Annotated in this window: 44 protein-coding genes, 1 pseudogene and 1 riboswitch (1 of these 46 only partly in view); of the genes and pseudogenes, 21 read left to right on the forward strand and 24 right to left on the reverse strand. The window is 60.3% G+C overall.

The genetic code is table 11. From position 1 onward, the window contains the following. Window positions 1–938 (reverse strand): MFS transporter (locus tag HMPREF1024_RS11970; RefSeq protein ID WP_009308745.1); only part of this gene is annotated, 938 nt, incomplete at its 3' end. 133 nt (window positions 939–1071) lie between these two features. On the opposite strand from HMPREF1024_RS11970, the gene HMPREF1024_RS11965 reads away from it, so the two are divergent. Further along, window positions 1072–2121, forward strand: a complete 1050-nt coding sequence (locus tag HMPREF1024_RS11965; RefSeq protein ID WP_004145147.1) for an AI-2E family transporter — start codon at window positions 1072–1074, stop codon at window positions 2119–2121. On the opposite strand, the gene arnF is transcribed toward HMPREF1024_RS11965, so the two are convergent. From arnF to HMPREF1024_RS11925, 8 genes are all read right to left on the reverse strand, one after another. Continuing rightward, entirely contained in the window at window positions 2118–2498 is a 381-nt protein-coding gene (gene arnF, locus HMPREF1024_RS11960; protein ID WP_002920863.1) for a 4-amino-4-deoxy-L-arabinose-phosphoundecaprenol flippase subunit ArnF, read from the reverse strand. The genes HMPREF1024_RS11965 and arnF overlap by 4 nt on opposite strands. Continuing rightward, window positions 2498–2836 (reverse strand): 4-amino-4-deoxy-L-arabinose-phosphoundecaprenol flippase subunit ArnE, encoded by a 339-nt coding sequence (arnE, locus tag HMPREF1024_RS11955; protein ID WP_002920864.1) that lies wholly within the window; start codon window positions 2834–2836, stop codon window positions 2498–2500. Before arnE ends, arnF begins: the two co-directional genes overlap by 1 nt. Next, complete coding sequence (arnT, locus tag HMPREF1024_RS11950) at window positions 2833–4488, reverse strand: lipid IV(A) 4-amino-4-deoxy-L-arabinosyltransferase (protein ID WP_004173979.1); 1656 nt, start codon at window positions 4486–4488, stop codon at window positions 2833–2835. The genes arnE and arnT overlap by 4 nt, the downstream gene beginning before the upstream one ends. Beyond that, the gene (arnD, locus tag HMPREF1024_RS11945) at window positions 4488–5390 is read right to left on the reverse strand and encodes a 4-deoxy-4-formamido-L-arabinose-phosphoundecaprenol deformylase (protein WP_009308746.1); all 903 of its coding nucleotides are present in this window, start codon (window positions 5388–5390) and stop codon (window positions 4488–4490) included. Before arnD ends, arnT begins: the two co-directional genes overlap by 1 nt. Then, complete coding sequence (gene arnA, locus HMPREF1024_RS11940) at window positions 5387–7372, reverse strand: bifunctional UDP-4-amino-4-deoxy-L-arabinose formyltransferase/UDP-glucuronic acid oxidase ArnA (RefSeq protein WP_009308747.1); 1986 nt, start codon at window positions 7370–7372, stop codon at window positions 5387–5389. The genes arnD and arnA overlap by 4 nt, the downstream gene beginning before the upstream one ends. Further along, complete coding sequence (arnC, locus tag HMPREF1024_RS11935) at window positions 7369–8352, reverse strand: undecaprenyl-phosphate 4-deoxy-4-formamido-L-arabinose transferase (RefSeq protein ID WP_002921035.1); 984 nt, start codon at window positions 8350–8352, stop codon at window positions 7369–7371. The genes arnA and arnC overlap by 4 nt, the downstream gene beginning before the upstream one ends. Before the next feature lies 1 nt (window position 8353). After that, window positions 8354–9493, reverse strand: a complete 1140-nt coding sequence (gene arnB, locus HMPREF1024_RS11930) for a UDP-4-amino-4-deoxy-L-arabinose aminotransferase (protein ID WP_004889389.1) — start codon at window positions 9491–9493, stop codon at window positions 8354–8356. Window positions 9494–9889: 396 nt separating this feature from the next. Further along, on the reverse strand, window positions 9890–10396 hold the full coding sequence (locus HMPREF1024_RS11925; RefSeq protein ID WP_004181483.1) for a phenolic acid decarboxylase: 507 nt from the start codon (window positions 10394–10396) through the stop codon (window positions 9890–9892). A 97-nt stretch (window positions 10397–10493) separates the two neighbouring features. Between HMPREF1024_RS11925 and HMPREF1024_RS11920 the strand changes: the two genes are divergently transcribed. From HMPREF1024_RS11920 to HMPREF1024_RS11885, 8 genes are all read left to right on the forward strand, one after another. Further along, entirely contained in the window at window positions 10494–11354 is an 861-nt protein-coding gene (locus tag HMPREF1024_RS11920) for a LysR family transcriptional regulator (protein ID WP_009308748.1), read from the forward strand. Window positions 11355–11492: 138 nt separating this feature from the next. Beyond that, window positions 11493–13061: a nickel ABC transporter substrate-binding protein gene (gene nikA / locus HMPREF1024_RS11915; protein WP_009308749.1), complete on the forward strand. Its 1569-nt coding sequence runs from the start codon at window positions 11493–11495 to the stop codon at window positions 13059–13061. Continuing rightward, complete coding sequence (gene nikB / locus HMPREF1024_RS11910; protein ID WP_002921105.1) at window positions 13061–14005, forward strand: nickel ABC transporter permease subunit NikB; 945 nt, start codon at window positions 13061–13063, stop codon at window positions 14003–14005. The genes nikA and nikB overlap by 1 nt, the downstream gene beginning before the upstream one ends. Next, window positions 14002–14835 (forward strand): nickel ABC transporter permease subunit NikC, encoded by an 834-nt coding sequence (nikC, locus tag HMPREF1024_RS11905; protein WP_004151422.1) that lies wholly within the window; start codon window positions 14002–14004, stop codon window positions 14833–14835. Before nikB ends, nikC begins: the two co-directional genes overlap by 4 nt. Beyond that, window positions 14835–15599 (forward strand): nickel import ATP-binding protein NikD, encoded by a 765-nt coding sequence (locus HMPREF1024_RS11900; protein ID WP_004173959.1) that lies wholly within the window; start codon window positions 14835–14837, stop codon window positions 15597–15599. Before nikC ends, HMPREF1024_RS11900 begins: the two co-directional genes overlap by 1 nt. Further along, window positions 15596–16387 carry a nickel import ATP-binding protein NikE gene (gene nikE, locus HMPREF1024_RS11895; protein WP_009308750.1) on the forward strand — a complete coding sequence of 264 codons (792 nt, stop codon included), beginning with the start codon at window positions 15596–15598 and terminating at the stop codon, window positions 16385–16387. The genes HMPREF1024_RS11900 and nikE overlap by 4 nt, the downstream gene beginning before the upstream one ends. After that, window positions 16375–16773: a nickel-responsive transcriptional regulator NikR gene (nikR, locus tag HMPREF1024_RS11890; RefSeq protein ID WP_002921188.1), complete on the forward strand. Its 399-nt coding sequence runs from the start codon at window positions 16375–16377 to the stop codon at window positions 16771–16773. The genes nikE and nikR overlap by 13 nt, the downstream gene beginning before the upstream one ends. Before the next feature lie 98 nt (window positions 16774–16871). After that, window positions 16872–17053, forward strand: a riboswitch (M-box (ykoK) riboswitch). 57 nt (window positions 17054–17110) lie between these two features. Beyond that, a complete protein-coding gene (locus HMPREF1024_RS11885; protein WP_002921192.1) occupies window positions 17111–18124 on the forward strand; it encodes a magnesium transporter in 1014 nt (337 codons plus the stop codon). A gap of 39 nt (window positions 18125–18163) precedes the next feature. Here HMPREF1024_RS11885 and HMPREF1024_RS11880 read toward each other — a convergent pair whose 3' ends face one another. Continuing rightward, window positions 18164–19357, reverse strand: a complete 1194-nt coding sequence (locus tag HMPREF1024_RS11880) for an NAD(P)/FAD-dependent oxidoreductase (protein WP_004150109.1) — start codon at window positions 19355–19357, stop codon at window positions 18164–18166. A gap of 229 nt (window positions 19358–19586) precedes the next feature. On the opposite strand from HMPREF1024_RS11880, the gene pitA reads away from it, so the two are divergent. After that, window positions 19587–21083 (forward strand): inorganic phosphate transporter PitA, encoded by a 1497-nt coding sequence (pitA, locus tag HMPREF1024_RS11875; protein WP_002921200.1) that lies wholly within the window; start codon window positions 19587–19589, stop codon window positions 21081–21083. A 55-nt stretch (window positions 21084–21138) separates the two neighbouring features. Here pitA and uspB read toward each other — a convergent pair whose 3' ends face one another. Beyond that, entirely contained in the window at window positions 21139–21474 is a 336-nt protein-coding gene (uspB, locus tag HMPREF1024_RS11870) for a universal stress protein UspB (protein ID WP_002921203.1), read from the reverse strand. Window positions 21475–21856: 382 nt separating this feature from the next. Between uspB and uspA the strand changes: the two genes are divergently transcribed. Both uspA and dtpB read left to right on the forward strand, forming a co-directional pair. After that, window positions 21857–22294 (forward strand): universal stress protein UspA, encoded by a 438-nt coding sequence (gene uspA / locus HMPREF1024_RS11865; protein ID WP_004145166.1) that lies wholly within the window; start codon window positions 21857–21859, stop codon window positions 22292–22294. A gap of 256 nt (window positions 22295–22550) precedes the next feature. Beyond that, window positions 22551–24023, forward strand: a complete 1473-nt coding sequence (gene dtpB, locus HMPREF1024_RS11860) for a dipeptide/tripeptide permease DtpB (RefSeq protein WP_002921264.1) — start codon at window positions 22551–22553, stop codon at window positions 24021–24023. A 127-nt stretch (window positions 24024–24150) separates the two neighbouring features. On the opposite strand, the gene rsmJ is transcribed toward dtpB, so the two are convergent. The 3 genes from rsmJ to HMPREF1024_RS11845 form a co-directional block, all read right to left on the reverse strand. Then, window positions 24151–24903, reverse strand: coding sequence for a 16S rRNA (guanine(1516)-N(2))-methyltransferase RsmJ (gene rsmJ, locus HMPREF1024_RS11855; protein ID WP_004173956.1), 753 nt, complete (start codon window positions 24901–24903; stop codon window positions 24151–24153). Window positions 24904–24910: 7 nt separating this feature from the next. Further along, the gene (prlC, locus tag HMPREF1024_RS11850; RefSeq protein ID WP_004173955.1) at window positions 24911–26953 is read right to left on the reverse strand and encodes an oligopeptidase A; all 2043 of its coding nucleotides are present in this window, start codon (window positions 26951–26953) and stop codon (window positions 24911–24913) included. Window positions 26954–27135: 182 nt separating this feature from the next. After that, complete coding sequence (locus HMPREF1024_RS11845; RefSeq protein WP_009308751.1) at window positions 27136–28407, reverse strand: phosphatase PAP2 family protein; 1272 nt, start codon at window positions 28405–28407, stop codon at window positions 27136–27138. Between the two features lie 193 nt (window positions 28408–28600). On the opposite strand from HMPREF1024_RS11845, the gene HMPREF1024_RS11840 reads away from it, so the two are divergent. After that, window positions 28601–29443 carry a 23S rRNA (adenine(2030)-N(6))-methyltransferase RlmJ gene (locus tag HMPREF1024_RS11840; RefSeq protein ID WP_002921269.1) on the forward strand — a complete coding sequence of 281 codons (843 nt, stop codon included), beginning with the start codon at window positions 28601–28603 and terminating at the stop codon, window positions 29441–29443. Window positions 29444–29515: 72 nt separating this feature from the next. After that, window positions 29516–30868: a glutathione-disulfide reductase gene (gene gorA, locus HMPREF1024_RS11835; protein ID WP_002921271.1), complete on the forward strand. Its 1353-nt coding sequence runs from the start codon at window positions 29516–29518 to the stop codon at window positions 30866–30868. A gap of 52 nt (window positions 30869–30920) precedes the next feature. Here gorA and HMPREF1024_RS11830 read toward each other — a convergent pair whose 3' ends face one another. After that, window positions 30921–31544 (reverse strand): glutathione S-transferase family protein, encoded by a 624-nt coding sequence (locus HMPREF1024_RS11830; RefSeq protein ID WP_002921273.1) that lies wholly within the window; start codon window positions 31542–31544, stop codon window positions 30921–30923. A gap of 126 nt (window positions 31545–31670) precedes the next feature. On the opposite strand from HMPREF1024_RS11830, the gene HMPREF1024_RS11825 reads away from it, so the two are divergent. From HMPREF1024_RS11825 to HMPREF1024_RS11815, 3 genes are all read left to right on the forward strand, one after another. Further along, window positions 31671–32819 (forward strand): iron-containing alcohol dehydrogenase, encoded by a 1149-nt coding sequence (locus HMPREF1024_RS11825; RefSeq protein WP_032415782.1) that lies wholly within the window; start codon window positions 31671–31673, stop codon window positions 32817–32819. A gap of 239 nt (window positions 32820–33058) precedes the next feature. Continuing rightward, window positions 33059–34711, forward strand: a complete 1653-nt coding sequence (locus HMPREF1024_RS11820; protein ID WP_002921331.1) for an alpha,alpha-trehalase — start codon at window positions 33059–33061, stop codon at window positions 34709–34711. Between the two features lie 65 nt (window positions 34712–34776). Further along, on the forward strand, window positions 34777–35310 hold the full coding sequence (locus tag HMPREF1024_RS11815; RefSeq protein ID WP_009308753.1) for a GNAT family N-acetyltransferase: 534 nt from the start codon (window positions 34777–34779) through the stop codon (window positions 35308–35310). Window positions 35311–35344: 34 nt separating this feature from the next. Here HMPREF1024_RS11815 and HMPREF1024_RS11810 read toward each other — a convergent pair whose 3' ends face one another. Next, on the reverse strand, window positions 35345–36103 hold the full coding sequence (locus tag HMPREF1024_RS11810) for an SDR family NAD(P)-dependent oxidoreductase (RefSeq protein WP_002921336.1): 759 nt from the start codon (window positions 36101–36103) through the stop codon (window positions 35345–35347). Window positions 36104–36222: 119 nt separating this feature from the next. Between HMPREF1024_RS11810 and HMPREF1024_RS11805 the strand changes: the two genes are divergently transcribed. The 3 genes from HMPREF1024_RS11805 to HMPREF1024_RS11795 all read left to right on the forward strand — a co-directional run bounded on the left by HMPREF1024_RS11805 (window position 36223) and on the right by HMPREF1024_RS11795 (window position 39854). Beyond that, a complete protein-coding gene (locus tag HMPREF1024_RS11805; RefSeq protein WP_004145179.1) occupies window positions 36223–37122 on the forward strand; it encodes a LysR family transcriptional regulator in 900 nt (299 codons plus the stop codon). A gap of 106 nt (window positions 37123–37228) precedes the next feature. Then, complete coding sequence (gene yhjD, locus HMPREF1024_RS11800; RefSeq protein ID WP_002921337.1) at window positions 37229–38260, forward strand: inner membrane protein YhjD; 1032 nt, start codon at window positions 37229–37231, stop codon at window positions 38258–38260. A gap of 271 nt (window positions 38261–38531) precedes the next feature. Next, window positions 38532–39854: an MFS transporter gene (locus tag HMPREF1024_RS11795; protein ID WP_004150118.1), complete on the forward strand. Its 1323-nt coding sequence runs from the start codon at window positions 38532–38534 to the stop codon at window positions 39852–39854. A gap of 36 nt (window positions 39855–39890) precedes the next feature. On the opposite strand, the gene HMPREF1024_RS11790 is transcribed toward HMPREF1024_RS11795, so the two are convergent. After that, window positions 39891–41942, reverse strand: a complete 2052-nt coding sequence (locus tag HMPREF1024_RS11790) for an AsmA family protein (protein ID WP_009308754.1) — start codon at window positions 41940–41942, stop codon at window positions 39891–39893. A gap of 194 nt (window positions 41943–42136) precedes the next feature. Between HMPREF1024_RS11790 and HMPREF1024_RS11785 the strand changes: the two genes are divergently transcribed. After that, complete coding sequence (locus HMPREF1024_RS11785; protein WP_002921434.1) at window positions 42137–43066, forward strand: sugar kinase; 930 nt, start codon at window positions 42137–42139, stop codon at window positions 43064–43066. Window positions 43067–43120: 54 nt separating this feature from the next. Here HMPREF1024_RS11785 and HMPREF1024_RS11780 read toward each other — a convergent pair whose 3' ends face one another. The 7 genes and pseudogenes from HMPREF1024_RS11780 to bcsA form a co-directional block, all read right to left on the reverse strand. Further along, complete coding sequence (locus HMPREF1024_RS11780) at window positions 43121–44623, reverse strand: pitrilysin family protein (protein ID WP_004145185.1); 1503 nt, start codon at window positions 44621–44623, stop codon at window positions 43121–43123. Between the two features lie 219 nt (window positions 44624–44842). After that, complete coding sequence (locus tag HMPREF1024_RS11775) at window positions 44843–46129, reverse strand: dicarboxylate/amino acid:cation symporter (RefSeq protein ID WP_002921438.1); 1287 nt, start codon at window positions 46127–46129, stop codon at window positions 44843–44845. A 156-nt stretch (window positions 46130–46285) separates the two neighbouring features. Then, on the reverse strand, window positions 46286–48292 hold the full coding sequence (gene hmsP, locus HMPREF1024_RS11770; protein WP_009308755.1) for a biofilm formation regulator HmsP: 2007 nt from the start codon (window positions 48290–48292) through the stop codon (window positions 46286–46288). A gap of 242 nt (window positions 48293–48534) precedes the next feature. Next, window positions 48535–52013, reverse strand: a pseudogene (gene bcsC / locus HMPREF1024_RS11765) (cellulose synthase complex outer membrane protein BcsC). After that, window positions 51995–53104: a cellulose synthase complex periplasmic endoglucanase BcsZ gene (gene bcsZ / locus HMPREF1024_RS11760; RefSeq protein ID WP_009308758.1), complete on the reverse strand. Its 1110-nt coding sequence runs from the start codon at window positions 53102–53104 to the stop codon at window positions 51995–51997. The pseudogene bcsC and the gene bcsZ overlap by 19 nt, the downstream one beginning before the upstream one ends. A 3-nt stretch (window positions 53105–53107) precedes the next feature. After that, window positions 53108–55453, reverse strand: a complete 2346-nt coding sequence (bcsB, locus tag HMPREF1024_RS11755; protein ID WP_009484214.1) for a cellulose biosynthesis cyclic di-GMP-binding regulatory protein BcsB — start codon at window positions 55451–55453, stop codon at window positions 53108–53110. A gap of 10 nt (window positions 55454–55463) precedes the next feature. After that, window positions 55464–57671 carry the 3' portion of a UDP-forming cellulose synthase catalytic subunit gene (gene bcsA / locus HMPREF1024_RS11750; protein ID WP_002921508.1) on the reverse strand. The gene runs 411 nt beyond the window's last position, so 2208 of the gene's 2619 nt are visible here — the last part of the coding sequence; its start codon lies off the right edge, out of view; its stop codon occupies window positions 55464–55466.

The following is a 57671-nucleotide window of genomic DNA, read 5'->3' on the forward strand; positions in this document are numbered from 1 at the left end:
AGGAAAGTACCGATTTTCGCCATCATCGGCGTATCGGCAAAGCCGACCAGCAGCAGGCCGATCGCCTCCACGCTAAAGCAGAGCATCGCCACGTTCAGCCCGCCGAGTCGGTTAATGGCGTTGGGAAACAGCAGCCGCGCGCCAACGAACGCGCAGCTGAATAATGTCAGCGCGAAAGCCGCGCCGTCCCAACCTTTGGCGTCATAAAATAGCGTGATAAAGGTGGCGATCACCCCAAAGCCGGCGGAGGCCAACGCCAGCGCCATGCCGTAGGGCCAGACCCGGCCGAGCACCGCGCGAAACGACATCGCTTTGCCTTTGGCAGCCTTCACCGCCGCGCGGGGCAGCGCGCAGAGGATAGCCACCAGCGCTACCGCCATAATGACCCCGGCCAGACCGCTGAGGCCAATGTGCGAATAGCACAGCACGCCGAGCGGCGCGCCCATCGCCATCGCCCCATAGGTCACAATCCCGTTCCACGAGATCACCCGCCCGATATGCAGCGAACCGACCACGCCGAAGCCCCACAGCGTCGAGCCTGTGCCGGCGAAGCTCTGGCCGATACCAAGGATCACCCGTCCGAGGCATAACAGCAGCAGGCTAATCAGTGGCCAGCCGCTGCCCCAGGCGGCCAGCAGATAGCTCAAACCGCTCAAAAAGCAGCCGCCGAGGCCGAAGACGACAATCTTTTTGGGCCCCAGCAGGTCGGCATAGCGCCCGGCATGCGGGCGGCTGAGCAGCGTGGCGAAATATTGCAGGCTAATCACCAGCCCGGCCCAGAAAGCGCTAAAGCCCATGACATCATGCACATAGCCGGGCAGCACCGCCAGCGGCAGGCCGATGGTGAGGTAGCTGGCAAAGTTAAAGATAACGACAGAGACAATCCGCAGATTGAGGCGCAGTCCATTAAGCGCCGGTTCGGCGACGGGTTCGGGCATCAGGTTCCACCAGATTTCGACAACCAGCTTTCACTATTACCACGCTGTCGGCGGAAAAGCAGCCCTCCTTTCGGAATATTGGCAGTCGGCGAACCGCTACACTTATCTGGCGCGACTCATAAAAGGAATACCTATGTCCCCTCCGCAGGCTGATAAAGCCGGGCTTCATATTTTACTTAAGCTGGCGGCGCTGGTGATTATCCTCGCCGGGATCCACGCCGCCGCCGATATCCTGGTGCAGCTGCTGCTGGCGCTGTTTTTCGCTATTGTTCTCAACCCGCTGGTCACCTGGTTCATTCGCCGCGGGGTGCGGCGTCCGTTCGCCATTACCCTGGTGGTGACGGCGATGCTGGTGATGCTCACCGCGCTGCTCGGCGTGCTGGCGGCGTCGCTCAATGACTTTGTCGCCATGCTGCCCGATTTCAACCGCGCCCTGACGCGCAAGATCCTCCAGCTCCAGGAGTATCTCCCCTTCCTTAATCTGCATATCAATCCGGAGCGGATGCTGCGGCGCATGGATTCAGAACGGCTGATGACCTGGGCCACGACGCTGATGACCCAGCTTTCCGGGGCGATGGCCAGCATCGTGCTGCTGGTGATGACGGTGATCTTTATGCTGTTTGAGGTTCGCCACCTGCCCTACAAACTGCGTTTTGCCCTCAATAACCCGCGCCTGCATATCGCCGGATTGCACCGGGCGCTGAAAGGCGTCACCCATTATCTGGCGCTGAAGACGCTGATTAGCCTGTGGACCGGGCTGATTGTCTGGCTGGGGCTGCTGGCGATGGGGGTACAGTTCGCCCTGATGTGGGGGGTGCTGGCGTTTTTGCTGAACTATGTGCCGAACATTGGCTCCGCCATCTCCGCTATCCCCCCCATGCTGCAGGCGCTGCTGTTCAGCGGCATCTATGAGTGCCTGTTGGTAGGGGCGCTGTTTCTGGTGGTGCATATGGTGCTGGGCAACATGGTGGAGCCGCGCATGATGGGCCACCGGCTGGGGATGTCGACCCTGGTGGTGTTCCTGTCGTTGTTGGTCTGGGGCTGGCTGCTGGGGCCGGTGGGAATGCTGCTCTCGGTGCCGTTAACCAGCGTCTGTAAAATCTGGATGGAAACCACCGTCGGAGGCAGCAAGCTGGCGATCCTGCTCGGCCCGGGCCGTCCCAAAAGCCGGCTCCCCGGCTAGCGGCGTTTCACCGGCCAGAAGATGGTCAATACGCCGGCGACGATGATCGCCACGCCCAGCAGCGATTGCCAGTAGAACGGCTCATGCCAGCCGGGCAGCCAGATGGCGGCGGCCCACACGAGGATATAGCTCAGGCTCAGTAGCGCATACGCTTTCGACAGCGGCAGGCGATGGAGGGCAAAGTACCAGCAGACCATCGACAGCAGGTAGCCCAGCAGGCCGAAAAACAGGCCGAAAGTCCCGGGCTGGAAATGCAGCAGATGCTGGAGAAATGCCACAATATCGGTCAGCGGCGGCAAGGCCACCATGGCGCTGCGCAGCAGCAACTGCGCGGCGCTGACGAGGCCGACGCTGAGTAATGCCCAGAAAAAGCCCATCAGACGCTGGTCCCCAGAATGACAATGCCCACGACGATCAACCCGACGCCAAGCCAGTGGCGACGGGCGACCGGCTCATGCCAGATGCCCCAGCCCGCGAGGGTAACCCAGACGAAATTCAGACTCAGCATCGGATAGGCGATGCTGACCGGAATAGACTGCAGGACGCTCAGCCACAGCAGCATGCCGCAGCCCAGACATAACAGCGCCATCCCCAACCAGAAGAGTATATGACGACTCCGCCGTCCGCGACGGGACGGGCGGGTCGCCTGTTTCTGGCAGAGCTGTCCGGCGCAGCTCAGCAGGCTGGCGCACACCAGACAGATCCAGACGCTCATTGCGGCAGGTACTGAAGGAAAACGACCCGGCCCAGCTCGTAGGCGTTATCCGGTTTCGGTAACGGTAAGTCGAGCATACTCTCTCCTTTATCCATCAACAGCACCAGCGAGACCGGCCCCTGCTGACGATGCGCGGCCAGCCAGTCGGCAAAACCGGCCTGGCTGACAAAGCTTCCCTGAGCATCCGGCCAGTCGAGACCGTACTTCAGCTCACCCTGTTTGTCGAACATAATAATATCGCTTCGCTTCAGCTCCCAGGCCAGGCCGCCGGCGATCCCAACGTTGTTGGTCAGGACGTAACGGCTGGGCTGCAGGGATTCGCTGACGATCTCCACAAGGAACTGCGGCTGTTTGCTGTCGATAACCCGGTCCGGGATGGCGAAGCCCACCAGCAGCGCCAGGCCGAGCGGACAGAGCGCGGCGAGGCTCCAGCGGCGGCCAGAGTCTTTCATCGCCAGCCAGCCCATCAGCGCCCAGACGGCAAAAGCGATCGCCGCCAGCAGACATTTATACAGCTCAATCTTGGTCCACACCGGCTTATGCATGAAGCCCCACGGCGAGACCACCAGCACGGCGATAAGCCCCAGCAAACCAACGCCCAGGTTGATCATACCGTTGATGCGCAACGCTTTCGCGCCGGTCTTTGCGGCCTCCAGCGCGTAGCGGGCCATCAGGATCGACAGCGGCGCAAAGCACGGCAGAATATAGGTCGGCAGTTTGCCTTTGGCGATACTGAAGAACAGGAACGGCATCGCCACCCAACCTAACAGATACAGCGCGCCGCGGGCCTCATCGCGCTCAAGCCAGCCGCGCTTTAGCGCCCCCGGCAGCAGGGCCAGCCACGGCAGACTGCCGGCGATCAGGAACGGGATGTAGTACCAGAACGGCGCTTTGTGCTGGGCGTCTTTTTCAGCAAAACGCTGAATATGCTCGACCCAGAAGAAGTAGCGCCAGAAGTCCGGCTCGCGCTGAGCGATAGCCAGCCCCCAGGGCAGCACCACCAGCGTACAGACGATTACCGCCAGCCAGCCGTAGGTCAGCACTTCACGCCAGCGTTTACGGGCGATCACCCACGGCAGAACGCCCACCACCGGCACCGCCAGCGCCAGGAAGCCTTTGGTCATCACCCCCATCCCGCAGGCGACGCCCAGCAGCACGTAGCTCAGTATTTTGCCGCTGCGGCTGTGCGCCTGCGCCGCGCCCCAGAAGCTGCACATCGCCAGCGCCAGCCACAGGGTGATCATCGGGTCCAGCACCGCATAGGTGCCAATCGCATACACCAGCATCGCGGTGAGGAAGATAATCGGCGACAGGATAGCTACCCGCTTATCACGAAAGATCCGCCACGCCAGCCAGGCCACCAGCAGGGCGGTCATGGTGATAGCGAAGACCGACCCGAAGCGTACGCCGAAGTTATTATGGCCAAACAGCCACTGACCAATACTGTTGATCCAGTAACCGGCAATCGGTTTTTCGAAGTAGCGCAGGCCGAGAAAATGCGGTACCACCCAGTCGCCGGTGGCCAGCATTTCACGGCTGATCTCCGCGTAGCGGGTTTCGTCGGGTTGCCAGAGCAAACGGAAATTGAGCGGCAGCAGATAATACAGCGCAAACAGCGCAATCAGAGAGACGCCATAGCGAATGCTTTTCATCAAATACCCGAAGTCAGTAATTGTTCACGTCCGAGCCAGCCTTCCCGGCCAGCCAGTTCACCACGAACCACTTTGCCTGAGGGCAGCTCGCTAAAGTCAGCGGGCAGCAGCTGGCTCAGTGGGCAAAACTGAATTTCTTCTTCCGCCGCCATGGTCAGTAGTTCATTGAACTGATCGGCGTAGGCAATGCCTTCCACTTCAGCGTGAATGGTATAGACCGGCACGCCCGCATCGCGATGGATGCAGTCCAGCAGGTAGCGGTTAAAGCCGGCGATATCCACCGCCGTGCCCACCGCCTCGTCCCAGGTCGGCAACGTGACCGGGATCTGCACGGTACCAGAGACGCCGCTGCCGAGCTGGGGCAGAAACGGCCGCGTGCCGCGACAGTCGCTGTTGTAGAGAAAATCGAAGGATTCTTTGGCTTTAACCACCCGCTGATCGGCGCGCCAGCCGGCGACGGCCGAGCAGGTCACCGGCCGGCCGATGATGCGCTCGAGCTCCAGCAGGCCGCGCTCAACCTCCAGCGCCAGCCGTTCCTGCGGCCAGACGCCGCTCCACGCCTGCCAGCTGTAGTGGTCCCAGGCGTGCAGGCCGACTTCATGAGATTCGGCGGCGGCGCGGATCACCGCTTCGTTCCCTGCGCCGATGCGGCGCCCCGGCCAGGCGGTGCCGGCCAGCAGAATATCCCAGCCGTACAGCGAGGCGGCTCTGGAACGCAGCATCTTCCACAGAAACTTCGGTTTTACCAGGCGCCACAGATGGCGCCCCATATTGTCCGGCCCGACGCTGAAGAAGAAGCTTGCCTGGATCCCATGCCGGCCCAGCAGCTCCAGCAGCCGCGGAACGCCGTCCCGCGTGCCGCGAAAGGTATCGACATCTATGCGTAAGCCGACCTGTTTCATGGATTTTTATCGTCCACCAGTTCAACCGTGCGCAGGAAGAAGTCCAGCGTGTGTTCGACCGTTTCTTCCATCTCCACCTTCGGCTCCCAGTTCAGGCAGCGTTTGGCGTTGCGGATGCTCGGCTTACGATGCTCAACGTCCTGGTAGCCCTTTCCGTAGTAATCGCTGCTTTCAACTTCACGGAAGCCGGCGAACGGCGGGAAGCGATCGCGCAGCGGATGACGTTCGAAGCAGGCGAGCAGCATTTCGGCCAGCTCTTTGATACTCGCTTCGTTATCCGGGTTGCCGATGTTAATGATCTGCCCGTCGCAGCGGCCGTCTTTGTTCTCGATGATGCGGAACAGCGCTTCGATACCGTCGCTGATGTCGGTGAAGCAGCGCTTCTGCTTGCCGCCTTCGATAAGCTTGATCGGCGACCCTTCCACCAGGTTGAGGATCAGCTGAGTGATGGCGCGGGAGCTACCGATACGCGCGGCATTAAGGTTATCCAGCCGCGGCCCCATCCAGTTGAACGGACGGAACAGGGTGAACTTGAGGCCATTCTTATCGCCATAGGCCCAGATCACACGATCCAGCAGCTGCTTGGAGACCGAGTAGATCCAGCGCTGTTTGTTGATCGGCCCCACCACCAGGTTGGAGCTATCTTCGTCGAAATTTTTGTCGGTGCACATGCCGTACACTTCCGAGGTCGACGGGAAGATAATGCGCTTATTGTATTTTACGCAGTCGCGGATGATTTTCAGGTTCTCTTCGAAATCCAGCTCGAACACGCGCAGCGGGTTGCGGGTGTATTCGATAGGCGTGGCGATGGCCACCAGCGGCAGCACCACGTCGCATTTCTTAATGTGATACTCGATCCACTCGGAGTGAATGCTGATATCGCCTTCCACAAAGTGGAAACGCGGACAGTCGAGAAAACGGCTGATGGCGTCGGAGCCGATATCCAGACCGTAAATCTCATAGTTGTCGTCCTGCAGCAGGCGCTCGGTCAGGTGGTTACCGATAAAGCCGTTGACGCCGAGGATCAGCACCCGGGTGCGACGCTTAATCGCCACCACCGGTTTGCTGCTGATCACCGCCCCGGACACCAGGCCCAGCGCCTGCGCCAGCTGAGCGCCCTGCATGTACACGCCGCGTTCGGTCTGGCCGGTGACAATCTCCAGCGCCCCGTCCTGGCACGCGACGATCAGCGGAGCAATGGAGAGCACGGTGCCCGGTTTAGCTGCTGGCAAATCGTGGCGAACGCGGGATTTCCAGACGATAAACTTGTTCGCTCCGGCGTAGCCGAAGGCGCCCGGCCACGGATCCGAGACCGCACGCACCAGATTGTGCAGGGTCTGCGCCGGCAGCTCCCAGTCCAGCCGGCCATCTTCCGGGGTACGACGCCCCACATAGGTTGCCTGGCTGTGATCCTGCGGACGCTCATCGGTGGTGTCGGCGAGGATCGCCGGCAGCGCCCGGCTCAGCAGCTCAGTGGCGGCGGCGCACAGCTTACGATGCAGCGTCAGGGCAGTGTCATCCGCGCCAATCGCCACGGCCTGCTGGGCGACGATATCGCCAGCGTCTGCGCGGTTCACCATCCGGTGCAGGGTGACGCCGGTTTCGCTTTCGCCATTGACCAGCACCCAGTTCAGCGGCGCGCGGCCGCGATATTTTGGCAGCAGCGAACCGTGCAGGTTGAACGCCCCTTTCGGCGCCAGATTGAGGATCTCATCGCCCAGCAGGTTGCGATAGTAGAAGGAGAACAGCACGTCCGGCTTCATCTCGCGGATACGCTCAATCCACAGCGGATGGTTCACGTCTTCCGGCGCCCACACCGGAATACCCTGCTCGGCGGCAAGGCGCGCCACGGAGCCAAAGAAATGGTTTTCGCCAGGGTTATCCGGGTGGGTGAAAATAGCAGCGATATCATACCCGGCGTCCAGCAGGGACTGGATACCGGTGCAGCCCATATCGTGATAAGCGAAGACTACGGCTTTCATGAACGATCTTCCTCTTTAGATGCCGTTTCCGGCTGGCGAACAACACGTTGAATAAAGTAGCGGGGGCGGGCGCGCACGTCGTTATAGATGCGGCCGATATACTCCCCGAGCAGGCCCATACCGACAAACTGGGCGCCGATGAACATGAACAGCACGGCGAAGAGCATAAACACCCCTTCCGCCGCCCACTGTGGGCCGAAGGCCAGGCGCAGCACCACCAGCAGCAGGCCGAAGGCGAAGCCCAGCAGGGCAATCACGCTGCCGAAAATGCTGAGCAGACGCAGCGGCGTGGTGGTCAGACAGGTCACCAGGTCGTACATCAGGTTGATCAGGCGCATAAAGCTGTATTTGGAGTCGCCGAATTCGCGCTCGGCGTGCATCACCGGGATCTCCACCGCGCGCCGGGCGAAGGTATTCGCCAGGATCGGGATAAAGGTGCTGCGCTCATGGCAGTTGAGCATGGCGTCGATGATATGGCGGCGGTAAGCGCGCAGCATGCAGCCGTAGTCGCCCATCGCTTTGCCGGTGGTGCGCTGGATCAGGCGGTTGATCATCTTCGACGCGGTTTTACGGAAGATGCTGTCCTGACGGTTCTGGCGGACGGTGCCCACCACGTCGTAACCTTCATCAGCCTTCGCCACCAGCCGCGGGATCTCCTCCGGCGGGTTTTGCAGGTCGGCGTCGAGGGTAATAATCAGATCGCCGGTTACATGGCTGAAGCCGGCCATGATCGCCGAGTGCTGGCCGTAGTTACGGTTTAACAGCACGGCGACGACGTGGCTGCCTTCCGCCTCGGCGGCTTCGGTGAGCATGCGCGCGGAATCGTCGCTGCTGCCATCGTCGATCAACAGAATTTCATATTGCCGCCCCAGGGTGGCGCAGGCGGCATCCGTACGACGAAGCAGTTCCGGCAGGCTATCCTGTTCGTTATAAACCGGGATAACCACCGAGACCTTCTTCACGGGAGGGTAAGTAAGCATATCAACGTCCTGACAACTGGCGCAGTGCGGAGATAACGCGAGTGACATCGTCATCGGTCATATCCGGGAACAACGGGAGAGAGCAGATGCGGGCGCTGTTCCATTCGGTATTCGGCAGGGAAACCTCAGGGAAGCGCTCGCGGTAATATTTTTGCGTATGGGCCGCACGGAAGTGCAGGCCGGTGCCGATGCCCATCGCCTTCAGCTTTTCCATCAGCGCGTCGCGGCTGATGCCGCACGCGGCCTCATCGACGCGGATGATAAACAGATGCCAGGCGTGCTGGTGATCCCAGGTCGGGACGCTCAGCGGTTTAAACGGCGTGTCCGCCAGCTCGCGCAGGTAGCGCTGGGCAATCTCGGTCCGGCGCTGATTGGCGTGGCTCAGTTTTTCCAGCTGGACCAGCGCCAGAGCGGCGTTGATATCGGCAAGGTTGTACTTGAAGCCCGGGGTGATCACCTCCGCCTGCGGCGCGCGGCCGTGGGTCTGGCGATCATAAGCGTCCACGCCCAGGCCATGGAATTTCAGGCTACGGATGCGGGAGGCCAGCTCGTCGTCGTCGGTGACAATCAGCCCGCCTTCGGCGCAGGTCATGTTTTTGATCGCGTGGAACGAGAAAATGGCGGTCCCCTGCCAGCCCACGTGGCGGCCTTTATAATGGGTACCGGCCGCATGGGCGGCGTCTTCGATCACCGAAATGCCATGGCGCTCGCCCACCGCGCGAATGGCGTCGATGTCGGCTGGCGCGCCCGCGTAGTGCACGGGAATTATCGCTTTGGTACGCGAAGTGATCGCCGCTTCCACCGCGTCAGGGGTAATCATCAGATTGTCGTTATCGACATCGATCATCACCGGCGTGGCGCCCAGCAGGCAGATCATATTGAGAGTGGAGACCCAGGTCTGGGACGGCGTAATGACTTCATCGCCGGGGCCAATACCCAGCGCCATCAGGGTCACATGCATCCCGCCGGTCGCTGAACTGACGGCAATCGCATGACGGTTGCCGGTCAGCTGGCAGAATGCCGCTTCAAGTGCCTGATTCTTCGGCCCGGTGGTGATCCAGCCCGACGCTAAAACTTCACGCAGCGCAGCCAGCTCTGCGTCGCCCATCGACGGGCGCGAAAAAGGCAAAAAATCGCTCATCATCATCCTGTTTTGTAGATGACCCACGCACGAATCTGGGTCGTTAGAATAAAATATCCTGCGCCTGCGGACTTAAACGAAATTAAAATGAAGTGAGTTCAACACGGCATTCCATTTCAGGGTATCTCGACCACTATTAATGTAGTCGACCTTGCTTAGGATAATATTAAGAAATTAATATTTCTTCGGAATAAGAAATAAATTCTTAATAAACAGTATGGTAGGAGTTTTTTATGGCAGAAATTTGACGGAGATGCGTTCCTGTCACGAAAAAGAGAACAGGAACGCAATAGTTGAAATTAAACGAGAACTAAACCAGTTCACAATTTATTATTCTGTCATTGTCACGCTTAATGACAAAAAGTTAGCGCAGATCACAAAGTTATTTCTGCTGAATTACAAATTTGCAGGAAAATCCGCAGGCAATTCGCTCGCCGGGCAATTAATGACCTCGTCATTATCCGCGCCACAGTCGCGAATGAAGGTGATAGTGGCGAACTCGTCAATCACTTCCGTCGGGTAGGCCGGGCCGGCATCGCGATACGAATTCATCAGCGGAATATGGTCGTTCTGGAAGCAGATGGTTTTTTCCGGGTTATTCATGATCCAGCGCGGGAAGAAAATAGTGCCGTGGAATAGTTTGTCGCCCAGGTTGACGATCAGGCTGACGTCGGTGCCGGTCGGTTCGGTCCAGGAGATTTTGTAGATACTTTCCCCCACCCGCACAATGTACGCTTCCTGATCTTTCACCCAGCGATTGCCGACGATGCCGCTGTGAATACGGTAGTCGAGGGTGTGGCCATTTTTGACGTAAATCTCGTAGTTCCAGCCGTTGTCGTAGGTATAGACCAGATGTTTACCGATAAAGCCGCTGAGGTCATGTTTGTCGAAAGTGCTCATCATTTATTCTCCTCTGTTTTGTTGAGGACAGCATACGTCTTTAAAAAATGAATGAATAACGCTATGTTTGGATTAAATACATTCAAATTTTAGATTGATTATGCACAAGACAACCCTGGAGCATTGGGCGTTACTCGAAAAGGTAGTGGAATTGGGGAGCTTTGCCAGAGCGGCGGAGGAGACCAATCGCAGTCAGTCATCGGTAAGCTATAACCTCGCGCTGCTGCAGGAGCGCTTAGGCGTGGCGCTGCTGGCGCCGTCCGGCCGGCGGGCGGTGCTGACGCCGGCTGGCGAACTACTGCTGAATCAGGTCAAGCCGCTGCTGCAGGCCTTCGCCTACGTCGAGACGCACGCCGCCACTCTGCGCAACGGGGCGCGGACCCGCCTGGATCTGGTGGTCGACAGTATTTTCCCGCGCCAGCGGCTGTTCGCGATTTTACGCCAGTTTCAGCAGCGCTATCCGCAGACCCAGGTCAGGCTCACCGAAGTGCTGGAAAACCTGGATGACGAGAGCGCGGCGCGGACGGAAGCCGATGTGATGGTGTTGACCCGCCGCCAGGATATTACCGGCCGCGGGGAGTGGCTGATGAATATTGATTTCATCGCCGTCGCCCACCGCGACCACCCTCTCGCCGCGCTGGACGGACCGCTGGAGGATAGCGCGCTGGCGCCGTGGCCGCTGGTGCGCATTGCCGATCAGGGCGGCGATGGCCAGGCGCCGCGAGACGCCTGGACCTTCTCCACCATTGATGCCGCCATTGATGCGGTGATGTATCAGGTCGGCTTCGGCTGGCTGCCGGAGGAGCGCATTCGCCCCCATCTCGATCAGGGCGTGCTGAAGCGGTTGCCCCTCAGCCATGGTGCGCGCCGCGCGACGCCGCTGCACCTGATCGTCAAGCGGGACCTGGCGCCGATCGACGAACAGGTGGCCACGCTGCTGGCGTTGTTCCGGACGCCCTGAGGGGTAAGGCGGCGCTGGTCGCCTGGGCGTAATGATACGATTTTCTTATACTTTCCGGCGCAATATTGATCCAGGTTACTCCCAAAGTATGATGAATCACTAAAATCGTCATACTTTCCTGTCGTTGAGATTGCCGTCTTGTCTATTATCCGCCTCACCCTGCTGGTGCTGCTCGCCTGCGTCCCTCTGCTGGCTCAGGCCGCGCCGTACCAGCTCACCACCGCCTGGCCGGTTAACGTCGGCCCGCTGAATCCCCATCTCTATACGCCCAACCAGATGTTTGCCCAAAGCATGGTCTATGAACCGCTGGTGAAGTATCAGGCTGACGGCAGCGTACAGCCCTGGCTGGCAACCCGCTGGCGTCACTCCGCCGACGGCAAAACCTGGTGGTTCACCCTGCGCGACGATGTGGCCTTCTCCAACGGCGAACCGTTTAATGCCCAGGCCGCGGCGGCCAATTTTCAGGCGGTGCTGGCCAACCGCCAACGCCACGCTTGGCTTGAGCTCGCCAACCAAATAACCGACGTGCGGGCCCTCAGCGCCACCGAGCTGCAGATCACCCTGAAAAGCGCCTACGCCCCCTTACTGCAAGAGCTGGCCCTGCCCCGCCCGTTCCGCTTCATCGCCCCCTCGCAGTTTATCGATGGCGGCACCGCCAGGGGCATTAAAGCCCCGATCGGCACCGGCCCGTGGCGGCTGGCAAGCTCGCAGCTCAATCAGCGCGATGTGCTGGTGCGCAATGAGCGCTACTGGGGTCGCAAACCCGCGCTACAGCAAATCACCATCAAGGTGATCCCTGACGCCACCAGCCGGGCGGTGGCGTTCGAAACCGGGGAAATCGATATGCTCTACGGCGATGAAGGGCTGCTGCCGCTGGACACCTTCGAACGCTTTCGCCATCACCCCGGCTACGTGGCGCGCCTGTCCGCCCCGGCGGAGACGGTAATGCTGGCGCTAAACGCCAGCCAGGGCCCGACCCGCGAGCAGGCGGTTCGTGAGGCGCTCAACTACGCCGTCGATAAACAGACCCTTGTCGATAGCGTGTTGTATGGCACCCAGCAGGTTGCCGACACCCTGTTTGCCCCCTCCGTCCCTTACGCCCCGCAGAATCTGACGCCGCGCCGTTACGACCCGACAAAAGCCCGCGCCCTGCTGGAACAGGCCGGCTGGCAGCAGCTGGAGGGCCAGCCCTGGCGACAAAAAGCCGGGCAACCGTTGGCGATTGAGCTGGCGTTTATTGGCACCGACGCGCTGGCTAAATCGATGGCCGAAATTATTCAGGCCAATCTGCGGCAGGTCGGCGTGCAGGTCACCCTGGTGGGCGAGGAGGAAAGCAGCATTTACGCGCGCCAGCGCGAAGGCCGCTTCGGCATGATCTTCAATCGCACCTGGGGCGCGCCCTACGATCCGCATGCCTTTTTAAGCTCGATGCGCGTCCCTTCGCATGCGGATTACCAGGCCCAGCGCGGCCTGCCAGACAAGGCACTGATTGATAAAGAGATTAGTGAAGTGCTGACGACCGGGGACGAGGCGCAGCGGAGAAAACTGTACCATGATGTGCTGACCCGTCTGCATCAGGACGCGGTGTATCTGCCCATCAGCTATGTCTCGCTGATGTCGGTCGCGCGCCAGGAGGTCGGGGAGATCCCGTTCGCCCCGGTGACCAGCGAAATCCCTTTCGACCAGATTACCCCGGTAACGCCATAATGCTACGCTATATTTTACGCCGCCTGCTGCTGCTGATCCCGCTGCTGCTCGCCGCCTCAGCCATCATCTTTCTGCTGCTGCGGCTCGGCGCCGGCGACCCGGCGCTGGATTATTTACGCCTGTCGAACCTGCCGCCCACTGAAGAGATGGTTGCCTCGACCCGCGAGCTGCTGGGGCTCAACCAGCCGCTGGCAATGCAGTATCTGCACTGGCTATGGCGGGCGCTGCACCTGGATTTCGGTCTCTCCTATGCCACCCAGCGCCCGGTGCTGGACGACCTGCTGCACTTCCTGCCGGCCACCCTGCTGCTCACCGGCGCGGCGCTGGCGCTGATCCTCGTCACCTCCCTGCCGTTGGGCATCTGGGCGGCGCGCCATCGCGATCGCCTGCCGGACTATATCGTACGGCTGATTGCCTTCCTCGGCGTCTCAATGCCCAACTTCTGGCTGGCCTTTCTGCTGGTGATGCTCTTTTCCGTGCATCTGCAGTGGCTCCCGGCGATGGGGTATGGCGACTGGCAGCACCTGATTTTGCCCGCCGTCTCCATCGCCTTTATGTCGCTGGCGATCAACGCCCGCCTGCTGCGCGCCAGCATGCTGGACGCCGCCAGCCAGCGTCACGTGATATGGGCGCGGCTGCGCGGATTGAGCGCGCGCCAGGTGGAGCGCCGACATATCCTGCGCAATGCCACCCTGCCGGTGGTGACCGCCATGGGCATGCACATTGGCGAGCTGATCGGCGGCACCATGATTATCGAAAATATCTTTGCCTGGCCCGGGGTCGGCCGCTACGCAGTTTCCGCCATTTTCAATCGCGATTACCCGGTGATCCAGTGCTTTACCCTGATGATGGTGACGGTGTTCGTGCTGGCTAATCTGGCGGTAGATGTGCTTAACGCGGCGCTCGACCCGCGCCTGCGCCGCCACGAGGAGGTGAGCGCATGAGAGGGCTACAAAGCTTTCGCTGGCCGGTAAAACTGGCCATGCTGGTTATCGCGCTGCTGGCGGTCATCGCCATCGGCAGCGGCTGGTGGCTGCCCTGGGATCCAGCGGCGATTGACCTTCAGCAGCGGCTGCTACCGCCGGGCGCAGCGCACTGGCTCGGCACCGATCATCTCGGCCGGGATATTTTCTCACGCCTGCTGGCCGCCACCCGCGTTTCGCTGGGGGCGGTGATGGCTTGTCTGCTGCTGGTGCTGCTGATCGGCCTGGCGGTCGGCGGCTGCGCCGGACTGCTGGGCGGCCGCGCCGACCGCGGCCTGATGCGCATCGCCGAACTGTTTATGACTTTTCCGACCTCGATCCTATCGTTCTTTATGGTGGGAGTGCTGGGTACCGGGCTGACCAATGTGATCCTCGCCATTGCGCTGTCGCACTGGGCCTGGTACGCCAGAATGGTGCGTAACCTGGTGGTTTCCCTGCGCCAGCGCGAATTTATCCTCGCCGCCCGTCTGAGCGGCGCCAGCCAGTGGCGGCTGTTCAGCGACCATCTGGCCGGCGCGGTGATCCCCTCGCTGCTGGTGCTCGCCTCGCTGGATATCGGCCATATGATGCTTCACGTAGCCGGCATGTCGTTCCTCGGTCTCGGCGTCAGCGCGCCGACGGCGGAATGGGGGGTGATGATCAACGACGCCCGGCAGTATATCTGGACCCAGCCGCTGCAAATGGTCTGGCCGGGGCTGGCGCTGTTCATCAGCGTGATGGCTTTTAACCTGCTGGGCGACGCGCTGCGCGATCGTCTCGATCCCCACCTGATCGCGGAGCATAGCCACTGATGCCGCAGAAGATCCAACTGGAACAGATCTCGCTTGCCGCTGACCGACCGCTGGTCAGCGACGTCTCCTTCACCCTGCGCCGCGGCCAGGTGCTGGCGCTGCTCGGCAGCAGTGGTTGCGGAAAATCGCTGACCTGCGCCGCCGCGCTGGGCCTGCTGCCGCCCGGCGTCAGGCAAACCGCCGGCCGGGTGCTTCTCGACGGCATTCCGGTGCACGGCGAACAGCTGCGCGGGGCGACCATCGCCACCATCATGCAGAACCCGCGTAGCGCCTTTAACCCGCTGCAGACCATGGCCGCGCACGCCCGGGAAACCTGCCGGGCAGCGGGTCGTGAAACGAATGACGCCGTGCTGCTGGCAGCGATGGAGGAGGTCGGTCTGGACAATCCGCGGGCGCTACTGAAGCGCTACCCTTTTGAAATGAGCGGGGGCATGCTGCAACGGATGATGGTCGCTCTCGCCCTGCTCAGCCGCGCGCCCTTTATCATCGCCGACGAGCCGACGACCGATCTCGATGCCATCGCCCAGGCGCGCATCCTCGACCTGCTGGCGGATATTGTCGCCAGGCGCGGTCTGGGACTGCTGCTGGTGACGCATGACATGGGCGTCGTGGCGCGGCTGGCGCATCACGTAACGGTGATGGAGAACGGTCGCCTCGTTGAACACTGCGATGTGAATACGCTATTTAGCGCCCCGCGGCACCCGCTCAGCCAGCGCCTGCTGGCCGCGCATCTGGCGTTATACGGTCTGGAGAAAACACCATGAATTTACTCAGCGCTACCGGGGTGAGTCACGATTATCCTCACCACGGCAGGGTCCTGCATGCGATCCATCTCGCCATCGCCCCCGGCGAAACGGTGGCCCTGCTCGGACGCAGCGGCTGTGGGAAAAGCACCCTGGCGCGGATGCTGGTGGGTCTGGAAACGCCGCAGCACGGTGATATTGCCTGGCGCGGCACGCCGCTGACTGCCCTGAAGGGCGAGGCCATCGGCGCCTTCCGCCGTGATATTCAGCTGGTATTTCAGGATGCCTTCAGCGCGGTGAATCCGCGCAAAACGGTGCGCGAGATCGTCAGCGAGCCGCTGCGCCATCTGTTGTGCTTGTCGCGTGAGGCGCGTGCGCGGCGGGTGGAAGAGATGCTGCTGGCCGTCGACCTCGCGCCGTCGCTGCTCGATAAGCGCCCGGCGCAGCTCAGCGGCGGACAGCTGCAGCGCGTCTGCCTGGCACGCGCCCTGGCGGTACGGCCGCAGCTGTTGATCCTTGATGAAGCGGTTTCAAATCTCGATCTGCTGCTGCAGGCGGAGATTATCGCCCTGCTGAAGCGTCTGCAGGCGCAGTTTGACACCGCCTGCCTGTTCATCACCCATGACCTGCGGCTGGTGGAGCGCTTTTGCCAGCGAGTGCTGGTGATGGAGCACGGGCGCATCGTCGAAACCGCAACGGTTAGTCTACCGCTACGCCTGCGTTCCCCTGCCGGACAGGCGCTCCAGCAGGCGGTGCTCCCCCCTTTTCCTGCCACTCTGCTTAACGAGGCCATGCCATGCAGCGCGTAACCCTGACCCTTGATGATGACCTGCTGGCCGCCCTCGATGCGCTAAGCGCCCGCCGCGGCTACCACAACCGTTCGGAGGCGGTACGCGATATTCTGCGCGACGCCCTCAACCAGGATCCTCCGTCGCCGGAATCACGGCGCGGGTATGCCGTCCTGTCGTACGTGTATGAACATGAGAAACGCGAACTGGCGAGCCGGCTGGTGGCCACCCAGCATCATCATCACGATCTCTCCGTCGCCACGCTGCATGTACATATCAGTCATGACGACTGCCTGGAGATTGCGGTGCTGAAAGGTGATATGGCCGAGGTACAGCATTTTGCCGACGACGTGATTGCCCAGCGCGGCGTGCGCCATGGGCATTTGCAGTGTTTAGCGGATGATTAATTATTTGAAAATTCTTGGGTGGTTTATCAACAGTTGATAAACCATATAAATTATACGCTTTGTGAATTATCCCGCTTCGCCAATAATGGCGCCTCATTTAACGATCTCGTTATGGCGAGGCTCCTGCATAAATACAAGTTACCGCCCTGTTGGTATCGAGAGAGACCACTCAGGGAAATACAGGCTTCCATCGAATCAAGGTGTTGCCAAGGTAACTTCTGGCGGTCATGACCGTTCAGATACGTTATGCAGTGCTAAAACCAGGACGTAGGGATCTGCCTGCGCTAACCCTGTCTTGTTCGCCCCTATGAGTGATTTTTTATAGGGATTTTTAAACATGTCTTCCATTCAACTCTGCGCCGCCCATCAGGCGACCTCTGGCTTCGACGGCGATGCGATCGTCCAGTACATGCGTACCGATTTTATTACGCTGCAGGAACATCTCAGCGTTCATGAGGCGCGCGAACACTTTATCTCCCAGCTGGCCAGCGATGATATTCCCGGGCAGGTGTTTGTCGTCGCCGGCAAGAAGCTGCGTGGCAGCCTGTCGGTCAAAAAGCTACTCCAGGAAACGGATATCAACCAGTCTATCCGCCACCTGATGGACAGCTGCCTGTTTCGCGTCAAACCTGACGATGAGCGCCAGCAGGTGATTGCCGAGCTCAGCGAGCGCGGCCTCGACCTGGTCCCCGTCGTCGATAAAGGCGAGCTGGTCGGCTGCCTGATGGAGAAGGAGATCGCCCATCTGCTGGAGGATGACGTCACCGAAGATGCTCAGCTGCAGGGGGCAACGCTGCCGCTGGAAAAACCGTACCTCGAGATCAGCCCCTGGACGCTGTGGAAAAAACGCTCGGTGTGGCTGCTGCTGCTGTTCGTGGCCGAAGCCTACACCAGCAGCGTACTGCAGCATTTCGAAGAAGCCCTGGAATCGGCCATCGCGCTGGCCTTCTTTATTCCGCTGCTCATCGGCACCGGCGGCAACAGCGGAACGCAGATCACCTCGACGCTGGTGCGCTCGATGGCGCTGGGGGAAGTGCGACTGCGCGATATGGGGCGGGTGATCCGCAAAGAGGTATCGACCTCGTTTCTGATTGCCCTGACCCTGGGCCTGGCGGGCTGCCTGCGCGCCTGGATGATGGGGATTGGCATGGAAATCACGCTCATCGTCAGCCTGACGCTGGTGTGCATTACCCTGTGGAGCGCGATTGTCTCCTCGGTCATTCCGATGGTGCTTAAGCGGATCGGCATTGACCCGGCGGTAGTTTCCGCGCCGTTTATCGCCACGCTGATTGATGGCACCGGGCTGATTATCTATTTCAAAATCGCCCAGTATTTTCTTGGGTTGAACTGATCATATACGTCCGGGCACCAGGGCGCCCGGACGCGTAGATTACCCTTCCACCAGCGCCTGCGCGCAGGCCCAGGCGCTTGACCACGCCCACTGGAAGTTATACCCCCCGAGCCAGCCGGTAACGTCCATCACTTCGCCGATAAAGTAGAGACCCGGCGCCTTACGCGCCTCCATAGTACGCGACGAGAGTTCGTTGGTGTCCACGCCGCCGAGGGTCACCTCCGCCGTCCGGTAGCCTTCGGTGCCGTTCGGCTGCACGCGCCAGGCGGTTAACGTCTCCACCAGCGTCTGCTGATCGCGAACGTTCAGTTGCTTGAGCGTCACATCAGGTATCTGCCCCAGCTGCTGCAGACACTCCACCAGCCGCTTCGGCAGCTGCATCGCCAGGGTGTTCTTCAGGCTCTGGTTGGGATGCGCGCTGCGCTGCTCGTTAAGGAAGTCATCAAGATCGCAGTCCGGTAGCAGATTAACGGTGACGAACTCGCCGGGCTGCCAGTAGCTGGAAATTTGCAGCACCGCCGGTCCGGAAAGGCCGCGGTGGGTGAACAGCAGATTTTCGCGAAACAGAGTGCCGTTCTCGGCGGTAATGGTCGACGGCACCGACACGCCGGAGAGGACCTGCAGCTGCTCAAGCAATGGCTTGTGGAGGGTAAACGGCACCAGCCCCGCGCGGGTCGGCAGCACCTTCAGGCCGAACTGCTCGGCGACTTTATAGCCAAACGGCGAGGCGCCGAGCCCCGGCATCGACAGACCGCCGGAGGCGATCACCAGCTTTTTGGTCACCAGCGTTTCGCCGTTCACCTGTAGCCGGTAGCCTTGTTCATCGCGCTCCACGCTGAGGATTTCGCTGCGCAGACGGATCTGCACGCCGCCCTTTTCACATTCCGCGAGCAGCAGATTGACGATCTGCTCCGCCGAATCATCGCAAAACAGCTGGCCGAGGGTCTTCTCATGCCAGGCGATGCCGTATTTACCGACCAGCTCGATAAAGTCCCACTGGGTGTAGCGCGCCAGGGCAGATTTGCAAAAATGCGGGTTTTGGCTCAAATAGGCCGCCGGTTCAACATACATGTTGGTAAAGTTGCAGCGGCCGCCGCCGGACATCAGAATTTTTCGCCCCGGCTTTTTGCCGTTATCCAGCAGCAGGACGCGGCAGCCAAGCTGGCCCGCCTGCGCTGCGCAAAACATTCCCGCCGCTCCGGCGCCAACGACAATGGCATCAAACCTTTCCACACCGCGTTCCTCGTTCCCCAATTGTCGGGTTTTGTAAATATTTCACTCTGGTCACACCAGCGGGAAAAATCCCGCATTAGATACATCATTGAAAGATATAGGATTACTCCCAACAGGGTAAAACCTAAACAGGAAGAAAATCAAAAAAAGTCTATATTTCACTTTGCCCGCGCCGCTAAAGTCACTGATAATGCGCCGCGTTCATGTCCTCAAAATGGCGTAACGTCCTATGCTACATTTATTTGCCGGTCTGGATTTACATACCGGACTATTATTATTGCTTGCTTTAGCTTTTGTACTGTTTTACGAAGCGATTAACGGTTTCCATGATACCGCAAACGCGGTGGCTACGGTTATCTACACTCGCGCAATGCGCTCACAGCTCGCTGTGGCGATGGCGGCGCTCTTCAACTTCTTCGGCGTTCTGCTGGGCGGTCTCAGCGTAGCCTATGCCATCGTGCATATGCTGCCGACCGATCTGCTGCTTAACATGGGTTCCGCACATGGCCTCGCCATGGTGTTCTCTATGCTGCTGGCGGCGATCATCTGGAACCTCGGCACCTGGTACTTCGGTCTTCCAGCTTCCAGTTCTCATACCCTGATTGGCGCCATCATCGGCATTGGTTTAACCAATGCGCTGATGACCGGTACTTCCGTGGTTGATGCGCTGAATATCCCGAAAGTCATCGGTATTTTTGCTTCGCTTATCATCTCGCCGATCGTCGGTCTGGTGATCGCGGGCGGCCTGATTTTCCTGCTGCGTCGCTACTGGAGCGGAACCAAAAAACGCGCGCGTATCCACCTGACGCCCGCAGAGCGTGAAAAGAAAGACGGTAAGAAAAAGCCGCCGTTCTGGACCCGTATCGCGCTGATCCTGTCTGCTATTGGCGTGTCGTTCTCTCACGGTGCTAACGATGGGCAGAAAGGCATTGGCCTGGTGATGCTGGTGCTGATCGGCGTCGCGCCGGCGGGTTTCGTGGTGAATATGAATGCCTCTGGTTACGAAATCACCCGTACCCGCGATGCGGTCAACAACGTGGAAACCTTCTTCCAGCAGCGTCCTGAACTGCTGAAAAAAGCCACCGGCGTCGATCAGCTGGTGCCTTCTCCGGATACCAATACCGCGGCCAATGGCGAGTTCCACTGCCATCCGGCGAACACCATCAACGCCCTTGACCGCGTCAAAACCATGCTGACCGGCGTTGAGAACTACGAGTCGCTAAAACCGGAACAGCGCGGCCAGCTGCGTCGCATCATGCTCTGCATCTCCGACACCACCGACAAGGTGGCGAAGCTGCCGGATGTGAGCGCTGACGACCAGCGTCTGCTGAAGAAACTGAAAACCGATATGCTGAGCACCATCGAGTACGCGCCAATCTGGATTATCATGGCTGTCGCGCTGGCGCTGGGTATCGGCACCATGATCGGCTGGCGCCGCGTGGCGACCACCATCGGTGAGAAGATTGGTAAGAAAGGCATGACCTACGCTCAGGGGATGTCGGCTCAGATGACCGCAGCGGTTTCTATCGGTCTGGCGAGCTACACCGGGATGCCGGTTTCCACCACCCACGTACTCTCCTCCTCGGTAGCGGGGACGATGCTGGTGGATGGCGGTGGTCTGCAGAAAAAGACGGTGACCAGCATTCTGATGGCCTGGGTGCTGACCCTGCCGGCAGCGATTATCCTTTCAGGCGTCCTTTACTGGCTCTCCCTGAAACTGATTTAAGCGTTATTCGTTCAAAACGGGCCAGCTTGCTGGCCCGTTTTTTTATTCTGAAACGTTAGTGCCAGATCATCAGCGCAATCAGGCTCACCACCACCAGGCCGCACAGGGCGCTGGTCAGGATAAACTGGCGACGAACACGTTCGCAGCGACGAATAAATTCATCATCGTGATGGTCACGGTAGCGCTGGGCATAGATATACCACACCAGCCGCATCTGTTTGCTGGGCTGCCCGTGCGAGGTAAAAAAGCCGCCGCCATCAACATACTGATAGAGCAAGGGATCGCAACCACGTAGCACCACCAATAATGCACGCAACGATGAGAAGTAGCGTGCCATATTCACCACACAAACGACACACAGGGCCCAAAACAGCGCAATAGTGCTGATCATACCTCCTCCCCGGCGACCCGCCTACGGAGAAAACCTCCGCGGCTACCGCTCCCCAAATAACCCACGACGATACCGTAAAGAGTGCGATTCCGATCACATTTATTTTTCCGACCGGCTCATTAAATAGTGTAGGAGATCCATTAATTTTTTTACCACAAGGTTATTCGTTATCAATACGTAAGACGGATAAATTTGTTTAACTTTTAGGTGAACCCAGTGCATTGACGGAGTGCGGGGGGCGCTATAAGGTAGGAAATATCTTCTACAATGAAGTCCTTAAAGGCTACCCTCCCGCGAATGTAGCACGCAGGACGCGGGCGAAACGGCAGCGCCAGCTGTCAGGTCCAATGGTCATCGACAAACTTATGGAAGGAGTAACACTATGGCTTACAAACATATTCTGATTGCAGTAGACCTGTCCCCGGAGAGTAAAGTACTGGTTGAAAAAGCCGTTTCTATGGCCCGCCCGTATAACGCGAAAGTCTCCCTGATCCATGTGGATGTGAATTACTCCGACCTCTACACCGGGCTGATTGACGTTAACCTCGGCGACATGCAAAAACGCATCTCCGAAGAGACCCATCACGCGCTGACCGAGCTCTCGACCAACGCAGGCTATCCCATCACCGAGACCCTGAGCGGCAGCGGCGACCTTGGCCAGGTGCTGGTCGATGCGATTAAAAAATACGATATGGACCTGGTGGTCTGCGGCCATCATCAGGACTTCTGGAGCAAGCTGATGTCCTCTGCCCGCCAGCTGATTAACACCGTTCATGTCGACATGCTGATCGTCCCGCTGCGCGACGAAGAAGACGAATAACCGTCTCGTTTTATCCGCGCAATACGCCCGCCGATGCGGGCGTTTTTTATTTTCGCTTTTCCTCGCCATGCGGCAGAACTTCAATCCATAAAATCGCCATTCAATTAGTGTGATCAACCAGTTATTCGGCGAAATATCTATATAATAATCTATTCCATAAGCCAATAACCGCAGCATGGCGAGTTATCAGACATTTTCGGCGCGTTCTGGCATACGCGTTCATACTTTTTGGGAAAGTAATACAAGGCGAAGGAATATGAATACAACTGCACCTACGGGCTTGCTGCAGCAACCTCGTCCGTTCTTTATGATCTTCTTTGTGGAGCTCTGGGAACGTTTTGGCTATTACGGCGTTCAGGGGATCCTGGCGGTTTTCTTTGTTAAACAGCTGGGCTTCTCTCAGGAACAGGCCTTTATCACCTTCGGCGCCTTCGCGGCGCTGGTTTACGGGCTGATCTCCATCGGCGGCTACGTGGGCGACCATTTGCTGGGGACCAAACGCACGCTGGTGCTCGGCGCCATTGTGCTGGCTATCGGCTACTTTATGACCGGGATGTCGCTGCTGAAACCGCAGCTGATCTTTATCGCTCTCGGCACCATCGCCGTCGGCAACGGTTTGTTTAAAGCCAACCCGGCGAGCCTGCTCTCCAAATGCTATCCGCCGAAGGATGCCCGTCTCGACGGGGCATTTACCCTGTTCTATATGTCGATAAACATCGGTTCGCTGCTGTCGCTGTCGCTGGCGCCGGTGATCGCCGAAAAATTTGGCTACGCGGTAACCTATAACCTGTGCGGCGCGGGGCTGATTATCGCGCTGCTGGTCTACTTCGCCTGCCGCGGGATGGTGAAAGATATTGGCTCCGAGCCGGATCATCGCCCCCTCAGCCTACGCAATCTGGCGCTGGTGCTGGCCGGTACGGTGGTAATGATTTTTCTCTGCGCCTGGCTGATGCATAACGTGATGATCGCCAACCTGGTGCTGATTGTTCTGTCGGTCGTGGTTATTGCGTTCTTTTTCCGTGAGGCGTTTCGCCTCGATAAAACTGGACGCAACAAAATGTTCGTCGCCTTTATTCTGATGATCGAGGCGGTGCTGTTTTACATTCTGTATGCCCAGATGCCGACCTCGCTGAACTTCTTCGCCATCAACAACGTCCATCATGAGATCCTTGGCTTTACCATCAACCCGGTCAGCTTCCAGGCGCTGAATCCCTTCTGGGTAGTGGTCGCCAGCCCGGTGCTGGCGGCGATCTACACCCATCTCGGTCATAAGGGTAAAGACCTGACCATGCCGGTGAAATTTACCCTCGGGATGTTCCTCTGCGCGCTGGGCTTCCTGACCGCCGCGGCGGCCGGGATGTGGTTCGCCGACGCCCAGGGGTTAACCTCGCCGTGGTTTATTGTGCTGGTCTATCTGTTCCAGAGTCTGGGGGAACTGTTAATCAGCGCACTGGGGCTGGCGATGGTTGCCGCGCTGGTGCCGCAGCATCTGATGGGCTTTATTCTGGGGATGTGGTTTCTGACCCAGGCCGCCGCTTTCCTGCTGGGCGGCTATGTGGCGACCTTTACCGCGGTGCCGGAAAACATCACCGACCCGCTGCAGACCCTGCCGGTCTACACCAATGTGTTCAGTAAAATTGGCCTGGTGACGCTGGGCGTCACGGTGGTAATGGCGCTGATGGTGCCGTGGCTGAACCGGATGATTAATACCCCGGCCAGCGCCGAATAACCGTTTGAGATGGCCGATCCGCTGGCGCCGTTTGTTTAAATATTGCGGTTCCCGGCTCGCGCTACAATTTGGTAGCCCGGATAAGGCGCTTTGCCCGCTATCCGGGTGATATCACAACGGCGAAAAATTACGCCGGCGTACCGGCGTAAATATCAAACCGATGTCCTTTGGTCACCACCGCGTTAGGCGTGGCGACATCCGCCAGCGGCGGCGCATAATCCGGGCGCTTGACCACCACTCGTTTGGTCGCCAACTGACGCGCTGGCGCCAACAGACCATCGGCGTCTAAATCCGGCCCCACCAGCGACTGAAAGACGCGCATCTCTTTCTTCACCAGCGCGCTTTTCTGCTTATGCGGGAACATCGGATCGAGGTACACCACCTGCGGACGCGGGGTGATATCGGTTAACGCCGTCAGGCTGGAGGCGTGGATCAGCTGCAGCCGCTCCTGCAGCCAGCCGCCGATTTCCGCGTCAGCATAGCCGCGCGCCAGGCCATCATCGAGCAGCGCGGCGACCACCGGATTACGCTCCAGCATCCGCACGCGACAGCCGACCGACGCCAGCACAAAGGCATCGCGTCCCAGCCCGGCCGTCGCATCGACGACATCCGGCAGGTAATCGCCTTTAATACCCACCGCTTTAGCCACCGCTTCGCCGCGGCCGCCGCCAAACTTGCGCCGGTGGGCCATCGCCCCGCCGACGAAATCGACGAAGATGCCGCCAAGCTTGGGCTCATCGCGCTTGCGTAGCTCCAGATGCTCCGTCGTCAGCGCCAGCGCCATCGGGTTATCGTCATCCTGCTCCAACCCCCAGCGGGCGGCTAAAACAGATAAGGCGCCGTCACCGGCGCCTGTTTCATCAATTAAGCAGATCTTCACGTAGCAATCAGCCTTTGATCCCGTAATGCTCCAGCATCGCGTCCAGCTGCGGCTCACGCCCGCGGAAGCGTTTGAACAGCTCCATCGGCTCTTCGGAACCGCCGCGGCTCAGGATATTGTCGAGGAACGACTGACCGGTTTCACGGTTGAAAATCCCCTCTTCTTCGAAGCGTGAGAAGGCGTCTGCCGCCAGCACGTCGGCCCACAGGTAGCTGTAGTAGCCTGCCGCATAGCCGCCAGCGAAGATGTGGCTGAAGGCGTGCGGGAAGCGGCCCCAGGTCGGCCCCGGCACCACGGCGACCTGCTTTTTAATCTCGGCCAGGGTCTCAAGGATTTTCGCCCCCTGCTCCGGTTTGTACTCCGCATGCAGGCGGAAATCGAACAGGCCGAACTCCAGCTGGCGCAGAATAAACATCGCCGCCTGGTAGTTTTTCGCCGCCAGCATTTTCTCCAGCAGCTCCTGCGGCAGCGGTTCTCCGGTTTCATAATGGCCGGAGATAAACGCCAGCGCTTCCGGCTCCCAGCACCAGTTCTCCATAAACTGGCTCGGCAGCTCGACCGCATCCCACGGCACCCCGCTGATGCCGGAAACCCCGGCGGTGTCGATGCGGGTCAGCATATGGTGCAGACCGTGGCCGAACTCGTGGAACAGGGTGATCACTTCGTCATGGGTGAACAGCGCCGGCTTGCCGTTGACCGGGCGGTTGAAGTTACAGGTCAGGTAGGCGACCGGCTTCTGCAGGGAACCATCCAGTTTACGCATCTGGCCGACGCAGTCGTCCATCCACGCCCCCCCGCGCTTATGCTCGCGGGCATACAGGTCGAGATAGAAGCTGCCGCGCAGCTCGTTATGTTCGTCATACAGCTCGAAGAAGCGCACTTCCGGATGCCACACATCGACATCGGTACGCTCTTTAGCGGTAATACCGTAAATGCGCTTAACCACTTCAAACAGGCCGCTAACGGCTTTGTTTTCCGGGAAATAGGGGCGCAGCTGCTCATCGCTGATGCTGTAGAGGTGCTGCTTCTGTTTTTCGCTGTAGTAGGCAATGTCCCACGGCTGCAGCTCATCGACGCCAAACTCGGCTTTGGCGAAGGCGCGCAGCTGGGCCAGCTCTTTTTCGCCCTGCGGACGGGCGCGTTTTGCCAGGTCGGTGAGAAAGTCGAGCACCTGCTGCGGATCCTTCGCCATTTTGGTGGCGAGGGATTTAAACGCATAGCTGTCAAAGCCCAACAGCTGCGCCAGCTCGTGACGCAGGGCGAGGATCTCCGCCATCACCGGGCTGTTATCCCATTTCCCGGCGTTCGGGCCCTGATCGGAAGCGCGGGTGGAATAGGCGCGATACATCTCTTCGCGCAGCGCCTGGTTATCGCAGTAGGTCATCACCGGCAGATAGCTCGGAATATCCAGGGTCAGCAGATACCCTTCCTGCTCTTTGGCCTGCGCCTGAGCCTGAGCGGCGGCCAGCGCGCTTTCCGGCATGCCGGCCAGATCGGCGACATCGGTCACCAGCTTGTTCCAGCCCATGGTGGCGTCGAGGACGTTGTTGCTGTACTGGTTGCCCAGCTCAGAGAGGCGCGCGGCGATTTCACCGTAGCGTTTCTGCGCCTCCGGCGGCAGGCCAATCCCGGATAATTCAAAATCGCGCAGCGCGTTATCAACCGCTTTTTTCTGCGCGGTATTCAGCGTGGCGTAGTTATCACCATCGCGCAGGTCGCGGTAGGCTTTATACAGGCCTTCATGCTGGCCGACCCAGGTGCTGTACTCGGAGAGCAGCGGCAGCGTCTGTTCGTAGGCCTCACGCAGTTCAGGGCTGTTTTTAACCGAATTTAGATGGCTGACAGGCGAGAAGATGCGTCCCAGCACATCGTCCACTTCCGCCAGCGGCTGGCAAAGATTTTCCCAGCTATACGGCGCGCCATGCGCCACCGCGCTTTCCACCGCGGCCCGGCAATCCTCCAGCGCTTTGGTGACCGCAGGGACCACGTGCTCTGGTTTGATCGCAGAAAAAGGCGGCAGGGAGAAAGGCGTCAATAATGGATTGGTCATATGCGCTGTCCTGTTGAAAAGGGTGAATGAAGCGCGCGTCCGGCGCTTATGCATGAGATCTAGAATGGGGGATAGTTAGGGGAATTTCAATGACGGGCGGTGCGTCAGCCTGGGTATTGCTGCGATAAGTCCGCCCGTTGCCGGAAAAGCGCGACACGCAGTGCAGCGTGCCGGAAACCACATTACTGCCTTTTTTGCGCCATCTCCCAGGCCGCCGACAGATTCAACCGCTGCCAGAATTGCTGTTCGGGGGTGGTGCCGGATAGCGGGTAACCCGCCGGCAGCGCGGTGTTGACCATCAGCGCCCGACGCTGAGCCGCTGACAGATGCGGCAGGGCATCTTCCAGCAGCACTTCCGCCCCCTCCGGCACCTGTAAACGCGGCTGCGGACCCTTCTGCTGCGGCAGATCGTAGGTCATGGTGAAGCGAGAGAAATCACGCATCTCCGGATCGCGCCAGGGATCGTCTTTCACGCTGCTCTTCGCGCACTCGGCAAGCGATGTGCCGCAGGCCTTCGCCAGCGCGGCGCGCAGCTGATCGCGGGCTTCGTTAAATAATACCCGGTAGTGCGGATCGTTAAGATAGTGGGCCACGTTGCGCTCGGCCACCATTCGCGAGCCGATCACGTCCAGCGGGTAGTGGACGCCCAGCACGATGCGCGAGTAGCCATAGCGGGCGCCGCGCGCCACCAGCGCGTCGTAGCGCTCCGGGATCATCGCCGCCAGCAGCAACGCATCGGTATAGCCGGTGTTGGTGTGGCCGCTGGGGAACGAGCCGCCGTCGGCGGTGTAGGGCTGGTTATCTTTCACCACCACATCGTCAGGCACCAGGTGAATGGTGTTGCCCTGCACCAGAAACGGCCGCGGATTGTTGAAGTGCTTTTTCGCCTCGCCGGTGCTGACCTCCGAGGCTTTGATCAACGCTGCCGCTTTCCCCAGCGCGCCCTGGTCATAGGCGGTCAGAAACGCTTTGCCAAGGCGTGGCCCCAGCGCGTCGCTGAGGAAGTAGAGGTAGCTAATGCCTTCCGCATCGGCCAGCGCCTGACGGCGCGTGGTCTGCACGGCGTCGCGATTGATGGCGGTCACTGTCGCCAGATTCTGCTTCACGACGGTCTCCGGCAGGGTGCTGAACGCCGACAGCAGCGCAATGCCCGCCTGCTGGTTGGCCCGGGTCTGGAAGTCATAGCCGCTGGCCTTCAGCCAGGCGGTATCGGCCTGAGTTTGGTTTTGTTTGGTGTGCGCCAGCCGATCGCGGGTCAGCGTGGCGGCATCCCCCTGCAGAGCGTGGCGTAGCTGCGCCAGCGCCTGTTGCTCAAGATCGTCATACGCCTGGCTGGAGGCAGCCGGCGTCACGCTATTGGCGAGGGCCGCCGCCCTGTTCAGCGGGGTGTCTTTAGCCAGAACCGGTTGCGCCAGCAGCAGCGCGACGGCCAGCAGCGAGAGTTGCCTTTTCATTATTTTTCCTTTTATTCAAATGATTACCTTGCCTGTATCCGACGCTAGCGCGGCCGTTTGACGTTTTTATGACAGCGTTATGTTTTGCAACGCTTTTGGCAGAAATGAAACAGCGCGGCGGCGCAGCGGTAATCTCGGCCGATCTGCGGTAAACTATCGGTTAACTTGTTTACTTCCCGGAATCTCTGCATCCATGCTCAGTTATCGCCACAGCTTTCACGCAGGCAACCACGCCGACGTCCTCAAACACACCGTTCAGAGCCTGATCATTGAATCACTGAAAGAGAAAGAAAAACCGTTTCTCTACCTGGACACTCACGCCGGCGCGGGCCGCTATCAGCTGAGCGGCGAGCACGCCGAACGTACCGGCGAGTATCTTGAAGGCATCGCCCGCATCTGGCAGCAGGACGACCTGCCGGCGGAGCTGGAGCCGTATATTTCGGTAGTCGAACACTTCAACCGTAACGGCCAGCTGCGCTACTACCCGGGCTCGCCGCTGATTGCCCGCCAGCTGCTGCGCGAGCAGGACAGCCTGCAGATGACCGAGCTGCACCCGAGCGACTTCCCGCTGCTGCGCGCTGAATTCCAGAAAGACAGCCGCGCGCGCGTCGATAAAGCCGATGGCTACCAGCAGCTGAAAGCCAAGCTGCCGCCGGTATCGCGCCGCGGTTTGATTCTGATCGACCCGCCGTACGAAATTAAAACCGACTATCAGGCGGTGGTCACCGGGATTAACGAAGGCTACAAACGCTTCGCCACCGGCACCTACGCCCTGTGGTACCCAGTGGTGCTGCGCGCGCAAATCAAACGCATGATCAAAGAGTTAGAAGCCACCGGCATCCGCAAAATCCTGCAGATTGAGCTGGCGGTGCGTCCGGACAGCGACCAGCGCGGCATGACCGCCTCCGGGATGATCGTCATCAACCCGCCGTGGAAGCTGGAGCAGCAGATGAATAACGTGCTGCCGTGGCTGCACAGCAAACTGGTTCCGACCGGCACCGGCCACGCCACCGTCAGCTGGATCGTACCGGAGTAATCGCAACCATCGGTGGAACCTTTTAAGCCTCGCGCTACAATCGCGGCAATCAACGATTAAGGACATATGGGCATGAGCAAACATTATGATTACCTCGCCATCGGCGGCGGTAGCGGCGGTATCGCCTCAATTAACCGCGCGGCCATGTACGGCCAGAAGTGCGCGCTGATTGAAGCCAAAGAGCTGGGCGGCACCTGCGTCAACGTCGGCTGCGTGCCGAAAAAGGTGATGTGGCATGCGGCGCAGATCCGCGAAGCGATTCATCTTTACGGCCCGGACTACGGTTTCGATACCACCATCAACCATTTTGACTGGGAGAAGCTGGTCGCCAGCCGTAGCGCCTATATCGACCGTATTCATACCTCTTACGACAACGTACTGGGTAAGAATAAAGTCGACGTGATCAAAGGCTTCGCGCGCTTTGTCGATGCCCACACCGTGGAAGTCAACGGCGAGATCATCACCGCTGACCATATCCTGATCGCCACCGGCGGCCGGCCGAGCCACCCGGATATTCCGGGCGTCGAATACGGTATTGATTCCGACGGTTTCTTCGAACTGCCGGCGCTGCCGAAGCGCGTGGCGGTGGTCGGCGCAGGCTATATCGCCGTTGAGCTGGCGGGGGTGATTAACGGCCTCGGCGCCGAAACCCACCTGTTCGTGCGCAAACACGCGCCGCTGCGCAGTTTCGATCCGCTGATCGTTGAGACCCTGGTGGAAGTGATGAACGCCGAAGGCCCGCAGCTGCATACCAATGCGATCCCGAAAGCGGTGGTGAAGAATGCCGACGGCAGCCTGACGCTGGAGCTGGAAGATGGCCGCAGCCAGACCGTTGACTGCCTGATCTGGGCGATTGGCCGCGAACCGGCGACCGACAACTTCAATCTGGCGGCAACGGGCGTTAAAACCAACGATAAAGGGTACATCATCGTTGATAAATTCCAGAACACCAACGTGCCGGGCATCTACGCGGTGGGCGATAATACCGGCGCCGTTGAGCTGACGCCGGTCGCCGTGGCCGCAGGCCGTCGTCTCTCCGAACGCCTGTTTAACAACAAACCGGAAGAGCATCTGGACTACAGCAACATCCCGACCGTGGTCTTCAGCCATCCGCCAATCGGCACCGTCGGCTTAACCGAGCCGCAGGCGCGCGAGCAGTACGGCGACGACGCCGTGAAGGTCTACAAATCTTCCTTCACCGCGATGTATACCGCCGTGACCTCTCACCGTCAGCCGTGCCGCATGAAGCTGGTGTGCGTCGGCCCGGAAGAGAAGATTGTCGGCATCCACGGCATCGGCTTCGGGATGGATGAGATGCTGCAGGGCTTTGCGGTGGCCCTGAAGATGGGCGCCACCAAAAAAGACTTCGACAACACCGTCGCCATTCACCCGACGGCGGCAGAAGAGTTCGTCACCATGCGCTAAGACGCGATCGCCGGATGATAAAAAGAAGCCCCGGGGGCTTCTTTTTTTATGCTCAGGCCACGCCGTTATTGCCATGGCGCATAAACGCCGGGCGCTGATTGAGCGCCATATACCAGCGCTCCACGGCTGGCATCTCCGGATGGGCGAAAGGGGTCATTTTCCAGCGATGCACCGACAGCCCCAGCACGATATCGGCCAGGGTGAAGCGCTCGCCGGCTATCCACGCCCCGGTACGCTGCAGCTGCGCTTCAACAATGCGCACGCAGTGGGTCCAGGCGGCAATACTCTCTTTAATCGCCACCGGATCCTGAAAGCGCGGATCTTTACGCACCAGCCCCATAAAAGCATGGCGCCAGGCAGTATTGAACTCGGTCGCCTGCCAGTCCATCCAGTGCTCCACCTCGGCGGCGGGCTGCGGCTCGGCGGGCAGCAGATCCCAGCGCTCCGCTTTGCGCGCCAGATAGCGGCAGATACTGTTCGACTCCCAGAGCACGAAGTCATCGTCCAGTAGCACCGGCACCAGGCTGTTAGGATTCAGACGCTGAAACTCAGGCGTATCCAGGGGCTTAAATCCGCTGCCGTAATCTTCCTGCTGGTACGCCAGCCCGGCTTCCTCGCAGGTCCACAGCACTTTCCGTACATTAATTGAAGAGCGTTTACCCAGAATTGTTAGCATCGTCAGCGATTCCTCAGCCATAAAAGACAGTTCATTCACTCTACTCTATTGCCAGCCAGCAACAAGGCAGAGCGCTGGATAATGTGTATAGTTGATTCCAGCCTGTTTGCCGAAAAGGAACCCGACATGTTGACCCCTTTTACCGTTTTGATGCCTGCAAATATTCGTTTTGGCCGTGGTCAGGCCGAGAGCGCCGCCCCCTGGCTGGCACAACAGGGCGGCCCAATCCTGCTGGTGCATGGCGCCAGCCCGCAGCGGGCGGCGTTTCTCCGCCAGCAGCTGGAGGCGCTGCAGCTTGCGGTCACGACGCTGGCGATAAGTCGCGAACCCTGGCTTAGCGATATCGAGCAGGGCGTCCAGCTGGCGCGCGAGAAAGGGATCAGAGCGGTGGTCAGCCTCGGCGGCGGCGCGGTGATTGACGCCGGTAAGGCGATTGCGGCGCTGGTCCCCGCCGTTGGCCCGGTGATCGACTATCTGGAGGTGGTGGGAACGGGCCGTCAGCTGGAAGCCAGTCCCCTGCCGTTCGTGGCGATCCCCACCACCGCTGGCACGGGCGCGGAGGTCACCAAAAATGCGGTGATCAACGTTCCGGAACAGCAGCGGAAAGTGAGCCTGCGCGACGACCGAATGCTGCCTGACCTGGCGATTGTCGACCCGGCGCTAACCGACAACGCGCCGCGGAGCATCACCCTGAGCTCCGGCCTCGACGCCCTGACCCAGGTGATCGAGCCCTGGCTCTGCAGCCGGGCCACTCCCTTCACCGATGCTCTCTGCCAGCAGGCGATCCCGCGGGGAATTCGCGCGCTAAAAATCCTGATGGAACAAGAGTGTCCGGCCAGCCGCGACGAGATGGCCTGGGTCAGCCTGTGCGGCGGACTGGCGCTGGCGAACGCCGGGCTGGGGGTGATCCACGGCCTCGCCGGCCCGCTGGGCGGCCTGAGCCGCGCCTCGCACGGCGCCCTATGCGGCAGTTTGTTGCCGTTTGGCCTGGCGCTCAATGAGTCGCAGATCAACGACCCTGGCCTGCGCCAGCGCGTTAACGATGTCCGCCGCTGGCTGGCCGACGGGCTGGACGTCCCTGTGGATCAGGTCTGGGACAGTCTGCGGGAATGGAGCCATCGCGCTGGCCTTGGCACCCTGCGCGACCTCGGCGTAGCGCGCGATGCGCTGGAACCGGCGGCGCTGGCCGCCAGCACCTCCTCATCGATGAAGGCCAACCCGGTCAGCCTGAGCGGCGAACAGCTGCTGGAGATGCTGGAGGCGGCGTGGGAGTGAGCGCCCCGGGATAAAATTTTGTTGCATAATGAATGCTCCGAATTTCATCTGCGCCAGGATGTACAATTTTTAATTACTTATCAACAGCGTACTTTGAAATGGCAGCTTTTCTTCTCGGCGGAAAAGCGTGATCTCACGCACAGTTTGCTTCACACTCACCGAAGCGACTGTCTACGCTTAATAGACAAGGCCGGGTATGCCCGGCCCCGAACTCACGCTATCCGGAGGTCCGTATCGCTATGTTCAGCCAGAAATTACGCCACGTTGAAGACGACGAGTTAAGGATCGACATCGATCCCTGCTACGAAGCCGATCCGTACGAATTAAAGCTGGATGAGATGATAGACGCTGAACCGGAGCCTGAGGTGATCGAGGGGCTTCCGGCGTCCGATGCCCTCACCCCGGCGGATCGCTATCTTGAGCTGTTTACCAACGTGCAGAAATCACGCATTTTCGCGGACAGCAAAACCTTCCCCGACTGCGCGCCGAAACACGATCCGCTGGACATCCTGCGGAACTACCGCAAGGTCAAACGCCAGCCCGACTTCGATCTGCGGCAGTTCGTTGAGGACAACTTCTGGCTGCCGGAGAGCCAGAGCGACATCTATATCTCCGACCCCAGCCTGACCCTGAAAGAACACATCGACAAGCTGTGGCCGGTGCTGACCCGCGAGCCTCAGGATCATATCCCGTGGTCATCGCTACTGGCGCTGCCGCAGGCCTACATCGTGCCCGGCGGTCGCTTTAGCGAAACCTATTACTGGGACTCTTATTTCACCATGCTGGGGCTGGCGGAGAGCGGCCGGGAAGATTTGCTGAAATGCATGGCCGATAACTTTGCCTGGCTGATTGAAACCTACGGCCACATTCCGAACGGCAACCGCACCTACTACCTCAGCCGCTCGCAGCCGCCGGTGTTCGCCCTGATGGTCGAACTCTTTGAAGAGGATGGCGTGCGCGGCGCGAAGCGCTATCTGGACCATCTGAAGATGGAGCACGCCTTCTGGATGGACGGCGCCGAGTCGTTGATCCCGCACCAGGCGTATCGCCACGTGGTGCGTATGCCGGATGGCTCCCTGCTCAATCGCTACTGGGACGACCGTGACACGCCGCGGGATGAGTCGTGGCGCGAAGACGTGGAGACCGCCCGACACTCCGGGCGGCCCGCCAATGAAGTGTACCGCGACCTGCGGGCGGGCGCCGCGTCCGGCTGGGACTACTCCAGCCGCTGGCTGCGGGATATCACGCGGCTGGCCAGCATCCGCACGACGCAGTTTATCCCCATCGACCTGAACGCCTTCCTGTTCAAGCTGGAGACGACCATTGCCAACCTCTCCGGCCTGAAGGGCGATCGCGAGACGGAGGCGGCCTTCCGCCAGAAGGCCCAGGATCGGCGGGCGGCGGTCAACCGCTATCTGTGGGATGATGAGAACGGCTGTTTCCGCGATTATGACTGGCGCCGTGAACAGCTGGCGCTGTTTTCCGCAGCCAGTATCGTCACCCTTTACGTCGGCCTGGCGACCCACGAACAGGCAGAACGCCTTGCCGATGCGGTGCGGGCCCGCCTGCTCACCCCCGGGGGGATCATGGCCACCGAATACGAAAGCGGTGAGCAGTGGGATAAACCCAACGGCTGGGCACCGCTGCAGTGGATGGCGATCCAGGGATTTAAACGTTACGGCCAGGATCCGCTGGGAGATGAGATTGCCTGGAGCTGGCTGCAGACGGTCAACCACTTTTACAAGCAGCATCACAAGCTGATTGAAAAATACCATATTGCCACCGGCGTCCCCCATGAGGGCGGCGGCGGGGAGTATCCCCTGCAGGATGGCTTTGGCTGGACCAACGGCGTGGTGCGCCGACTGATTGGCCTGTACGGTGAGCCAACCTAGTCGGGCTGTTCCCGGTGGCTTTCCCTGCTATGTTCAGAGGATTCGCCCTGCCCGGAACGACGCTTATGCCTGAACTTCTGACGTCGCGCCTGCGCTGCTCACCGCTGCAGCTGGACGACTGGTCGTTTTTTCTTTCCCTGCAGCAGGATCCGCAGGTCATGCTCTACGTCGCCGATCCCCGACCGCAGGCGGCCATCCGCGAGGCGTTCGATTCGCGGCTGCCGCCGTGGACGCCCGGGGATGAACACTGGCTGTGCCTGGTGGTGCGCGACAGGCTGACCCATACCCCGCTCGGCCTGACCGGCTACCAGCATCATCAGCGCGACATTGCCGAGGTTGGCTTTCTCTTCGCCCCGGCGGCGCAGGGTCGGGGCTACGGCTACGAATCGCTGCGCGCGCTGTGCGACTACGCCTTTACCACCGGCGGCGTCCGCCGCCTGACCGCCAGCGTCACCGCCGGCAACGAGGCGTCTAAGCAGTTACTGCTCAAAGCCGGCTTCCGGCTGGAGGGAGAGCTGCGGGAAAACTACTGGCTCAACGGACGCTGGCACAACGACTGGCTGTTCGGTCGGCTGCGTGGGGAGGGCGATGCGCCGTAGCGCACCGCCGGTCACAGGCTGGGGGTAGTCAGGATCAGAGGAACATCCCGCCCGAGACTTCCACACGCTGCGCGTTCATCCACGCCAGCTCATCGCTGAGCAGGGCGGCGATGGCGTCGCCGATATCATCCGGCAGCCCAACGCGCCCCAGCGCAGTCTGGGCGGCGATATGCCGATTCACCTCGGCGTTATCGCGCACCTCCCCGCCGCCAAAGTCGGTCTCAATGGCCCCCGGCGCGATGATGTTCACCGATATCCCCCGTCCGCCCAGCTCTTTCGCCTGATAGCGGGTCAGAACCTCCATCGCCCCCTTCATCGCGGCGTAGGCCGCATAGCCCGGCAGGGCAAAGCGCGCCAGGCCGCTGGAGACATTGAGGATACGCCCCCCATCCTGCAGGAGAGGCAGTAGACGCTGGGTCAGGAAAAACGGCCCTTTGAACTGGATATTCATCAGCTCGTCAAACTGCGCTTCGCTGGTCTCGGCGAAGGGCGCGTTGAGTCCGATCCCGGCATTGTTCAGTAAATAATCAAAGGTTGTGCGTCCCCACTTCTGCGCCAGCACCTGCGCCACCTCGCTGGCGAATGCGTCAAATGTTGTGGAATCGCCGACGTTCAGCGCTAATGCTGCCGCTTTGACCCCTTTTTGCTCTATTTCCGCCACCACGTCGAGGGCCGCCTGGCGGTTGCTGTGATAGGTCAAAAGAATATCGGTTCCCTTTGCCGCCAGCTTCAACGCGGCGTTTTTACCCAGACCGCGGCTGCCGCCGGTCACTAAAGCGATACGTTGTGTCATCAGAAGACCCCTTTCAGGTTGCGTTGTGATTGTGTTGTAGCTTATTAACTGCTCATGCAACAATAAATACGCTACATTGCGTTTTACTGTTTCATTAACAACAACAATAGGCGATCGGCATGGATAAAATTCATGCAATGCAGTTATTCATTCGCGTAGCGGATCTGGAGAGCTTCTCCCGCGCCGCCGAGACCCTGGCGCTACCTAAGGGTAGCGTCTCGCGACAGATTCAGGCCCTGGAAAGCCATCTTGGCGTGCGGCTCCTGCACCGCACCACCCGCCGGGTCCAGCTCACCCAGGATGGGATGGTCTACTACGAGCGGGCGAAAGATCTGCTGAGCAACCTCGACGAACTGGACGGCATGTTCCAGCACGATCCGGCGAGCATCAGCGGCCGGCTGCGGGTGGATATGCCGGTCGGTTTTGCTAAAAAAATGGTGATCCCGCATCTGCCGACTTTTTTACAGCAGTATCCGGGCATCGAACTGGAGCTGAGCAGCAGCGATCGGCTGGTGGACGTGATCCGCGAGGGGTTTGACTGCGTGGTGCGCGTCGGCGCGCTCAAAGACTCAGGGCTGATTGCCCGGCCGCTGGGCAAGCTGACGCAAATTAACTGCGCCAGCCCGGACTATCTGGCGCGTTTTGGCTATCCGCAATCCCTGGAGGATCTGGCGGATCATGCCCTGATCCACTACGCCAGCACCCTCGGGGTCCGTCCCCCCGGCTTTGAGGTAATGATCGACGGCGCGGTGCGCTGGGTAAAAACCGGCGGCATATTGACGGTCAACAGTACGGAAACCTATCAGGCAGCCTGTATCGCCGGGCTGGGAATTATTCAGGTGCCACGCACCGGCGTGCGCGAGGCGTTACGCGCCGGCGACCTGATTGAGATCCTGCCCCAGTACCGCGCCGAGCCGCTGCCGGTCTCGCTGATCTACCCGCACCGGCGCAATCTCTCCCGCCGGGTAAATCTGTTTATGGAGTGGCTGGGCGGACTGATGAAAGCGTATGTCGATTGAGCGGCGCGGCTGGAAAACGGGCGGCGGGGAGAGGCATTCCTGCAGGATACGGCATTTAAGGTATACTTTTTGCTGAATCTCGCTGTAAAAAAGGAAGAAATTACGTATGACGCCGGAAAACGACGATCGACGCCCGCCACAGGAACCGGATACGCAGCCGGAGAAAAGCAAAAGCACGCTCGAGGCCCTTAATGACACCGCCGTCGGGCAAAAAGCCAGCCAGGCGCTGAAGACCGTCACCGGAACGGCGGCCAAAGTGCAGCGCAACCCGGTGATCGCCCATCTGTTGCGCGCCGCAGAGCGCTTCAATGACCGGCTCGGCAATCAGTTTGGGGCGGCTATCACCTATTTCTCGTTCCTGTCGATGATCCCGATCCTGATGGTCTCCTTTGCCGCCGCCGGCTTCGTGCTGGCCTGGCACCCAACCCTGCTGCAGGACATTTTCGACAAAATTCTGCAAAACGTCAGCGACCCAACGCTGGCGGCAACGTTGAAAAACACCATCAACACCGCGGTGCAACAGCGCACCGCCGTCGGTCTGGTCGGCCTGCTGGTCGCCCTCTATTCCGGTATTAACTGGATGGGCAACCTGCGCGAAGCGATCCGCGCTCAATCGCGCGACGTCTGGGAGCGCCGGCCGCAGGACGAGGAGAAAATCTGGGTAAAGTACTTCCGCGATCTTATCTCGCTGATCGGTCTGCTGGTGGCGCTGATTATTACGCTGTCCATCACCTCCGTCGCCGGCTCCGCCCAGCAGATGATTATCTCCGCGCTGTATCTCGACAACATTGAATGGCTGAAACCCGCCTGGCGGCTAATCGGCCTCGCCATCTCGATTTTTGCCAACTATCTGCTCTTTTTCTGGATTTTCTGGCGCCTGCCGCGCCATCGTCCGCGGCGCAAGGCCCTGTTTCGCGGCACGCTTATCGCGGCGATTGGCTTTGAAATCATAAAAATCGTCATGACCTGGACGCTGCCGGCGCTGGTGAAATCCCCCTCCGGGGCGGCGTTCGGATCGGTGCTGGGGCTGATGGCCTTTTTCTATTTCTTCGCCCGCCTGACGCTATTCTGCGCCGCATGGATCGCCACCGCGGAGTATAAAGACGACCGGCGGATGCCGGGCAAAACCCACCGCTGAGGTATTGCGAGGATGAATAAAAGAGGCAAAATTCATCCTCGCGCTTGATTTCAGCAGATAAATCCAGCATGTAACTTTTATTTAACTCAAAACTGGTTTTATTCTCTATCTTTTTAACTGCGTGAAGCATTTCATAGAACTATTTTTACTGGTGTAAAAATTATCCGCTTTTTGCCTCTTTTTTGCCCATTTTCCGCGTTTGTTACAGATTGAAATGTCCCTGTGGCTGTGGCTATATGGCTTTTCGTTCGCGCAAAAATAAGAAAGATCTATGCAAGCCACAGCCACCACTCTCGAAAACACGCAGGAAACCGCCCCGGTCAACTCACGCAACAAGGTTGTTGTCGCCTCGCTCATTGGCACCGCCATTGAGTTTTTCGACTTCTACATCTATGCCACCGCCGCGGTCATCGTCTTCCCGCATATCTTTTTCCCGCAGGGCGATGCCGCTGCGGCCACCCTGCAGTCGCTGGCCACCTTCGCCATCGCCTTCGTCGCCCGGCCGATCGGCTCCGCGCTGTTTGGCCACTTCGGCGATCGCGTCGGCCGGAAGGTCACCCTCGTGGCCTCGCTGTTAACCATGGGGATCTCCACCGTGGTGATCGGCCTGCTGCCCGGCTATGAAAGCATTGGCATTGTCGCGCCGATGCTGCTGGCGCTGGCGCGTTTCGGTCAGGGCCTTGGCCTCGGCGGGGAATGGGGCGGCGCAGCGCTGCTGGCTACGGAAAACGCCCCGGCGCGCAAGCGCGCCCTGTACGGCTCCTTCCCGCAGCTGGGCGCGCCGATCGGCTTCTTCTTCGCCAACGGCACCTTCCTGCTGCTCTCCTGGCTGCTGACCGACCAGCAGTTTATGGAGTGGGGCTGGCGCGTGCCGTTTATCTTCTCCGCGGTGCTGGTGATCATCGGTCTGTATGTTCGCGTCTCGCTGCATGAGACCCCGGTCTTCGCCAAAGTGGCGGCGGCGAAAAAACAGGTCAAAATCCCGCTGGGTACCCTGTTGACCAAACACGTCCGGGTGACGGTGCTGGGCACCTTCATCATGCTGGCCACCTATACCCTGTTCTACATCATGACCGTCTACTCGATGACCTTCAGCACCGGCGCGGCGCCGAATGGCCTGGGTCTGCCGCGTAACGAAGTGCTGTGGATGCTGATGATGGCGGTGATTGGCTTTGGCGTAATGGTGCCTGTCGCCGGCCTGCTGGCGGACGCCTTTGGTCGTCGCAAGAGCATGATTATCATCACCACGATGATTATTTTGTTCGCCCTGTTCGCCTTTAAACCGCTGCTGGGCTCCGGCAATCCGCTGCTGGTCTTCGCCTTCCTGCTGCTGGGCTTAAGCCTGATGGGACTGACCTTTGGCCCGATGGGCGCGCTGCTCCCGGAGCTGTTCCCGACGGAAGTGCGCTACACCGGCGCGTCGTTCTCCTATAACGTGTCGTCGATCCTCGGCGCTTCGGTCGCGCCGTACATTGCCGCCTGGCTGCAGGGTAACTACGGTCTCGCGGCGGTCGGCACCTATCTGGCGGCGATGGCGGCGCTGACGCTGATCGCCCTGCTGCTGACCCACGAGACCCGCCACCAGTCGTTGTGATCCTTCGCCCTGACGCCCCCGGCGTCAGGGCTCTCCTCACTTTTTCATCTGCGACAAAATGGTCCGACACTGGTTGCTATCGCCCTCCGCCGGGGAGATCAGCGCCAGCAGCGCGGCGGCCGGCGTCACCAGGGTTGCCAGCGCCGCCGCTACCGCGCCGCGGACAATCAGCGGCCCGGCCTTCACCCCCGCCTGCGGCGATTTAAAGGTGCCCCGGACATACAGCGGGGAACGCAGGGTGATCACCCGAAAGCCTTTGCTTTCCGGATCGATGGTCAGGTCCAGCTGCTCGGAGGCGAAGCTGGCGGTCCCGGTCACATTGATCAGCGCGTTTTCTGTATCGAAGGCAAAAATCTGCGGCCGGGCGACGCCGTTGGTTACGTCGATATTGGCCGCGGCGCAGTTCACCCGAACCTCCTCATCGCCAAAAATCTGGCCGATCAGGTAGTTACCGACGTTAAGACCGAGGATTTCCATCAGGTTGCGACTGATCAGCCCGTCGTTCATCAGCAGCTTCAGGTTACCGTTGCTGTTGCCGAGCAGGGCCGCCACCGAGTTGCCGCTGCCGCGCAGCTGGACGTCGCCATTCATCTCGCCGAGGGTTTTCTGCATCATCTCGATGTTTGGCATCAGCGCCTTCAGCTTCAGGCGTCGCGCCTGCAGATTGGCCTCACCCTGCAGCGGCTTTTTATCGCCCTGCAGGTGTACGCTGCCGGCAATCGACCCGTTGGCCAGGCCAAAGCGCACCGGCTGCAGGCGCAGGTCACCATCCTCCAGAATCACATGGGTCGACAGATCGCTGATCGGCAGGGTGCCGCCGTGCTCAATTCTCCGGCCCTTAAAGCGCACATCGGCATCCATCACCTGCCACTTGTCGGTTTCAAAGCGGTCCGCCGGCAGCACTTTACCCGCCGGCTGCGGCCGGTCATCCGCCTGGCGCGAAGCGCTTTTCTTCGTCCCTTTGCCGGAATCGACGCCGATTAATGGCCCGAGGTCCGCCAGACGCAGCTGCTTCGACTCCATATCGCCGCTGAGTTTCGGCCGCGGCTTGCCGGTGGTGTAGGTCAGGGAGCCATGAATGTCGCTATCGCCGATTCGGCCGTTAAAATTCTGATAGTTAAAGCGCATGCGGTTTTTTTGCGTAAAGTCGGCGCGCAGGCGGCCGTCGGTGGAGAATGACGGCGTCTCCGGCAGCAGCACGCCGGTCAGGTCGTAGAGATCGCGCAGCGAGTCGCCGGCGAATTTTAGCCGCAGGTCAATGCCGCCGACGTTGAGCGGGTCGCTGACCGTGCCGCTGAACGCTACCCGGGTGTTACCGGAGTGGAAGTCGCCCTGTAATGGGAAGGGGGCGCTTGCGCTGCGCAGGGCCAGCATGCCGCCGATTTTCCCGTTGCCGGTGACCGGCTGGCCCTTGTAGCGGCCCTTCAGCGACAGACCAAAGACATAGTCGCCTGGTTTCGCCGCGCTATGGCTATCTTTTGTGCCGGTCACTTCGCTGAACGGCAGCGGTTTGCCGAGGGGATCGACGAGGATGGTGATATCGCTGCGGGTGATCTTGTCGTCAATGGCGATAGTCCCGCGATCAAAGAGAATATTATCGAGGCGAAAGGACCAGCTGGAGGGCGCGCTGTCGCCCGGAGTACGCTTATCGCCCGCCAGCTGAAAGGTCCAGTTATTGTTGTCTTCCGCCAGGCGGATCAACCGTACGTCGGGCTGCTCCAGCTTGATCCACGGCAGGTACACCGTTTTGCTCAGCAGCGCCAGCGGGGCAAGGGTCGCCTCCACCCGCGGCAGATGGATCATGGTCACCTGGGGAATGGCCGGCGGGTTGCCCAGCACGATATCCTCCGCGTGTACGTGGGGCCACGGGATCCAGCTGCGCCAGCCGCGCTCGTCCGGCTGCCGCTCCCAGACCACGCCGAGATCGCCGCGGATGGCGAACGGGCGGTTAAGTTCGGCGGACACTTTCTGATTGATCGTCGGCTTCAGCCGGTTCCAGTCAAAGGTGGCCAGCACGATAAAGAAAAGAACGATCAGCAATAGTATCGTTCCTGTGATGATAACCAACGTTTTACGGGTTCTGCTCATCCCTACTCCGCTCCTTTTGCATCACGTCAGTCCTGAATATAGTCAAAAAGCGGCGTTTATCCTGGAAATGCGCTTTTCGTCACATTACGCGCGTCAGGTCAAAAAAATAATGGAACGATGTTTTAATATGATTGACCAGCAAAACAGCGCAGCGCACACTAGCGCTTATATCGATTCCATTGCAGGTTCTGGCTATGTCTAAAAAAATTGCCGTTATTGGCGAATGCATGATTGAGCTGTCAGAGAAAAACGGGGCCGTTAACCGCGGCTTTGGCGGCGATACCTTAAACACCTCGGTCTATATCGCGCGGCAGACGGATGCCAGCGCATTGAGCGTCCACTACGTCACCGCCCTGGGAACCGATGCGTTCAGCCAGCAGATGCTCGACAGCTGGCAACAGGAAAACGTCAACACCGATCTTATCCAGCGGATGGCCGACCGCCTGCCGGGGCTGTATTACATTGAAACCGATGACACCGGCGAGCGCACCTTCTACTACTGGCGCAACGAGGCGGCGGCAAAGTTCTGGCTGGAGAGCGATCGCGCGGCGGCGATTTGCGAAGAGCTGGCCACTTTCGACTATCTCTATCTGAGCGGCATCAGTCTCGCCATTCTCAGCCCGGCCAGCCGCGACAAGCTGTTCACGCTGCTGCGTGAGTGCCGCGCCAACGGCGGCAAGGTGATCTTCGACAACAACTATCGTCCGCGCCTGTGGGCCAGCCAGGCGGAAACGCAGCAGGTCTATCAGGAGATGCTCGCCTGCACCGATATCGCGTTTCTGACCCTCGATGATGAAGACGCGCTGTGGGGAGAAAAACCGGTTGCTGAGGTGATCGCCCGCACCCACGCCGCCGGCGTGGAAGAGGTGGTGGTGAAGCGCGGCGCGGATGCCTGCCTGGTCTCGGTTAGCGGGCAACCGCTGCGGGAAGTGCCGGCCGTCAGGCTGGCCAAAGAGAAGGTGGTGGATACCACCGCCGCCGGAGACTCCTTCAGCGCCGGCTACCTGGCCGTTCGCCTGACCGGCGGCGATGCCGAATCCGCCGCCAGACGCGGACACCTGACCGCCAGCACGGTGATCCAGTATCGCGGGGCGATCATCCCGCGGGAAGCGATGCCGCAGTAATTCTCCGCACAAAGCGCTCTCCGGCCGCCGCTGGCGCGTCGGAGAGGCGTTAGGTTACTGCCCCGGCGGGATGTCGCTGGCCTCGCTGTGGGCGTCAACCGTATCGGCGCTGCCGCTAGTCGCCGTGGCCGCCGGATTCGGCGCCATCAGTTTTTCCCAGGTGGCCTGCAGTTCCTTCATATTGTATTCCGGTTCGCCCTTCGGCTGTTGCAGCACCAGCGCCATGTCCTGCGAGAGCTGCTGGCGCAGATACTGGTTCAGCATGTCCACCGTCAGGGAGTTGAGGAACTCCTGACGCAGCTTCTGGTACTGCTCCGGCGCGATGTCCACCACCTGATTCTGCAGGGAGCGCATGCGCTGGCTCATCAGAATGTCGGTGTCAGTGCGCGCATAGGTGGCAAACAGCTTCTGCAGCTCGAGGCTTTTCTGAGCGATAAGCGCGTCAAACTCCTCCTGCGGCAGGCCGTTGTCCCGCACTTTCGCCAGCTCGCGCGAAACCACGCTCAGGTTGTTGTTCAGGCGCTCGCCCGGTGAATCGATGTTGATGGCGCACTGCGCGCGCTGATATAGCACCCGGCAGTCAAAGCCAAGGCCAATATCCTTCACGTTATTTTTGCTCAGGCTCTGCTGCACGTGCCAGAACAGCGCTTCACGGGCGAGATCGTCACGCCAGTAGCGCTGCAGCGCCGCGGAGTCGCGGATCGGCTGCCATGGCGCATCCCACATGATGGACAGTTTGTCCTGACGCACCGCGTTGGTCATGATGCTGACCGGCACGGTAGGCAGCGGCGATAAGGTCGGCACCGCTGCGGGGGTTTCCCGCTTGCCCTTCAGATCGCCAAAGGTCTTATTGATTTGCTCGGCAACGCTGCGGCTGTCGACATTCCCCACCACGATCAGCGTCATGGCGTCGGGGGTGTACCATTTTTGATAAAAGTCTTTCAGCTGAGCCACGTCGATCGGCTGCTTCAGCGGCGCGGCGGGGTCATGGCCCAGCATGGTGGACCCTTTCAGGCGATAGCGCCACCAACCCTCTTTGGTATCCAGTGGCCAGGTCGCCACCATGTCGCTGCCCTGCAGCGCATGATTGATCGATTCAGGCGTAATGGCCAGTTTACCGCTGGCGTCCGCCAGCCAGCTCAGCGCCTCTTTCAATAGATCGTTGCGGTTATTGGGCAGGCTGAGATTAAACATCGTGTAATCGTAGGAGACGATGGCCGGCGGCAGAGGACGCTTCGGGTCAATACTCTGCTGCCATAAAGAGCGCGCCTGCATCGTCGGCAGGCTGCCGCTTTGCGTCAACGCCAGGCGGGGAATAAAGCGGCTGAAACCGCTCTGCTGAGTGCTTTCGCTCAGCGAGCCAATATTGACGGACAAACGGACTTCGATACGGTCGCTGGGACGTTGCGGCGTGGCCAATACCTGCCACGACAAACCATTCGCTAAGGTCCCTTGTTGCCAGGCCGGATCAGGCTGGAGCGCTTCTGCCTGCACATAACCGGCCGCCGCTACCATCAGCAAACCGCCCGTTAAGAGTTTAATTGTTGTGCCCTGCATGTGAACCCCTGATGAACATTCCTGGTTACAACAGCACCCCACTGACGGGCTGCCGAAAAAAGTGAGAGTGAAATACGTCGGTTAGACCACACGGAGACGAAAATGTCGCATGACAACGTAAAATAATCATTTCGTGTCATTCCCGCCGGGCGGGAATGACCTCTAATTATGCGCAGGAGGCCGTACTCCAGCAAGGGAGTACGGGCCTAAGAGGAGGATTTAAGAGGATAATTCGTGCGTTTTGTTCGCCGGAACACGGTTATTCAGAACGTCATCCATCTGTTTGGCATCCAGTTCTTTCACCCATTTCGCCACCACCACCGTGGCAACGCCGTTACCCACCAGGTTAGTCAGCGCGCGGGCTTCGGACATAAAGCGGTCGATACCGAGGATCAGCGCCAGACCAGCCACCGGTAAATGACCGACGGCCGAGATGGTCGCCGCCAGCACGATGAAGCCGCTGCCGGTCACCCCTGCCGCCCCTTTCGAGGAGAGCAACAGCACCACCAGCAGGGTGATCTGATGGAAAATATCCATATGGCTGTTGGTCGCCTGGGCGATAAAGACTGCGGCCATCGTCAGATAGATAGAGGTGCCATCGAGGTTGAACGAATAGCCGGTCGGGATCACCAGGCCTACCACCGATTTACGGCAGCCCAGCTTCTCCATCTTGTCGAGCATTCTCGGCAGCGCCGATTCTGATGAGGAGGTCCCCAGCACAATCAGCAGCTCTTCCCGGATATAGCGGATAAATTTGAAGATGCTGAAGCCGGTGGCCCGGGCGATGCTCCCCAGCACCACCACCACGAACAGGATACAAGTGATATAGAAGCAGATGATCAGCTGCCCCAGCTGCACCAGGGTGCCGACGCCATATTTACCGATGGTAAAGGCCATGGCTCCGAAGGCGCCGATCGGCGCCAGGCGCATGATCATATTGATAATGCCGAAGATAACCTGGGAGAAGCTTTCAATGACGTTGAAAATCAGCTGGCCCTTGCTGCCCAGACGGTGCAGGGCAAAACCAAACAGGACGGCGAACAGCAGAACCTGCAGAATGTTGCCGCTGGCGAAGGCGCCAATGACGCTGCCCGGGATCACATCCAGTAAAAAGGCCACTACCCCTTGATCTTTAGCCTGCTCAGCGTACACCGCCACCGCTTTCGCATCGAGCGTCGACGGGTCGACGTTCATCCCGGCGCCCGGCTGCACCACGTTGACGATAATCAGACCGATAATCAGCGCGATGGTGCTGACCACTTCGAAATAGAGCAACGCCACCGCCCCGGTACGGCCAACGGCTTTCATGCTTTCCATCCCGGCGATCCCCGTCACGACGGTACAGAAGATCACCGGAGCAATCACCATTTTAATCAGCTTAACGAAGGCGTCGCCGAAGGGTTTCATTTGCGCGCCCAGTTCCGGGTAAAAATGGCCCAGCAGAATACCGATCGCTATGGCCGTCAGAACCTGGACATAGAGGCTTTTAAAGATAGAGGTTTTCATAGGGTGTCCTTTGGGAATAACCACAGAGCAAGAAGGGATATTTGACGTCTGTGGCTTAAAAATAACACCCTGGAAACATTTCAGAAATAACTAACGCCGAAAGTGCAACGCAATTGTTAAAATCTTTGAGCTGACTCGCACAAGTCAACAAAACATTTACAAATTTTCATCCTCCCGAACCGGGGAGAGATAGCGCGCGCTGAATGCCTCCTGCGGCAAAGCGCAACCGAACAGATGGCCCTGGAGCACCTCGACGCCGGCGGCTTGCAACCAGCGGCGCTGGGCGTCGTTCTCCACCCCTTCCGCCACGATACGCAGCGACAGGCCGCGCGCGAGCTGGATCATCGCCGGCACCATGCTGACATCCTCCGGCAGCATATCGATGAATACTTTATCGATTTTCAGAATATCCACCGGCAGAGCTTTCATCTGCTGCAGCTGGTGCAACCCGGCATAACCCATGCCAAAATCATCCAGCGCAATCTGTACCCCGGCCTCGCGCAGCGGTCGCAACCGCGCCATCACATCCTGCGGATCGTCCATCCGGCAGCTCTCCGTCACCTCGAGGATGAGGGTGCCCGGGGCGATGCGGTAGCGGGCGATCAGCTTTAGCATCTCCTCGCCGCGGTCGTGTTCCAGCAGCTGGAGCAGGGAAACATTGACCGACAGCGGCAGCATAATCCCCTGGCTTTGCCAGGCCGCCAGCTGGCGGCAGGCCTCTTCCATCACCCAGTAGCCGACCGGGATAATCAGCCCGCAGGACTCAATGCGCTCAATCAGCGACGGCGGTAGCGACCAGCTGCCATCCGCCTGCCGCTGACGCAGCAGTACCTCGGCGCCGCAGATCTCGCCGCTGGCGCAGGCCACCTGCGGCTGCAGCCAGATCGCGAACTGCTGGTTATCGAGCGCGGTCATAATGTCGTGCTCTTCCATCAGGCGGCGCTGAGCCTTTTCCATCTGCTCGGGATCGAAGAACTCGATCTGGTTTTTGCCTTTACGTCGTGCAGTGACGGCGGCCGACACCGCGCGCCGGTAAAACTGCTCGGCGCTGAGCCCGGCATGGAACATGGCGATCCCGACGCTGGCGTAGGGGCGCAGCTGCAGCCCATGCAGCGGTAAACGCTCATTAATAATAGTGAGCACTTGCTTACTTAACGTTACCGCCTGCCACGGTTCGGCGAGGCCATCGGCGAGAATCGCGAAGTCATACCCGCTCACCTGAGCCAGCACCATCTGCGGCGGGATCGCGGCCCGCAGCTTCTCCACCAGCGTCAGGAGCAGCATTTCGCGCTGACTCTCCTTGAGGACCCCGGCGGCGTCCTGCAGGGTTTCACAGGCGACGACGATCAGCGCGGCGCTCTGCGGGCGGGCCACCGTCTGCTCCAGCATCGCCAGCAAAAAGGCTTTATTCGGCAGCTCGGAGACCGGGAAGCGGGTCGACTGGATGGACAGCTCATCATGCTGGCGGACCAGGCTCTGCTGGTTGCGGTTATAGCTGCGCACCAGCATACCGATCTCGTCGTCATGGTGCAGGCGCGGGAGGGTCAGCTGATGGCCAAGACGCTCCTGCTGGGAGAGATCGTTCAGCTCGCGGGCGATACGCCGCAGAGGGCGAACCATCAGCCGGTTGATGCACCAGGTGAGCGCCACCGTCAGCATCAGCACCAGAAGTAAGTAAGCAGTCACTAACGTGGCAAGGGCGCTCATGACGAATTTATACATGCGATAGGAGTCGGCCTGCAGCACCAGATAGGCCAGCGGCTGCGGGTTGGCCGGCCGCTCCAGCGAATAAATGGGCAGCGAAATCTGCACCGGCAGCTCAAACAGCCGGGTGACGGTTACCGGCACCGACCGCTCGGGGATAAATCGCATCCGCAGCGCCTGGAACTGGTTCGGCAATACCACATCCGCCCGGCTGACGATGCCAGCAGGCTGGATACGGCTTAAAATGGCTTCCGCTTCCGGAATATCGGCTTTCAGAATAGCCGCAGACAGCGGTTCGCGAACGGATCGCGCGATACTTTCTAACTGCGTGGCCGTGGTAAAGCGACTCTGTTGCACAAAGTGAAACAGCAAAATAGTACAAAAAACCAATACAAAGGCCATGGACACGCTCGCGACCATCGCCATCTGTTTGATTGTAAGTGAACGGCTGACGCGCAACGGTGTTCTCCACTGATACTGAATACATACCCGGTATCAATCCTTCAATCCCGGTCGTTTCAGGCTGATTATATACTTAAATCCTTCGCCCACGCCCGCGAGGGATGAAGTGACGGGATATTTCCGCGCGGTGGCGCGGACGCCGGGATACATCCCCGACGGCCAACGGTGGGCAACGCCTCACGAGTATACGCGAAGCGCGTCGCGGAGTGGCGCTCTGTAACGTAATTCAGCCTATTCTGCTACCAGTCGGCGTAGGGCACCAGCGGCTGGGGCGGCATATCCAGATCCCCCTGCCAGCCGGCCGCCGAGTAGCGGACGTAAAGCAGCGCATGGCTCGGGGTGTAATCCTTCGCCTGCTGAATATCGACCGCGGCGCCGACGAACCAGTTGCTGGTCACCCGCCGCTCCACCAGCGCTCTGGCGGTGTAACCGAATCCATGGCTGCTGCTCCCCTCCTCCGTCAGCTCGCTGGCGCGCTGCCGGTAGTCGGACGGGATCAGGTTCAGCAGCGGATAGCGGGCTTGCGTCTGGGTGCGCGAATGGGACCATGACACCGACCCGCCGAGCTCCCAGGACCAGTTCTCGGTGCGCTGACGCCAGGTCACCGGCACGGCGAACGAGAGATACTCCTGTGGGCTGTAATAGCCGCCCTGGCCGAGGGTGTAGCCGCTGAGATCTTTGTCGTAGTGCCAGATCATATTGTTGAGGCCGACGGTGACGCGACGATTATTCTCGTTGATGACCTTGTAGTAGTACCCGGTCATCCAGCGCACGCGCCAGTTATCCGCCACGTTTTTACCGGTCAGCGAGTCGGCGCCCAGCGAGGACCAGATGCCGTGAGCCTCCCCGCGATCGTAGCTCAGGCTCAGGCCGCCGCCGTCGGCGCGGACGCCGCCCCAGGTGGCGCCGGTATGGCTGCTGCTGTCCTTCTGCCCGCCAAAGGAGAGCAGCGAGCTGGAGATAGGCCGCCGGTGGACGTTGACCGTGTACCCCACCGGCCCGACGTCGCTGCTGTAGCTCAGCCCCCCCACCACATCGACGACATTGAAGCCCATCGGCGTGGTGCCGATATCCCCGCTCCAGGTGTCATTCTTCCAGCCGACCGCTACGCTGGCCCCGCTGTCGGTCTGATTTTTACTGCCGCTGGTACAGGCGATCTCCCCGCAGGTGCCCCAGCTGGGCGAGTAGCTCCCGTCGCTGTGGGTGGAAAAGCTGCCGGCATCCATATTGACCAGATCGGTGCGAAAGAACATCCGGCCATCCGCCAGCGGAGCATCCACCTGCAGCATGGTGGTATGCGCCTTCAGGTCGGAATAGCCGCCGGTGCCGCTGGAACCCCAGAAGTCGTGTTCCAGGGTGACGTTCAGATCCTGCTGACGATAAAGGTCGGCGGCATCGCTGCGGATCCCGCGCTTCAGCCAGTCATCATGGCTGTCGTTGCGCGTCAGCCGCGTAAAAGTATCGTTATCCTGCGGCTGCGCGGGGGTAATGCCGGAGGCCACCATCGCTTCCCGGTAGTGCGTCAGCGCCTGCTGCGGCGCCCCGCTCTGGGTGGCAAAGCGCGCGGCATCGCGCAGCACCAACGCGCTCTCCATAGAGGGCGGCTGCGCCTTCGCCTGCGGCACAATCTGATTAAAAATCCGTTGCGCGTCAGCGGTATCGCCAAGGCCAGCTCGCGCCAGCGCCACCCGCCGCTGCATGTTCATGGATTCGGTCTCTGCGCCTTTCAGCTGCATGACCTGCGCCCGGGCGGCCGGTTTATCGCCCTCGGCCAGGTAGACTTCCGCAAGGCCGAGGCGCGCATCGCCGTTGTCGGCCTCCTGACGCAGCACCCGCTGATAGTCGGCAATCGCCGTCTGGCTGTCGCCGCGCTGCTGCGCCCAGTCGGCCAGCGTCAGATCATAGCGCACCGAGGCGGGCTGCCGTTTGATGAGGGCGATCGCCTGCGCTTCGTCGCCGCTGTCGCGCAGCTGGTTGGCCTGGCGCAGCACCCGGTCGCTTTGCAGGCGCGCTTCGAGTTCACGAATGTTATCCGTCCACGCGCTGCGCGGCAGAGCGGCGATTTGCGCCAGAGCCAGATCGTCCTGGTCGTTCCCCGACAGGTAGAGTCCCGAGGCGTAGACCCGTTCGGCGTCCTGCGGCTGGCGGTTGACCATCGTCCGCATCAGCGCGTCGGCCTCCTGGCGTTCGCCGGCGCTGACCAGATCCCGCGCCAGACGGTAGGTTATCCAGACGCTGTCCGGATCCAGCGCCAGGCGCCGACGCTGCACTTCCGCCGCCTGCGCCCAGTTGCCCTGGCTCTCCAGAGTCTGCGCCTGTTTCTCCAGCCGGCCGTTAGTCAGGCTGCGCTCAATATCATCGATACTGCGCCGCTGAGCGGGAGGGAGGCCGGCGATCCAGGCGCTGGCTTTCTCCGGCGATTCGGCGCGATAGAGGTTGGCCAGGCCGCGCACCGCCAGGTTATTGCCGCGATCCAGGCGCAACGCCTGCTGGTAATAGCGCTCCGCCGCCGCCGCCTCTTTGCGCGCCGCCGCGACGTCCCCCAGCCCCAGCACGGCATAGCTGTCGGTGCGATCGACCCGCTGCGCCTGGGCATAATAGCTCTGCGCCTGCGAAAGCTGGCCGGCTTTCAGGGCGTTATCCCCCTGCTTTATCAGCAGCCAGTAGCGGTTAGTTTGCAGCAGGCTGTCCCACTTGCCGCGGTTCGGGCTGTCAGGGTCCATGGCAATCGCTTTACTGAGCTGCGCCACTGCCCGCGCGCGGTCGCCGCGCTGGGAATAGGCCTGGCCGAGAGCGCCCACCGCGTCGCTGTCGCGGCTGTCGGCCTGAACGGCTTTCTGCAGATCCGCGACCGCCTGCGTGGTATTCCCGGACTTGACCGCCGCCAGCCCTTCCGAGCGGGCGCGGAAAGTCGGATCCTGCAGCTGCGCCTGCTGTTGGTCGAGCAGAACGCGGGCGTTCGCCGCCACCGAGCCGGTGGGAAACTGCAGAAGAAATTGCTGCAACGCCTGCACGCTGGCCTTACTCACCGGCATGCTTTTCACCTCACTGAACCACATATCGGCGGCGATACCGCGTCCCGAGGCCGATCGGGCCATCTCCGCCAGATAGGCGAACCCCTCCTGCGGTTTGTTATCGGAGAACATCTGCTTCGCCAGCGAAGTCAGCAGGCTGACGTTGCCCGGCGCGCTGGCGTTCAGTTTTTCAACTGGCTGACGCCTTCGCTATGGCGGGCCGGCAGGCGCGCCACCAGCGTCCAGTATTCAATGGCGACGTCAACGTCATCCGGCACCCCGCCGTACAGTTTTTCATAGGCGGCGATGGCTTCATCGACCTTCCCGGCCACGCCCAGCAGTCGCGCCTGCTGCAGCGCCTGGCGGCCCTCGCCGGTGTTGCTTTTCATCTCATTGCGCGACGCCTTCAGCTCCGGGGAGTCCGGCGCCAGCTTCGTCAGTCGTTCCAGCTCTTTTTGCGCCCCGGCGGCATCCCCCTGACGCAGCAGATAGCGCATCCGCGCGGCAATCAGCTCCGGGTTGTTGGGATCAATCAGCTCCAGACGGTACAGCGACTGGCGCACCAGGTCTTCACGATTGCTGGCCTCGCCGAGGCGGACCTGCTCCAGCAGATGCTCCTGGGCAGGCGTCGTCGCCGCCTGCGCTAACGGCAGCAGCGCAACGCCGAGGGACAGCGTGAGTAAACTTAGTGTGAGCTTGCGCATTCCTGGTTCCAGTCAGGTTGTAATTCACCACTCGCCGTGAAACGAAAACGGTGTTGATCCCAACCCTGGCCGAACAGCGTCAGAACTGCGCTGTAGTAGGCATCCGCGCCGGGATAGTTATCGGCGACGCGCTGGCGTTGCACCGACCGGGCCTCGTCGTCCTGTAAAAACGGCAGCATTGCCGCGGAGAAGCCCACTGGCCCCTGGCCGCTGGTTTTGCCGGTGGCGATATTCACTTTCTCCGGCGGCCCCCCCTGCTCCGTGGTCTGCGCCGCCATCGGCGCGAAGCGTTGCAGCAGACGCGCTTTCTGCTTATCGCCATCATGGAGCATGCCCACCCACAGGTAGACGCGAATCGCGTCATAGCTGCCGATCGGCGGCTTTTCGGTTTTCAGCTGCCAGCCTTTCCCTTTCTCATAGCGCACCCAGTCCGGGGTAAAGCCTTTCGGCGCGGTCTCCAGCAGCAGGCGCAGGTTACTGTCGCGCAGCGCGGGCCACGGCGCGCCAAAACGCACAAAGTAGGTGGCCAGCTGCGGCGGAAGATAGCTGGGGTTAAACCGCCAGCCGCTGTCATCGGCAAAACCGACTTTTCCCGGCAGCAGCATCGTGCCGAGGCCCGGCACCGCCACCGTCTCTTCAGCGACAATCCGCGCCAGCAGGGCTTTTCCGGTCTCGGTGTACTGCGGCTGTTGCCACAGGCGGCCCGCCTCCAGCAGCGCCCAGGCTATCCACAGATCCGAGTCGGACGCCGAGTTGCTGTCCAGCAGGGTCCACTGCTCATCGTCCTTTTTGCCCCACAGCCAGCCCGGCAAATGTTGTTTCAGATCGCCTTCCGCCAGGTTGTTCTGCGTCCAGGTCAGCAGTTTGTCGAACCCTGCGCGATCGTTGGCCGCCAGGGCGAAAAACAGGCCATAGCTCTGTCCTTCCGAGGTGGAGATTTTGCGCGCATCGCTGGGGTCAATCACCCGTCCCTCGGGGCTGACGTACGCTTGTTTAAACTGCTCCCAGGCGGGCCACTGGCAGGCGGCGCCCACCTGGCCCGCCGCCAGCAGCAGCGCCGAGAGCACCGCGCCACAAAGTACTTTCATCATGGTTTACTCATCATCCAGGCTAAGACGGCGGCGGCTGATGATGCGCAGCATGCGCCACAGCACCCATGCCAGCAGCACAATGCTGATGGCGGCGAAGATCGCCAGCAGTATCGGGTGGTTAGAGAGCGCGAACCAGATGCGCTCGAACCAGGGCAGATGACCCACGTAGTAAATATCCCCCACCCGCAGGCTGTTGACGCCGGATTCGCGGATCACCGCCACCGAGCCAAACATCGCTGCTCGCTTACCGCTGTCGTTGAGGGCGTTGGTCAGCAGTTCATTACCGCGCGGGCTGTCGGCCAGCAGGGCCACCACGCTGCGCTGATCGTTATACGGCGACTGGAAGCCAATCACCGCCGCCATCGGCCCGGAAGAGGTAATGTCGGTGCGGGTATTGGGTGTGCGGGCCTCATCGTCGGGATAAATGCTCGCCAGGTCATAGTGGCGCATCGGCATTTTCACCCAGCTTTTGGTCGCCTCGACCAGCAGGTTGATTTTGGTGTCGTCCTTGAGCGACGACGGGATCGCGCCGATCAGCAGCAGATCCGCGTCTTTATTCTTGATCTGGTTGCCATCGTCGGTCATTTGCAGATTAATCGCCGCCAGACCGGTCTGCGAACCGATGCCCCCCAGCGCCTGCAGCAGCGTCGCCACCTGGCCCTGGGTCGGCGCCTTCGGCACCACCACCAGCGTGTCGGAAAGGTCCGCCATACGGCTGTAAGGGAAGCCCGCATTGGCGAAGACGCGCAGGTCCGGCAAGGCGATAAAGTGATAATACTTCGAGAAGTCGATGGTCGAATCGTCGCCGATCACCACGTGGTTCTGCACCGGCTGGAAGGTAATACAGTTGTCGATGGAGCCGCCGGGCATCGGGTTCATATACTGGAAGTCAAAGCGCAGCTGGTTGACCGCCCCAAGACGCAGCGCGGGGATGGTGACCTCCGATTTGCCGTCCAGCAGCCCCTGCAGCACCGGCAGGCGCAGGATCAGTTTGTTCACGTCCTGGGAGCTGTTAAGGCTGAACGACTGCAGGAACTGGTCGTTGAGGCTGATATCCATCCGCGAGCTGTCCTTCACCGGCGGCATGGTGTAGCGGTATTTCAGATCCATATCGATGCCGTTGGCCCGCAGCAGATAGAGATCCGGCGGCAGGTTAAGCGCCACGGTGATGGCATCCGGCACCAGGCCGCTGGACTGCAGCTGTTGCTCATAGGTTTTCAGCTCAGCGAAGGTGACCGAGCGGTCGGTGCGCACCCAGTTCGGCGCGTCGTAAGGCTGACGCGGCTGCAGGGTTTTGATGCCGTCCACGGTGACGCTGCTGCCGCGGAACAGAATATTGCCCTGAGCAATCCCCTTCGCCGCCAGCAGCAGATCGTTATCATCGCGGCCGAAAATCACCAGCAGCTTGACGTAGGGATCGTTCGGGTTGTCGATCATTTCGATGGTCGGCGCCTTGACCGGCGGATGATCGCGCAGGAAGTCCGGACGCTTGTCGTTGGTGGCGAAGACAATGGCGTTACGATCCGGCAGTTCATTGAAATAGACCGGGAACTGCTGGCCGCGCCAGCCGGCCTTGCTGCCGAACCAGGAGGCGACTATCGCCGCCGCCTGCTGCTGGGTGACCGCTGGCGAGCCCGGGAAAATCATCGGCAGCTTCAGCGGACGGTTATCGCGCGGATCGTAGAACGGCACCGGGAAGTGTGACAGATCGTTATTTACCTTCAGCGACTGGTAGGTGAGATCCAGATAGCTTTCGCGTCCGACGTCCAGCCACAGCGTGCTGCTGGCCGGGTTTTCGCAGACGTCGCGGTAGTGGCCGACAAACTCCAGCCGTACGCGGTTGAAGTCGGTGATGTACAGCGGGTCAATCGGCAGCTGCGCGCGGATCTTTTTCCCCAGCTGCTCTTTGGTGACGGGCAGGACGCCCATCAGCTCATCGTTAAGATAGACCTTCAACTGCGACTGCACGGGCAGCAGCGAGGGCGATGGGGTGTATTCCAGATTGAGCAGCGCGTTGGCGACCAGCTCATCGCTGCGCATGCCGAATTCGACCGACGCGTCAGGCCGTGAGCCGCGCAGCACGATGCTGCCGGGCGGCGGCGCGATGGTGGCAAAGCTCAGCTTCACCTCCCGCTGCGGCACATTCTCGGCCACCGCCGCCGGAGCGGTCGGCTCGGCAAGGGTCGCCGTCGGCTCGCCCACCACGATCGGCGCAGCCGGGGTTGCGGCCTGCGGCTGAACGCCAGGGGCAGCGTTCGCCACCGCGGCCGGCGCCGCGTAAGAGGCCAGTGGATACCAGCTGCACATGCCCACCGCTACTGCACACATCCAGGAAAGTTTTCTTTTCATCGCATTATCATCATTGTTGAGCCATTGCCGGGTCTGCGGAGAGCGTCGGCGCGGCGCGTTCAGGGCGTCGGGGTACAAACGACGCTATCCAGGCCACCAGCGAAGTGAGCGCGCGGAAAACCACCTTCACCGACGGCGGCGAAAACTCCGCCAGGTGACGATAGCCACGAAAGCCCAGCTTGAGGATATCCAGCAGGCTTTCCATCGGCTTATCTTCCGGGAAGCTATCCTGCCAAAGCGCCCACGTATCAGCGCGGGCAAACGTACACTGCACAAAATCGATATGCTGCTGGTTGGTTAACGGCAGCAGCTGGAGCCCCACTTCGCTGCCGTTGACCCGCGCGACCCTGACCGGGAAGGCATACTCCTGCTGTCCCCGTTTGAGCAGCAGCCTGGCGTTCTGGCCTTCCAGCACCTGCGCGTCGCCGTTAATTTTGATCCCCAGTCCGCCGTCGGAATAGTCGTGGACGGTGCAGGAGAACAGGTGACCATCTTCGCGGGCGATAGCCGCCGGCATGCTCATTTCGACACGGTGCGAACGGCGAACCTGCTTGCTTTCAACCGAGACCGCCACCGCGCCGCCAAGAATAATCAGGTTGTAGAATACCCAGACAATACTCACCCAGACGGTGAGGATTTCATTTTCCGGGCCGTACATGAAGCGCCAGATCCCCACCGCGACGCCGACCAGATTGAGCAGCACCAGGTAGATATAGGGCCGAGAGATCACCCAGTCGACATACTCCTCTTCCACCAGCCCGCCCTTCGCGGTGACGTTGAACTTGCCTTTATGCGGGTTGATCAGCGCCACAAAAGTGGGCGGCGCGATATACCAGGCCAGCACCGTCTCGTAAATTTCACTCCAGAACGAATGGCGATATTTGCCCTGAATCTTCGAGTTGGTCAGGCTGGCGTGGATCATGTGCGGCAACACGAATAGCGCGATCATCAGCGCTGGCGCATAAATGATATAGGCATGGAGCAGCAAAAAGGCCAGCGGCGCCGTGAGAAAGATGAGGCGCGGAATACCGGAGAGAAAGTGAAGCATGGCGTTGGCGTAGCAGACGCGCTGCACCAGCTTCAGGCCTTTGCCAAACAGCGGATTATCGAGGCGGAATATCTGCACCATCCCGCGCGCCCAGCGGATGCGCTGGCCGATATGCGCGGATAAACTCTCCGTCGCCAGCCCCGCCGCCTGCGGAATACGCATATAGGCGGAGGTATATCCCCGCCGGTGCAGACGCAGCGAGGTGTGGGCATCTTCGGTCACCGTTTCGACGGCTATCCCGCCAATTTCGTCCAGCGGGCCGCGGCGGATAACGGCGCAGGAGCCGCAGAAGAAGGTGGCGTCCCACATGTCGTTCCCGTCCTGCACCAGGCCGTAGAATAGCGTCCCTTCGTTCGGCGTTTTGCGAAAACGACCAAGGTTGCGCTCAAAGGGATCGGGCGAGAAGAAGTGGTGCGGGGTCTGCATCATCGCCAGCTCTTTCTCTTTCAGGAACCAGCCCATGGTCATCTGCAGAAACGAGCGCGTCGGCACATGGTCGCAGTCAAAGATCGAGACGAACTCACCTTTGGCATATTTCAGCGCATTATTGATGTTGCCGGCCTTGGCGTGTTCGTGGCTGGTGCGGGCGATATAGTGCACCCCAACATCTTTGGCAAACTGGCGAAACGCTTCCCGTCCGCCGTCGTCGAGGATCCAGATGTTCAGCTTGTCCTTCGGCCAGTCGATACCCTGCGAGGCGTAAATGGTGTTTTTCACCACGTTGAGATCTTCGTTATAGGTGGGGACAAAGATGTCCACAGTTGGCCACAAATCCATGTCCTCCGGCAGCGGCACCGGCTGGCGATTCAGCGGCCAGACCACCTGGAAGTAGCCCAGCACCAGCACCACCCAGGCGTAGGTCTCTGCGAACAGCAGAATGATCCCGCACACCAGACTTACCGGGTCGTTCCAGTTCAGCGTCGAGGTATAGCGCCACCAGATATAGCGGCACGACACCGTCAGCGACAGCACGATCAGCATCAGCGCCGAGAAACGGCCCGGGATGCGTCGCACCAGCAGCGCCACGCCCCACAGCAGCATCAGGAAGATAAACTGCGACAGCGGGTTAAAGGGCTGCGTAATACACATCAGCGCCAGCACCAGCGAGCAGAAGGTCACCCCCCCAAGGATCGCCCGGCGCAGTTTAGGATTGAGGTGCGCCAGCTCTTT

Origin of the sequence: Klebsiella sp. 4_1_44FAA, from assembly GCF_000238715.1 — a bacterium.
In the GTDB taxonomy this organism is placed as follows: Bacteria; Pseudomonadota; Gammaproteobacteria; order Enterobacterales; family Enterobacteriaceae; genus Klebsiella; species Klebsiella pneumoniae.

Coding starts and splice junctions, on each gene's coding strand:
- HMPREF1024_RS11965 (WP_004145147.1), top strand. CDS start 1,072: ATGTCCCCTCCGCAGGCTGATAAAGCCGGGCTTCATATTTTACTTAAG.
- arnF (WP_002920863.1), bottom strand. CDS start 2,498: ATGGGCTTTTTCTGGGCATTACTCAGCGTCGGCCTCGTCAGCGCCGCG.
- arnE (WP_002920864.1), bottom strand. CDS start 2,836: ATGAGCGTCTGGATCTGTCTGGTGTGCGCCAGCCTGCTGAGCTGCGCC.
- arnT (WP_004173979.1), bottom strand. CDS start 4,488: ATGAAAAGCATTCGCTATGGCGTCTCTCTGATTGCGCTGTTTGCGCTG.
- arnD (WP_009308746.1), bottom strand. CDS start 5,390: ATGAAACAGGTCGGCTTACGCATAGATGTCGATACCTTTCGCGGCACG.
- arnA (WP_009308747.1), bottom strand. CDS start 7,372: ATGAAAGCCGTAGTCTTCGCTTATCACGATATGGGCTGCACCGGTATC.
- arnC (WP_002921035.1), bottom strand. CDS start 8,352: ATGCTTACTTACCCTCCCGTGAAGAAGGTCTCGGTGGTTATCCCGGTT.
- arnB (WP_004889389.1), bottom strand. CDS start 9,493: ATGAGCGATTTTTTGCCTTTTTCGCGCCCGTCGATGGGCGACGCAGAG.
- HMPREF1024_RS11925 (WP_004181483.1), bottom strand. CDS start 10,396: ATGATGAGCACTTTCGACAAACATGACCTCAGCGGCTTTATCGGTAAA.
- HMPREF1024_RS11920 (WP_009308748.1), top strand. CDS start 10,494: ATGCACAAGACAACCCTGGAGCATTGGGCGTTACTCGAAAAGGTAGTG.
- nikB (WP_002921105.1), top strand. CDS start 13,061: ATGCTACGCTATATTTTACGCCGCCTGCTGCTGCTGATCCCGCTGCTG.
- nikC (WP_004151422.1), top strand. CDS start 14,002: ATGAGAGGGCTACAAAGCTTTCGCTGGCCGGTAAAACTGGCCATGCTG.
- HMPREF1024_RS11900 (WP_004173959.1), top strand. CDS start 14,835: ATGCCGCAGAAGATCCAACTGGAACAGATCTCGCTTGCCGCTGACCGA.
- nikE (WP_009308750.1), top strand. CDS start 15,596: ATGAATTTACTCAGCGCTACCGGGGTGAGTCACGATTATCCTCACCAC.
- nikR (WP_002921188.1), top strand. CDS start 16,375: ATGCAGCGCGTAACCCTGACCCTTGATGATGACCTGCTGGCCGCCCTC.
- HMPREF1024_RS11885 (WP_002921192.1), top strand. CDS start 17,111: ATGTCTTCCATTCAACTCTGCGCCGCCCATCAGGCGACCTCTGGCTTC.
- pitA (WP_002921200.1), top strand. CDS start 19,587: ATGCTACATTTATTTGCCGGTCTGGATTTACATACCGGACTATTATTA.
- uspB (WP_002921203.1), bottom strand. CDS start 21,474: ATGATCAGCACTATTGCGCTGTTTTGGGCCCTGTGTGTCGTTTGTGTG.
- uspA (WP_004145166.1), top strand. CDS start 21,857: ATGGCTTACAAACATATTCTGATTGCAGTAGACCTGTCCCCGGAGAGT.
- dtpB (WP_002921264.1), top strand. CDS start 22,551: ATGAATACAACTGCACCTACGGGCTTGCTGCAGCAACCTCGTCCGTTC.
- prlC (WP_004173955.1), bottom strand. CDS start 26,953: ATGACCAATCCATTATTGACGCCTTTCTCCCTGCCGCCTTTTTCTGCG.
- HMPREF1024_RS11845 (WP_009308751.1), bottom strand. CDS start 28,407: ATGAAAAGGCAACTCTCGCTGCTGGCCGTCGCGCTGCTGCTGGCGCAA.
- HMPREF1024_RS11840 (WP_002921269.1), top strand. CDS start 28,601: ATGCTCAGTTATCGCCACAGCTTTCACGCAGGCAACCACGCCGACGTC.
- gorA (WP_002921271.1), top strand. CDS start 29,516: ATGAGCAAACATTATGATTACCTCGCCATCGGCGGCGGTAGCGGCGGT.
- HMPREF1024_RS11830 (WP_002921273.1), bottom strand. CDS start 31,544: ATGCTAACAATTCTGGGTAAACGCTCTTCAATTAATGTACGGAAAGTG.
- HMPREF1024_RS11825 (WP_032415782.1), top strand. CDS start 31,671: ATGTTGACCCCTTTTACCGTTTTGATGCCTGCAAATATTCGTTTTGGC.
- HMPREF1024_RS11820 (WP_002921331.1), top strand. CDS start 33,059: ATGTTCAGCCAGAAATTACGCCACGTTGAAGACGACGAGTTAAGGATC.
- HMPREF1024_RS11815 (WP_009308753.1), top strand. CDS start 34,777: ATGCCTGAACTTCTGACGTCGCGCCTGCGCTGCTCACCGCTGCAGCTG.
- HMPREF1024_RS11810 (WP_002921336.1), bottom strand. CDS start 36,103: ATGACACAACGTATCGCTTTAGTGACCGGCGGCAGCCGCGGTCTGGGT.
- HMPREF1024_RS11805 (WP_004145179.1), top strand. CDS start 36,223: ATGGATAAAATTCATGCAATGCAGTTATTCATTCGCGTAGCGGATCTG.
- yhjD (WP_002921337.1), top strand. CDS start 37,229: ATGACGCCGGAAAACGACGATCGACGCCCGCCACAGGAACCGGATACG.
- HMPREF1024_RS11795 (WP_004150118.1), top strand. CDS start 38,532: ATGCAAGCCACAGCCACCACTCTCGAAAACACGCAGGAAACCGCCCCG.
- HMPREF1024_RS11790 (WP_009308754.1), bottom strand. CDS start 41,942: ATGAGCAGAACCCGTAAAACGTTGGTTATCATCACAGGAACGATACTA.
- HMPREF1024_RS11785 (WP_002921434.1), top strand. CDS start 42,137: ATGTCTAAAAAAATTGCCGTTATTGGCGAATGCATGATTGAGCTGTCA.
- HMPREF1024_RS11780 (WP_004145185.1), bottom strand. CDS start 44,623: ATGCAGGGCACAACAATTAAACTCTTAACGGGCGGTTTGCTGATGGTA.
- HMPREF1024_RS11775 (WP_002921438.1), bottom strand. CDS start 46,129: ATGAAAACCTCTATCTTTAAAAGCCTCTATGTCCAGGTTCTGACGGCC.
- bcsZ (WP_009308758.1), bottom strand. CDS start 53,104: ATGATGAAAGTACTTTGTGGCGCGGTGCTCTCGGCGCTGCTGCTGGCG.
- bcsB (WP_009484214.1), bottom strand. CDS start 55,453: ATGAAAAGAAAACTTTCCTGGATGTGTGCAGTAGCGGTGGGCATGTGC.